Origin of the sequence: Caballeronia mineralivorans PML1(12) (genome assembly GCF_001028175.1) — a bacterium.
GTDB lineage: Bacteria > Pseudomonadota > Gammaproteobacteria > Burkholderiales > Burkholderiaceae > Caballeronia > Caballeronia mineralivorans.
In genome coordinates this window covers 1-57,671 of record NZ_AEJF01000221.1, presented here as the reverse complement: position 1 = coordinate 57,671, position 57,671 = coordinate 1, and the positions used below count along the sequence as shown (strand labels likewise).

The following is a 57,671-nucleotide window of genomic DNA, read 5'->3' as shown; positions in this document are numbered from 1 at the left end:
GTGATGGTCGTGCAAGCCGTGCCAGAACTGTTCGGCGCCAATGCGAGCCGTGCGCCATCGAAACTGAACGATGGCATCCGCGCCACGCGAAACACTTTGCCACGCGTGCGCGCGAATCATCCCCGGATAGGGCATCCGTGACATGGGATGCCAACAACCCGGCGTGCCGCTCAATTGCTCCATCACCCAGAAGTTTTTTTGTTTGAGGCCGCGTGTGAGGTCATGCGTCAAAGCGCCGTGATAGACGCGTGATTTGCTGTCGTTGGCGAGATCGGTGCTCGGGTAATAATCGACCGACGCGAAATCCATGCTGTCGAACAAGTCGTAGTAATCGTTGACGACCGGGTAACCCCACAGGTTATGCGTGATGAACTGCCCGCTGCAATGCTCGCGAATGATGTGCGCCTGGAACCGGTTGAAATCCGCCACGGAGTCCGAACAAAATCGCTTGTAGTCGAGCAGGTAAGACGGGTTCATATACGGTGAGCCGCCCAGCGGCGTGCTCACCTGGGACCAGTCGCTGTACTCGCCGCTCCAGACAACCGTGCCCCACTCCCGGTTCATTGTTTCGAGGTCGCCGTATTTTTTTGCAACCAAAGACGAAAGTCGCTGATGGCGGCGTCGCTGTGACTGTCGTTGCCAATCATCTCGTTGTCGGTTTGCCATCCAACGACGTGCGGATTCTTGCCGTAGTGTCTCGCCATTTTTTCAACGATGACCCGGGTGTACCGGCGCAACGACGGACTGTTGTAACAGCGGTGCAGCCGTACGCCGGGATAGACCGGCTGGCGCTTGTTATCCAGTGGCAGGACGTCAGGACACTTCACTACCAGCCAGTTGGGCGGTGTCGCGGTCGGCGTACCGATGACCACCTGAATGTCATGCTGACCGAGAATGTCGATCGCATCGTCGAGCCATGCGAAGTCGAACTGACCTTCGGTCGGTTCCAGACGCGACCAGGCGAATTCTGCCAGCCGCACAAGGGTGATCCCCGCAGCCTGCATGCGCGCCGCGTCTTCTTCCCAGATCGCCCGATCCCAATGCTCGGGGTAATAATCGACACCGACCTTCATAAACGTTTCCTGATTTGATTGATAGGCGCCGGATGCAAAAGCATCCGGCCCGGAGCGGAAGCATTCAGCCCTTGGTAGCGCCAAACGTGAGTCCCGCCACAAAATGCTTTTGCATGGCGAAGAAGATCGCGACGGACGGCAGTGCCGCCAGCAACGAACCTGCCGAGACGAGGTTCCACGAGGTGGTCCACTGTCCCTTCAATGCGGCGACCCCGACCGTCAGCGGTGCGGCGTCATCACCCTGCGTGAGACACAACGCCCAGAAATAGTCATTCCACACGAACGTGAAAACGAGGACTGCAAGCGCGGCAAGTGCGGGCCGGATTAACGGCAGCACGATCTTGTAGAACAGCTGCCATTCCGTGGCGCCCTCAACCCGGGCCGCTTCGACGAGTTCGTACGGCAACTCCTTGATGAAGTTGCGCAGAAACAAGGTGCAAAAACCCGTCTGAAAGGAGAGATGAAACAGGATGAGCCCAGCGACCGTGTTGAACAGTCCGAGCCTCAGGGTCAGGTCGCGTACCGGGATCATCAGAATCTGGATCGGCACGAAGTTGCCGGCTACGAAGGTCGCCAGAACGGCCGCGTTGCCCTTGAACGGATACGTTGCCAAAGCAAAACCTGCCATGGCGGAAAGTACGATCGCACCGAACACCGACGGAAACGTGATGAGGCAACTGTTCCATGCGTAGTGGAGCATCGGCGAGTCGACCAGCACGGTCCGGTAGTTCTGGAACGCGGCGAAGTCATGCGGCCACCCCCAGTAGTTGCCATGCATCAACTCGTCGGAGGAGCGGATGGAGGTGAGCAGCACGGCTAACAAGGGCAACAACCAGATGATCAACGCAACGGGTAAAGAGATCTTGTACAGCACCCGATTCGATGGTTTCCAGCTGGCAACCGGCAAGGGATACATGGGATGCTCCTGAATCAATTGTCCGAGCGCAGCAAGCGCCGCAGCTGATAGACGATGAAGACCAGCATGACGAGGAACAACACGACTGCGATCGCGGCTGAATAGCCGTAGCGGAAGTATTTGATCGCCTGGTCGTACATGAAGTAAGCAAGGACAGTCGAACTGTCGAAGGGACCGCCGCCCGTCATGACCGAAATCAGGTCGAAGCTCCGTAACGCGCCTATCACGGTCAGCGTGATCGCCATGAAGGTCGCCGGGCGCAACTGGGGCAGCACCACGTGCCAAAGCAGGGACCAGCCACGGGCACCTTCCAGCCGTCCAGCCTCTATGACTTCGGGATTGATCCCGGTCAGGCTGGTCAGGAACAGAATCATGCAGAATGGAATCTGCACCCAGAGCGCGGCAACAATGATCCCGGGCGTGGCCATATGCTCGTCGCCGAGCACCGGCACACCGTGCCCGATCAGTACCTTCAGCAAACCGAACGAGGGGTCGTAGAACCAGCTAAAGACGAGGCCGATGACAACACCCGACACGACGAACGGCGAAAAGAACAATGACTTGACGATCCGGATGCCGCGTACCTTCTGATTCAAATAGAGCGCAAGCAGCAATCCGATGGGCGGCGCCAGCAATAGCAGGGCGAGCCAGAGCACGTTGTTCTGCAGCGCCGTAAAAAACGTATCGGAATGAAGCAGTTCGCGGTAGTTCGCAAGCCCTACGAAGGTTCGTGCCCCGACTCCGTCCCAATCGTAAAAGCTCAGCACGATGCTGCTGAAGATCGGGTAGATCACATAGATTAAGAACATCGCACAAGCGGGCGCGAGGAACAGCAGCGCCGAGCGCCGGCGGCGGCGCGCGAGTGGAGACGCACTGATGGATGCGGACATGATGAAGCTCGGTAACGCGCGCCGAGGCGCGCTGCGTTGGCTAAACGTTGATTAATCGATCGCTTCCCGGGCGTGCAGTGGCGCCGGGTAGTCGTACATCATTTTTTGTAGATGCGCATGCGGGTCTCTTCGAGGTGAGCCAGCACCTGATCGAGCTTCGACGGGTCGCTGAAGAACCGCTGCATGCCCTTCATGCCTTCGTCCGCCATTTCCTTTGTCATGTCGCGATCGTAGAACTGGGCAATGCCGCCCTTGGTATTAGACAGGATCGCGAAACCCTTCTTGGTAAATGGATCGTCCGCGACCGATGCTTGATTGTTGGCCGGCAGCGACCCGAATGCCTTGGCAAGACGTCCTTCGATTTCAGGCGTGCCGACAAACGCGATGAAGCGTCGTGCATCAGCTTTATTCTTCGCTTTGGCAGGAATGTTGAGGCAGTCCGCAGAGCCGTCTTCAGCCACAGGAATCTTGGGATCGACAACTGGGAACTGGAAATATCCCGTCTGCGTCTTGACCGTATCGGGCAGCCCAGCGGAGATGAACGAGCCCATCAGCATCATCGCCGCCTGACCCTGGATCAGCAGAGGCTGAGCGGAATCGAGCGTGTAGGACAGTCCGTTGTCGACAAAATATTTGTTGTCGATCAGCACCTTCCACGCCTCGTACACCTTCTTCACGCGCGCATCGGTATAGGGGATTTTTCCGTCCATCAGTTGCATGTGAAATGCATAGCCGTTGATGCGCAGATCGAGGTAGTCGAACCATGCGGCGAGCGGCCATGAATCGCGGCCGCCAACGGCGATCGGCGCAATGCCGGCCGCTTTGAGCTTCTTGCAGTCATCGAGGAATTCAGCCCACGTCTGCGGCTCACCCTGAATCCCCACCTTCGCGAACAGATCCTTTCTGTAGAAAACACCCCAGGAAAAGTAGTCTGTCGGCAAGGCGTACTGTTTGCCTTGGTACGACGACGGATCTTTCAGGGAGGCAAAGCTCGCATTCCAGCCGTTCTTCCGCCAGTCCGGCGAGAGGTCTTCCAGCAAACCGCGCTCGACGTAGTAACGCATCCGCTCGCCTTCATGCCACCTGACGACATCGGGCGCCTCGGAAATCAACCAGCCGGGAAGCTGGACCTTGTAGGTCTCTTCCTCGATGTAGGCTATCTTGACCTTGACGTCAGGGTTGGCCTTTTCGAATTCGGCGATTGTGTTCTCCCAGAATGCGCGCTGGTTCGCCCCTTTGAATGCCATGTTGACCATCAATGTTCCCGCATGGACGGTGGCGGCGAAGCTCATCACGGCGCAAAGCAACGACAAGCGGATTCGGTTTTTCATGGTTTGTCTCCTGATGTTTATATGAGCCCGCTCAGACGGCGTGGCCTTCTTCGGTAAAGAGGTGGCACGAAGCAGGATCAGGTGCAAGGCGAACCACTTCGCCGGAACGCAACAGCGTATTGCCCTGCAGCTTGACCAGAAGCGTGGTGCCGCCCGCTTCGTTGCAATGGAGATAACTCTGCTCGCCAAGCCGCTCGACGAGCGACACCGTGCGCGTCAGCGTCGAGCCGGCGCATCGCGGCCCATCCCCTTCCAGCTCGCCCGAAGCGAGCAGCGTGATGTGCTCCGGCCGCACGCCAAGCGTCACCGCCTGTCCCGGCGTCAGCCGCGCGCCTGTCCGCTTGACCCGGACGTCTTCGCGGGACGCCCCGAGCGTTACGGTCGTGCTCCCCTCTTCTAACTTGCTGACTATTGCCGGCAGAAAATTCATCTGTGGCGAGCCGATGAAACCCGCTACAAAGCGGCTGTTCGGCCGCAGATACAGATCCATGGGCGTGCCGACCTGGGCGATGCTTCCAGACGCCGATGCGTGCCGGCTAACATTGAGCAGTACGATCTTGTCGGCCAGGGTCATGGCTTCAACCTGGTCGTGCGTCACGTAGACGGTGCTCGCCTCACTGAAGCGGCGATGGATTCGCGCAATTTCGACACGTGTTTGCCCGCGCAAGGTCGCGTCGAGATTCGAAAGGGGTTCGTCGAACAGGAAGACACCGGGCTCGCGCACGATGGCCCGGCCGATCGCCACGCGCTGCCGCTGGCCGCCGGACAACGCCGCGGGCTTGCGATTCAACAAGGGTCCGAGTTCCAGGATTTTCGCGGCTTCCTGCACCTTGCGCTCTACCTCCGGCGCCGGCAGCTTGGCCAGCTTCAACCCAAAGCTCATGTTCTCGGCGACCGTCATATGTGGGAACAAGGCATAGCTTTGAAACACCATCGCTACGCCGCGTTTTGCCGGCGCCAAGGTGTTCACGACGCGGCCACCGATCGAAATCTCGCCAGCGCTTGGGTCCTCCAGCCCGGCAATGATTCGGAGCAGGGTCGACTTTCCGCAGCCGGACGGTCCGAGGAAGACACAGAACTCGTCGTGTGCAATCTCGAGATTTACATCCCGAAGCACCGGCACATCCTCTCCGAACGCTTTCGAAATGCCCTGCAAAGATATCGCTGCCACCGCGTCTCCAATCTTTGGTTTAACGTTAAATCAAACTTCGCTAAAAATACGGCCCGGGGCCGTCAGAAAAGTCGATCAACGTGGTTGTGTGGAGGGAAGTTAGCAGCGTGCGGTACGATTGGCAAGAATTTTTTTTGACGAAATCGACTCCGCCGGTCAGACGAAAGCGTTGGTAACATCAACGTCCGATATGACGTTAAAGGTAGTCGTAAGCGATGTTCACTGCAGATTTCGGGAAATGGAATGACTAAGCGGGAAAGGCTGATGGCAACTATCAAGGAGGTCGCGGCGTTGGCCGGCGTGACTCCGACGACGGTAACCAATGTGCTTCGAGACCGGGGCCGGGTAGGCGACGCCACGCGTGAGCGGGTTTTGAAGGTAGTGGCCGCGCAGGGTTACCGTCCTAATCTGAACGCGCGGGCGCTGGTGGAACGCCGCGCACCTACGATTGCGCTCATGCTGGGTTGCATCACGAACCCGTTCTATCCGGAGTTCACGCTGCAAGCGAACAATGCCGCTCGCCGGCACGGCCGTTTTTTATTGGTTTGCAATACTGATTATGAGCCGGATGGCGGAACACGGTTTCTTGCGGATGTCGCGGGCTCGCTGTCAGACGGTATTTTGGTCGCGAACAACGGCGATCTGCGGATTGATGAATTGAAAGCCATTCAGGCGACGGGTACTCCCGTGGTCATTTCTATCTGGGAATTTCCAGACGATCCACCGGGGGTGCCGTGCGTTGCCTTTGACTCCCACAAGGCGGGCTTTATCGCGGCGGATCACTTGCTGGAACTTGGGCATCACCGCATCGGTGCGCTTATCGGCAGCCCGAAAAACGGCATTCACGGTGGCCGCTACCAGGGCTTTCGCGACGCCCTGCGCGCGCGAAAGGTCAAGCATGTCCTGGCGGATGCGCGGTTCTGCAGCGACTCGTTCCAAAGCGGCTTCGACGCTGCGCTCGACCTGCTGTCCGCGCACCCGGACCTGACCGCTTTATTCGTCTCGAACGACCTACCGGCACTAGGTGCGCTAAACGCTGCTGCTTCGCTAGGGTTGAATGTTCCGGATGACATTTCCATTGTCAGCGTAACTGACATTGAACTGGCAAGTCAGTCCAGGCCCTCGCTCACCACCGTTGCCATTCCTACGGCCGAGATGGCCGAGCAAAGCGTCGAGTTGCTGCTAAAGCTCATCGCCAATGCGCCCGATGTGCCTCCGGTTGTTCGGACCGCAGACCCGGTGCTGGTCAAACGTGCCTCCACCGCTCCTGTACGGAAAAGTTAGCGCGCTCCTCTCCTGAGTTCATCACGTCTGCGGGTCCGTCACATAAGATCGAGTGCTGATGAATCAAGATCGCTCTGTCCCGGACATACGAATCCGATCCGAACGTGGCCTGCGTGGCTGCGTCGATAACGAAAGGCAGGACACGGCCGTTGTCGCGATCAGCGTTTCACTGCCGTTCGTGCGGATGAATGTACGGGCCCTGCTCTTTCTTCAGGCCCAGCACAGGAATCAGGCGCAGCATGGGCAAATCTGATCCTGACATGAACTGATTCAGTTACCGTCCACCGCAAAATCGGTCAATGGATAATCTACCTTGATCCTCGCCGACCGCGGTGTGCCAAGTCCGTCAAGACTCGAAATTTCGCAACACGCGACCCTGAGCAGTCCCTCGATTCGTTCGGTCAAATCACCTAAGCAACGGTCGCCGGTTGTTCAAGGAAACCAACGACTTCGTCTGCCGAGATTGGCTTGGAATACAGATATCCCTGAACCGTCAGGTCTCCAAGTGTTTGGAGAATAGCTAATTCGTCTCTTGTCTCTACACCTTCAACAATACAATCAAGGCCCATATCTCGACTGAGCGCGAGAAGGGATTTGACGATCTTATAGCTTGCGGGATTTTTGTTTAGATCCGTGACAAAACTGCGATCGACTTTGATTTTGGTGAGCGGCAGTGCATGGAGGTGCGTCAGGCTCGAAAAACCTGTGCCAAAGTCGTCCAGGGAAATGCCGCATCCGAGCGATCGCAAAGTCTCTGTGGCACTACGAACTTGCGAAAAATCACGAATAAAAGCGGTCTCGGTTATTTCGAGATCGAGGCGAGCGGGATTGAAGCCACTCCTCCTGATCTCCGTAATTATGTCGAGGACGTTCTCGGGGGAGCTAAGATCGTGGGCGGACAGGTTAAACGAAAGACGGATGTGATCAGGCCAAAGTAAGGCATGCGCAAGCGCCTTTTTCAATAGCGTCAGGGTGATCGCCAAGATCATCCCTGTTCGTTCAGCAACGGGAATGAACTGCGTTGGCGAGATTGAACTCAATGTCGGGCTGAACCAGCGAGCAAGTGCCTCGAATCCGATTGTCGTTCGACTCGAAACATCGACGATCGGTTGGAACACTACCGTCAGTTCATCTTCGAGGTTCGCGTGTTGTAGCGCCTGTTCAATTTTCGCGTCGGATCGAATTTTGGCATCGTGATCAATGGAAAAAAGTGTCACCTTGCCACGACCCGCGCGCTTTCCGTGATAGAGCGCATAGTCGGCGTTTGCAAATAATTGCACCGTGTCGCTCGCCATATCGGGGTAGACGGAGAATCCTATCGATCCACCTATTTGCAGCGTTATATCTCCCAGCGACGCAGCAGTTCGTATCGCAGAACAGATAAGCTCTCCAGTCGCCACAAGTTCGCCCGTATCGCCGAAGTTTGAGGCCACAATCGAAAACTCATCCCCACCGAGCCTTGCGACGTAGTAGTTTGCTGGACATACATTTCCCAGGCGCGTCCCAATAGTCTGAAGCAGTTTATCGCCGGTCGCATGACCATAGATGTCGTTGATGGGTTTGAAGCCATCCAGATCAATAATGCCGACGGCGAGACGGGTTCCATCGGATTTCGCCTTCGCATACGCCTTGTCAAGGTAGGAAAAAAATGCGCGACGGTTCGCCAAACCCGTCAGGCTATCAATATTTGCGAGCCGGAAATTTTCCACGCGAGCATTCACCATGCCAGTAAAGTCACGATAGTGGACCAACAGTATGGCGAGCATCGCCGCGGAGACAAGCGCGGTGTTGATGGCGATTGCGACAAAGACCAAGTTCTCGGACAGGGAGAAGAAAATGACAAACGAGCCGTTGACGATGAAAGCAACGGTGAAAGCGGCCGGCCGCAAATGCATCATGCAGAAAATCACACCGATAACCGTAATAGCCATATAAAAGGCGACATGGGCCTTTTCGTAGGCGTCACCGTAGGGAAATAGTGCGAGTGCCCACAGCGTGAAAGCGAGGGCAAGAATGCCCGAGAGCCGTTGGGTACGGGACAGTGCTTTTAACGCGACATCGCGGGTTGCTTCCTGCTTCGAACAACGCAGCCAACCGATAGCCCGCACGGCCGAGATCACGGTCATGACAACCGGTATGTCGATTGTCATCCAGCGCGGCGCCACGTGCATGTGGGTCGCCGCCACGCCCCATGTGTTGATCATCAAGATCACATACATGAGGGGCATCTGAAACGTGAAAGCTTTGTACTGAGCGATCAGCAGATCCGGATTGTGTTTGGGGATAGCCGCCATTTCTTTAACGGCTTTCAAGCATTTCATGAACTCCATCATCACGCATCCTTGCGATCTATCGCCAACGAGTCCAATCCGAGACATCGGACTATAAAATTCGAATCTCGGTTTCTCTTACGACACCGCTAATGGCCTATGCAGTTGTTGCCCGTACCTGCCTTAAGTTGCTATGCGCAGAACCCGACAACGGCTTCTTCAGTCGCTACTTCGAACTGCGGTAACCAGCAAGGTATTGCCGGCGCATGCGTCGACTATGTTCGAAACGAGTCCGGGAAGACCGAGTGCCCCAAACAGTCCGATTCGAGCCATGTGTATTACGCCCACCCCAAGCGAGGGAATGATCTTGAATTTTATTGTTTGTGCAAACTTGTCCTTGTTGCATCCATCAAAGAGTGGGTGTCCTGGTCTGGACTCTGCGAAGCCAAAGGTGGGAAGCCGATAGCCATGGTGGTTATATCGGTATACGGCGATGCGCTTCGATCTCTGTAGTGAGACCGGGGTAGGGATTTCCTGAAATCGTTGTAGGAATATGACCACATCGTTCCACTTCCCCGGCAAGCGCTGGCTGTTCTGAACGAACTCAAAGCAATGACGGGCGATAGCGTCTATGTTTTTCCGTCTCCAGCCAAACAGAAAACATCGATCTCCATCGACATTGCTCCGCGCAGCAAGTTGCGCCGATATGTTATATGATGGCCATCATGAAAAACGCGCCAATCAATCGGAAAACCGCCAGCCGCAAGGAAATCACGCACGAGCGCATTGTCGAGGTTGCCGCGCGCGCGATTCGGCGCAGTGGCTACGACGGCACGGGAGTGGCCGACATCATGAAGGAGGCCGGCCTGACGCATGGCGGCTTCTATGCGCACTTTCCGTCGCGCGAGGTGCTGCTTGCCGAAGCTGCAGACCGCGCCGGTGCTGAAGCCGTGGCCCTGTCAGAGCAAATCGCCGCCTCCGTGCCGCCAGAGCAGGCGTTGCCGTCGATGGTGCGCGCCTATCTGTCGAAGGAGCATTGTGAAGGCATAGAGACTGGCTGCCCGGTCTCCGCCCTCGGCTCGGAGATGCCGCGCCAGGCGCCGGTCGTGCGGCGCGCGGCCACCCGCCGCATCAAGGAGATGATCGATGTCGTTGCGCGCCAATTGCCCGATTGGGGCCAGCCGGGCGCGCACGAACAGGCGCTAATGACGGTGGCCACCATGGTAGGCACCATTGTGCTGGCGCGCGCCGTCGACGACCCTAAGCTGTCGGAAAGTTTTCTTGAAGCTGCATTGAAGAAACTCGCACCCACTGATGCGTAAATCCGCCGGCCCGGTGCCGGTTTTCGTTGGATCAAAAATATGATGACAATCATATTTCAACAAGATGAATGCCCAACCAACTACGTAAAGACATCCGTCAATATCGGAAGGACATCATGGAAACCAAAATAGCGCTCGTTACGGGCGCCTCGTCGGGAATCGGCGAAGCCACGGCAAAGCGGCTTACGAAGGCCGGGTATAAGGTCTACGGCACCAGCCGGCGCGGTGCACAAGCCGGCCAGCGGACGTTCGAGATGCTGCCACTTGACGTGACCAGCGAAGAATCAGTCGAAGCTGCCGTCAAGGAAGTACTGCGCCTGCACGGCCGCATCGACCTGTTGGTGAACAACGCTGGCTTCGGCGTCGCCCCTGCCGCTGCAGAAGAGAGTTCGATTGACCAGGCCCGCGTGATCTTCGATACAAACTTCTTCGGGATTATCCGCATGACGCGTGCCGTGGTGCCCCATATGCGGCAACAAGGTAGCGGCCGCATCATCAACATCGGCTCTGTACTGGGTTTCTTACCCATGCCCTATATGGCGCTGTATTCCGCCACCAAGCACGCGGTCGCAGGCTATTCGGAGTCGCTCGACCATGAGTTGCGCACGATGGGCATCCGGGTGTCGGTCATTGAGCCTGCCTATATCAAGACGCCTTTCGACGCGAACTTCATGGCGCCCGACGCCCCCCTCGACGAGTACCGCGAGGTGCGCTCGGCCATGAATAAGCGAGTGAAAGAGGTGGTCGAGGGCGCTGACGGTCCCGAGGTTGTGGCCGAGACCGTACTACAGGCCGCCATCGCAGCTCGCCCGAAACTCCGCTATACAGCCGGTGGACTCGCCGGCCGTTTGCGATTGCTACGCAGATTTGCGCCCGCTGGCTTGGTGGACGCCGGCATTCGCAAAGATCTGCGGCTCTCAACGTAGACGGGGTTACTGCCCCTCCCCGTTAAAAAAGTGCGCTACCACGGCCGGCGGCGGCAAATCCGTGACCGTGCTGCGACCGATCTGCAGCTCTACATTCGTGCTGCTGCCCGCGAAACAACTTGACGCAACAAGAAACTGACAAGGAACCGTGATGAAGGCATTCGTCGTCGATCGATATGGACGCAAGAGTGGCATACGAGCCGGCAATATGCCGGTCCCGGAGCCGCGCGAGGACGACGTGTTAATCCAGATTCACGCCGCTGGCGTGAATCCCCTCGATTCAAAGATCAGGGATGGAGAGTTCAAGCTCATCCTGCCTTACCGGCTGCCACTGATTTTGGGCAACGATCTGGCCGGGGTCGTTGTTCGCGTCGGATCGCGCGTGCGGCAATTCAAGCCGGGCGATGAGGTCTATGCGCGACCGCACAAAGATCGGATCGGTACTTTCGCGGAATTCATTGCGGTGAAGGAAGATGGCGTGGCCCTCAAGCCCAAAGCACTCACCATGGAAGAAGCGGCTTCAATCCCGTTGGTGGGCTTGACCGCCTGGCAGGCGCTGATCGAAAAAGGGCAACTGAAGAAAGGGCAAAAAGTACTCATACACGCCGGTTCGGGCGGCGTTGGCACCTTTGCTATTCAGTTGGCAAAGCATGTGGGCGCGACCGTCACGACGACAGCGAGCGCGGGGAATGCCGAATTGGTGAAGCGACTCGGTGCGGATATCGTCATCGATTACAAGAAGGATGACTTTGCGGTCATCCTGAAGGACTACGACGTGGTGCTGGATACGCAGGGCGGAAATACCCTCGAGAAGTCGCTGCGAGTGCTCAAGCCGGGTGGCAAACTCATCGGGATCGCCGGTCCGCCTGATCCCGATTTCGCGAAAGAGATGGGTGCCTCCTGGTTCCTGAAAACGGCGATGCGCTTTCTAAGCTATCGCATCAGAAAAGCGGCGAAACGTCATGGCGTCAGCTATTCATTTGTTTTCATGCGCGCTGATGGGCGCCAACTAAGCCAGATCGCTACGCTCATCGACGCAGCTGCAATAAGGCCTGTGATCGATCGGGTTTTCCCGTTCGAGTCAACCAAAGAGGCTTCGGCTTATGTCGAAACAGGACGTGCAAAGGGTAAGGTTGTCATCAAGATCCGATAGAAGGAGCTATGCCTGTTTGTTTGCTCGCAGAGGTCGAGGCGCCTGCCCACACGGCAATCCACCTCGCAGGAAAAGAAACGATGACTATCTCCCCGACGTCAATTCTTGCAACGTGGAAGGTCCACTCACAGATCGACCTTATATTACTAAGATATTCTAATTAAATGGGTCGTCCGGCATGGAAATTCTCATCAAATCCGAGTGATACTCGACAGCCTATCCGCCACCCACGTGAGCCATTTGGCCTTTCAGGCGTGTGCTCGGGTGCTGATGATGGAGACGGTCATCCCGAACTGCTAGCCCCCGAAATATCCCCCGGCCACACTGCCTTCAAGCAGAGCGAACCCACGCCGATAGAGTGGTCATTGACGATCGTTTGAAAGTCGAGCGCGGCTAGCTTCTCGGATAATCGGAAAAAACGCTCCGTGCTCAACAGCGTTGACTGTTCCTGGATGTTTCCGCTCCAGTCGATGAACTGGAGCCGACCAGCCGGCGCATAATCCACTCCGCTGTCGATGGCCATGAGCGGTGCGAATAGTGGCTCTGCCTTGAACAAACGGCGGACCATAATCGATGGCGGCAAGTGGGGAACAAGATCGTCCTGAAATTCATATCGGATCACATCAGGTACGAGTCGCATATATCCATCGGCAAATGACTGGTCGCCTGGGTGAGCGCCCTCGAACGTGCGTACCGTGATGTCGGAGCCATGAACGAGCGTGCTGAGTGCGAATCTTGCCGCAGCCAAATGTGCCACAGCGCCACCCTTGCTGTGTCCGGTGATAGTCAAATGTTTCACCGGCGAGCTAGCCATTTGTTCCGCAACTGCTTCCGATACAGATGGCCACAGCGCGTCCAGGGATCCGAGAAAGCCCTGGTGTACACGGCCAGGAAGTTTGTCGCCAACCACAAGCACTGCTTCGAGATCGTTCAACCAGTCTTGAAGGGTCTGCTTATGGTCGGGCGATCCCGGAGGCAAAGTTCCACGAAACGCCAGAACCACACCGTCACGCCCCGTGCCAATAAAAGCGGCATCGATGCGACTTGACCCTGTCGCAAAGCAGGGTACGGGTGCGGTCAAATCGCATGCAGCGTCGAACGGTACGAACACGGGCATGTCTCCGGCATCGAGAATGGCGTAAGCCCAATTACTTGCACAAATCATGCGCCCATCGAGGTCAACCATGAATTCCTCCATCTGTCTCCCTAAGGAAGGCGAGTCGATCAGTCGGCCTTCGCCACTCCCTGGGATGATTAAAAAATCTGAGAAAAAGTAGTGTTTTAAACTCCTTTTAACCGTCCAGCTAATTAGCCACTTAGATGCGATCGAGCACGCCCAGAACCAGCCAGCGAAATGTTTGCTTCAGCAAACGGAACCGATCAACGATCGCTCGACGCCCTGCTTCGGAAAGAAGGATAGAACCGACACCCTAGCAGGCAACTAGCCGATCAGGTTCATTGTCATTTAGCGCCCTGACGACAAAATGATGGTTTGATCGGCTTACTTAATAACAAGCTCTTCCTCAATTAAATGCACCGGCGACACCGGCCGTCTCGCTTGCGATGCCGCTACGCGTGCATGCCGGACGATGCGGCGTCACCTGGTGGCGAGATGTTCTTCGGCACGGGGCTCGGCATTACAGTCTCGGCCCGCGCAGGAACGCGGGCGGGAAAGGTTGCGCTTACGATCCGGTCGATGAAGGCGAAGAACTTGTCGGATGCATAGCCGGCGACGAACGCGATCGCGAGCGGAGAGAACTCTTTGCCACCCTGAAGGATCTCGGTGAATAGCCCAATAGAAATGCCAACGATCACAGCCGACGTGATGTGGGCCCGGTAAGCGACCTTCGAATGTTCCGGGTGGAACAGGCTTGCCGATGACTCAGCGCTCAATTGCCGGAGTATCGACGCGCACGCGCCGAGCCATGCGTAGAGCACCGGCAACAGGAAGCTCGTGATCGCCCCCACGAAAGCGAGATTGACATCGCGGTCATTTGTCGCCATTGCGCGAATGTCCTGATACACCGCGATCTTCTGAAAGCCCTGTTCGACTGCGGCTTCGGGACGCCATGACTTGCTCGTGCTCGCTTGATCCATCGGCCCGGTCGCGAGCAGCGGCAGGTCGATCTCGAGCGCGCGCCGCCGGCTGTCGGGATCGCAGTTCCAGTTGGTCGTTTGCATCGTGGCGTCAGGGCTTGCTCGCGGACCTGAAACCTTTTCCAGGTTGACGTTCCACGCGTCCGCTTGCTTGCCGGTTTGCGAGTACGCGGGGCAGACCGGCTTGTAGGGACTCTCCTCGTCTCCGACCAGTAGAAATTTTCTGATTGCCTCGGTGCGCTTCACATCTGCATAGAGTTGCCGGTTGTTGGTCGCAAATTGCTGCAGCAACTCCTTGATCTGCAACGCGGGCTGGGAGTTTTGCAACTGCCCGACGGCATCTGGACCTTTCTCCTTCGCTTCGATGACGTTCAAGCGATAAGCCTGCAACATGTTGTGCATCGTTAGCGCCGCCGAATCGTTAGCGTCGACGACTTTCGAGACATCCGCGGAGATTTGGTTGGCCACGAACAACAGGCAAGAAAGCGATATCACGAAGAAAGCGAGGATGAAGGCCGACCATGTATAGATTTTGATCGCGAGCTGCGCGCCCTTGCGCGCTTGCGCGCCGGTCGTCCCGGCCACTACCGGTGCAACACACCGGGCAATGCGGCTCATGCCGGCATAAAAAAGTGCTTCCGTCATTGCATTCCAGACCAACTGCTGCTGCGCGGCACGCGCGACCGACAACGACGCGACATCGCTCTCGGGGATGACCTTGCCCATCTGCGCCGCGTAGGAGACCATATCGCCGCAACGGTCCATGTCGTCGGCAATATGCGCGCCCGGATACCGCACGGCTCGGGCGATCCGGCCCATCGCTGCATGGACGTCCGCCTCGTTCGTTGCGCTCAAGGTGTTCTGTTCCACAGCAAGCCGCGCCGCGCGCACGATGTCGATGTCGGCGTCCTCCGGCGGCGCACCCGTTCTTGCCCCATGTGCAATCAGCGCTTCGCATCGTTCGACATCCTGCAAAACCCTCGCGAGCGCTGCGCTATCGCCACTTGCCTCATCGGCCCGCCCGGTCTGCGAGCCTTTCGATTCCGGATGATCGCTCATGTCAGTCTCCTCTTTTGTGCTGCGCTATCAGGTACGCGGGCTTCGTATTGTTTGAAGCGTACGCGATGTCGGCTCGCCCGCGTGGTCTGCACGTATCGCGCCCAATCCGAAGTTGACCCGATCGGACGCAACGTCATGACGGACATATCGGGATCCGATGAGAAAGCAGGCTTTATTGATCACGACAGGCCTCCATGCAAGAGACGTGTGCAGGATATCGGTACGCAGCCGCGCACGATGAAACCAAGCGTAGCGCGCTCGGATGGGAGGGCGTTAGGACGATCGTGATAACCGATAAGACAATCTTGCGCTCGCCTGATAGGCACTTGGGCAAACGCCCATCTGGCGCCTGAAGGCCCGGGTGAAGTACGAGAGGTCGTTGAATCCGACCGCGTAGGCCACTTCCTTCACGAGCGCGTCCGGGTCCCCGAGGCGATCGCACGCCTGGTCCATCCGCAAGCGCAGCAGATACTGACCGAAGCTCACGCCGTGCTCCAGCCTAAAGGCGCGGCAAAACTGTGACGGGCCCAATTGACACAAAGCCGCAACATGACCCAACGCGATCGCGCGATCGAAATGTTCCGCCGCGTATTCGATCGCCGGCTGCGTCCTGCCCTGCTTGTCGTGCTGGGGGGCGCGGGATAGGGGTACGACGTCTGCTCGCCTGGCCTCGGAATGGCGGATCTCTGGCCGGTTCGCACGCGTCGGCGATGCAAGCGAGAGGATGCCCGGGCGCAGTTCTGCCGGCGGAATGGTCTTTATCAGCAGATCCCAGACCGGAAGCCGCAGCGACCACATCGCTGCGGCCGCAGAGCTTCGGCCCATAATCACGAGAATAGGCAGGCTGGGATGCTCGTTACCGATGCGGGTCAAGGCATCGATGCCTTGTGCGTCCGGCTCGTCGAACTCGAAGCACAGGAGCTGAGGCGTGTGAGTTTCGATGGCGTGGTCGACATGGGTTGGCTCGCTAACTCGATGTATGTCGAAAGTGCCGTCGAGCGAATCCACTAGCGATGCGCGCGCGCCCTGCGTCAGGTCCACCCATAGAAAGCTGGGGCCGCGCGCGGCGTTCGATAAATCAAATGAAGTGCGCATGTTCAATGTCCCTTTCAATCGTTATTGATTGATGCATCGCCATCTGTCAGGAGATCCATGCCGTTCCATCCATCGAGGCAATGCTTTGGAGATTCTTAGCGCTCGGGCGGGCCCAAGCTTGTTTGCGCGCACCTATTCCTGACAGCGAATGCACGCGCCGTGGCTTTCCACGCGTAGGGGAAAAAACGGACTTATGTCCGGGGCTATTAATCGTTTTAGTATTAAGCCCGTATAGAACCGCTTTAACCGAGTACCCGAAAGGGATCCGAGCGTGAAACTGCGGTCCGGGAAACCATACTGCGGCGGTTTTTTGTGTGTCTGTACTATCGAGCAAAACGCGAGCTCGAGATACCCTCATTGGGTAGGAAAATCACCCCCCTTCCGGAGGTAGTCGTGTGGGCGAGCCAGTACATGAATTTGCGTCAGCAGGCGATTGCCTCTCACGGTCAATGGCTTGGCGACACGCTGCTCAATTCGGAGCTTCGGCATGACATCATGGCAAAACTACTGCGAGCCTCTCGTTTTTATGCGACAACGCCCAACGCGCCCGTCTCGGCAGCGACCACGAAATCGAGGAATTCCTTTGCGGGCATCGGCCGGGCATACAGGTAGCCCTGCGCGTAGTCGCATCCGGCAGATGTGAGCAATGAAGCCTGGGCCTCCGTTTCCACGCCTTCGGCAATCAGGCAAAGACCAAGGTGCCGGGCCATCACGATCACCGACTCGACGATGGTCCGGTCGCTAGGATCGTCGGTGATGTCGACAATGAACGAGCGGTCAATTTTCAGATCGTCGATTGCGAATTTTTTTAGATAGGCGAGCGACGAGAAACCCGTGCCGAAGTCGTCAATGGCGATCGTCATTCCAGCCGAACGTAGCTTGGCAAGCTGGCAGAGCACCTTGGGGCGATCGTCGAGCAGCAGGTTTTCGGTGATTTCCACCGAAAGCATGTGACCAATGCAGCCGCCCCGCTCATCCAGCTGCGCAATCCAGTTGTCCACGCCGTCGGGATCGAGGAATTCCCGTGGCGACCGGTTCACGCTGATTCGACGCTTGCCGCCGTCAGGACAAAGCTTGTTCCACGCTTCAGCGACGTCGAGAGCCAGGGAGAACACCCGATCGCCGATCGCGTGGATGATGCCCGAATCCTCAGCAAGCGGAATGAATTCCGACGGCAGCACGAGGCCCCGTTCCGGGTCGCGCCAGCGCGCCAAGGCTTCCGCCTTGACGACGCGGCCGGTAGCAAGGTCGACGATAGGCTGATAGTGGACTTCGATCTGGTTCTGCTCCAAGGCGAGACGCAGGCGGTAAACCCGGCTGCTGTCCAGATGAAGTCCGTTGCGCGAATCGTCGCTGCAGAACACATACTGGCTTCGGCCGTTGCGCTTGGCCGCGTACATCGCCTCATCGGCTCGGCGCAGCAGACTGTCTGCGTCGTCACCGTGCTCGGGGTACAACGCAATGCCAATGGAGGCCGACAGGGCGAAGCGGTAGCCTTCCACGTCGATCGGTTCAGCAATGGCCTTGAGCAGCCGGCTTGCAGACATCTCGCACCCGGCAACGTCGGAAAGATCCGGCAGCAGGATGACGAATTCGTCGCCGCCAATCCGCGCGACGGTATCGGTATCGCGAAGGCTGGCGATCATACGCTGCGCCATCTGTACCAGAGCCTGGTCACCGACCTGGTGACCCAGACGATCGTTGACAGACTTGAATCCGTCGATATCGATGAACAGAACGCCGAGAAGCCGACCGGCCCGATGCGCCTTCTCCGCGGCCTCGTCCAGGCGGGCAGTGAGCAGCATGCGATTAGCCAATCCGGTCAGGACATCGTGGTGCGCAATGTATTCGAGCTGGGCCTCATGGCGTTTGGCCTGGCTGATGTCGGAGAAGATGCAGACGTATTGGATCACGTCTGCGTTTTCATCATTGACCGCAGCGATGGATAGTCGCTGGATGAATGACTCACCACTCTTGCGGCTGCAACTGATTTCGCCCAACCAGCTACCGTCTTGTTCGAGTGCCGCCTGGATGCCGGCATAAGCTGCGTTGTCCAGTTCGAAAAGATTGTGGCCATCGATGTCGGCGAAATCGTAATCGGTGATCTGGGTAAATGCGGGATTGGCTTTAAGAACGACACCCGTCGGATCGGTGATGACAATCGCTTCGCCTGCCGCCTGGAAGACACTTGCCGCCATGCGCAAATCGACCTCGGCGCGCCGGCGCTGAGTGATGTCGTGACCGATCACCAGCACAGATACCACGGCGCCCGTATCGTCGCGTTCAGCGACGCAGTCAATGTGATGAGCGAGTTGTGTTCCATCCTCCACTACGATCGACAATTCAATCTGGCTGTCGTTTCCGGTACGGGCCGTTTCGAGGATCCTGGATTCGTATTCCGCGTACCTCCCATCCGGGAAGATTTGCGTTGGCGTCCTGCCTGCTACCTCGTCGGTCCGATAACCCAGGAGAGTTTCCAACTTGGGGTTGAGGTAGACCGTCCTGCCATCAATCGTGTAGCGGGCAAGATGATTCGGCAGGTTTTCGGCAAGCGTCCGGAACTTGCGTTCACTAGCCGCCAGTGCTTCCTGCATCCGCACCTGCACGGTTACATCGCGGCCGATCCCGAGAACGCTCGTAATCTGCCCCTGTGCGTCTCTTTCCGGAATCATGCTGACTTCGTGTACCCGCACTTCCCCGTTGTCGTCGCGAACTTCCTGACGCACCAATGACAACTCTTCCCCGGTCGCAACGACGTGGACGATAGCTGCTGCCACGCGTCCGTGCACCTCCGAAATCTGCGTACCGATCAGTTCCGAAGCAGGTTTTAACAAGGTTCGCTCATGAGTGGGATTGACGTAGAGGTAGTTGCCAGAGCAATCCCAGCGTGCAATGTTGTCCGGAAGGTTTTCGGCCAGCGACCGGAACTGGCGCTCACTGACCGCTAGTGCTTCGCGCATCTGTTTCTGCTTGCCATAATTTGCGACGATGTCCGCAGCAATCGCGGCACCGAGGCCTCGCAAGCGGCAGGAGAGTGCCTGGAGGCTCGTTCCGATACTGTCTTGCGCCGATGCCACGCATTCCGCGGCAGCAGCTTCGATTTCCTTCGCGATGCTCAGAAGCTGCTCGATCCGCTGCCCGATATCGACTGTCAACGACAACTCCTGCTCAATATGCATATCCACTCTCATCGCGCCAAAACCCATCATGTTTTTCTTCATTCCCACCCCGTTCCAGGATTTATCGTGACTGTACCTCCAGGCAGCCACATTTTCGGTTTCCATATCGAGAACGCACGGGCAGACATAAGGCTGTCGTCGAGCCGGACGTGGGCATTCCGGACGGCTTGCTCGATTCGCCCAGTTATCGACCGGATGAGCTCGCTTTCGGAATCTGGCCGAGGAGCGAGACACGACCAGTCAAGCTTTCGAGCAAACATTGGCACGGCCATGAGGCGCATTACCGCATGCCGATCCGTGGCCGACGGGTTCAAGCTTGCATATGCAAGCGAGGACAACACCCTCGGCAAGGTTCACGCTTGTCGGATACGTTGGAATCTTGATCGCCGTTGTGAGGCTGTCGCGTACCGGTTGCAACCACAAAGGTCGCCCCACTATCAACATGCTAACGACAACGTCTTGGCGAAACTGAAGAGCGAAGATCAGTAGGAATTTCCTGAATCTATCGTAAGTGTTGTCTGATCCCCTCTGGAACCCATTAGCGCCTGCAGGATGACGAGGAGAGGTCGGCCTGCACCGGCTTTGTCAAAGCCAGCACCTAAGTGAGCAACCGCGCCGAAAATAGTCATCGACCCAGCACGAAATGAGCAAGCTGGTAGACATTGACTGGCCGTTCAGGGGCCGCCACTTTGACCGCGAAGTCATCGTCTTGTGTGTGCGTTGGTACCTGCGTTACAAGCTCTGCCTTCGCGACCTCGCCGAGAGGATGCATCGCATTCGAATATGGCGGAACCACCGGCGAAGTTGGGCGATCTGGCTGGTCTCAGCGTCGCGCGGTCACCGCCGCGCATCAACGATCCGCCAGCTGTCCCGAGATGGTCCGCACCAGCAGCGCGCCAAGCACAAGACATGCGGCAACAAAATAAAGGCCCATGCGATTGTCGTGAGTCGTCACGTTGAGCCATCCCACCGCATAGGGCGAGACAAAACCCGCAAGATTACCCACGCAGTTGATTCCCGCAATTCCAACAGCCACGGAGGTGCCGGCAAGGAACGACGACGGAATGCTCCAGAACAGCGACAACGCCGACAAGATGCCCGCGGCCGCCACGCTCAGCCACATCACGGCGAGCGCAGGGTGGTGACCCACATAACCACTCGCAGCAAACCCGATCGCACCGATCACAGCCAGCACGGAAAAATGCATCCGGCGCGAGCGGAAGCGGTCCGAACTCATGCCGGTCAGCACGATCACGGGGATGGCGACGAGATAGGGGATTGCCGATAACCAGCCGATCGTCGAGACATCGCTCAGCCCGGAGTCCTTGATGATCGACGGCAGCCAGAAGCTGATGCCGTACAGGCCGATGATCTGGCAGAAGTAGACGGCGCAGAGCTTCCAGATGTGGCGATCAGAAAGAATAGCGCCAAGGTTGTGATGAGTGGTCTTTTCGGCATCCTCTCGCTCGATCTCGCTCGTCACCAGCGCTTTCTCATTCTCCGTCAACCACTTCGCCTGCGTAGGACGATCGACCATCAAGGCGAACACCGCTATGCCGCAAACCAGCGCCGGAAGCGCTTCGATCAGGAACAGCCACTGCCATCCCGCCATCACGGTGGAATGGCTGAAGCTGCTGAGTACCCACCCCGACAATGGACCACCGACCACACCTGAGAGCGGAATCGCGATGTAGTACACGCCGAGCGCGAAGCCGCGTTTTCTCGCAGGAAACCAATAGGTCAGATACAACATGATGCCCGGCGAGAATCCGGCCTCGGCAACGCCCAGAAAGAAACGTGCGGTGTAGAACTGCAGCGGCGTTTTCACCAGCAGCGTGAGCGCGGAAATAATGGCCCACGTAATCATGATCCGCGCGATCCAGAGACGGGCTCCGACCCGATGCAGGATCAAGTTGCTGGGCACTTCAAAAATAAAATAGCCAATAAAGAAGATGCCGGCGCCCAGGCCGTAGACGGCATCGCTCATGTGCAGGTCATTGAGCATCTGCAACTTTGCAAAGCCGACGTTCACCCGGTCGAGATAGCCGCACAAATAACACAGCACGATGAACGGCATGATGCGCCAGCCGATCTTGTGGTACACATCGGCAGGCGCCGCCGGCACTACCAAAAGGGTTTCGCTGATATGGCTCATGTCTCCTCCGTCGTCCTTTGCCGGACGTTATAGAGTGCGGCCAGGCGGACGCCCGGCCGGCTTCGATCAGTCATGATTACGATGCAAGTTTTTCAGCCGCCAGCTCCACGCCGAGTTCCTTGCGGAACATGGCCTCCATCTCGAGACGCACGCGCACTGCTTCCTTGCTTGAATCAAACGCCACGTCGCTCCATCGAACCGGGTGCCCTGCCGCCACTGGGCGCTGCAGCACCATGTTGTGCGCGAGGCCTATCGGCAGAGCACCCTGCAGCAGCGAGTCCGCAGCCGGCATCAGCTTGCCGTAGACGGTGTGACCGCCCTCGCCGTCCAGCCGCTCGCCGGCGCGCAGGTCACGCTTCGCGTTGGCCGCGACGTCACCGTGGAATCCCGTCGTCGCGCCTGTGGCCTCCCCACGCACCGCGATGCTCGCAATCGATACCCCGAGCTCGAGTCCGATCAGGTGATACGGTTTATACATCGCGGCGAAACGCCCGCTGGCGTCGGTCTTGAGGCCGTATTGCGCAAAGCAGTCGCGGACGTAGTCAGAGGGTGCTTCGAAGACGGCATAGACGCCCCAGCGCAAGTCGCGGAACACGGGACGGCCGTCGCGTTCGAGCGACGACACCACTTCCACGCTGCCGCGATGCGGCAGGATTCCGCCCTCGGCGGCGGGGCGCAGCAAGTTCGGCAGGTCATCGACGCCACAGGCGGGAAACGCAAGGCCGTCAGCGGGCGGGCGCAGATCGCATGCGTTCGATACCGCCGCCATTTCCAGTGCCGACTTTGTGCCGTCGAGGAAAGAGTTGAACATCTGCGCGTTGAAGTCGCCGGAGGCGACCTGCTCTTCCGTGAAGCCGTAATAGCTCCAGACGGTGTCGGGGGTCGACTGGTGATAGACGGGCAAGTACTTGGTGCCCTTGCCCGCGCAGATGACGTTGAAGCCAATCGTGCGGGCCCAGTCCACCAGCTCCGCGATCAGTGCCGGTTGATCGCCCGAGGCCATTGAATAGATGATGCCCGCCTCTGCCGCGCGCCGCGCGAGCAGCGGGCCGGCGAGCACATCGGCTTCTACATTGACCATCACGATATGTTTCTTGTGCTTGCAGCACAACAGCGCGTGATGAATGCCCGCGGCCGGGCTGCCCGTTGCATCGATCACAATATCTATGTAGTCGCTTGCGATCATCAAATCGGCGTCGTCGGTAATAAAGGTCGAGCCGCTGCGCAAGGCCTCAGCCAACGAACCCGCCGAGTAGCGCGCTTCTTCCCAGCCCACGCGCTGCATGGCGCTGCGCGCCCGCGCCGGCGACAGATCCGCAATGCAGACCAGATGAATGCCCGGCGTGCGCGGCGCCTGCGAGAGATACATCGAACCAAACTTACCGGCGCCGATCAGTCCTACTCTGACGGGACGCCCGGCCTGCGCACGGGTTTCGAGCTTCGCGATAAGCGACATGCTGTCTCCTTTTTTCATACGGTTGAATCGCGCTTCGTCGTGCCGGGATCGAAACGCGCGCCTTCGTCGGGGAAGGACATGCAGCAACGATAGCAGCCAATTTTTTGCAATAGAATGGGCAATTCCACAACCGCGCTGTGCAAAAATCCCCATGCGAAAATTTGACTGGGATTCCCTCCAAGCCTTTCTGGCTATCGCGCGCGCGGGGCGTCTCACTGTCGCGGCGCAGCAAATGGGCATCGACCATTCCACGCTAAGCCGGCGTGTCGCATCGCTCGAGGCAAGCATCGGGGTGCAATTGTTCGAGCGGCGTTCGGTCGGCTTTCTGCTCACCCCCGAAGGCGAGCGCCTGATGACCGATGCCGAAGCAATGGAAAGTCTGGCCCTGCGCATCAACGCGCGCCTGGGCGATCCGTCGGTCGGCTTGACGGGGACGGTAAGAGTTGGCACACCTGAAGGATTTGGAACTTACTTTCTTGCACCGAGGATTGCCAAACTTACTGCCGTGCACCCCGATCTGGAGATAGAGCTGGTCGCCAATCCACGCACGTTCAGCCTGTCCAAACGCGAGGCCGATATTGCGGTAACCATGACGCGCCCGAGTCAGGGACGCGTTTATGCACACATGCTCAACGATTACTCCCTTGGTGTGTATGCGTCGCGCGAGTATCTCGATTCGCATGCGCCGATCGCGGCGTTTCAGGACATCTTCAATCATCCCTGGATCGGCTATGTCGAAGATTTGATGTGGAGTGCGGAGCTCGATTATTTGTCGCAGATTTCCACGTCACTCACGCCCACGGTGCGTATTTCCAACGTTATCAGCCAGGCGGCAGCGGTTAGCGGTGGCGTGGGGATCGGCGTGTTGCCGTGCTTTATCGCGCGCACGGAACCGTCGCTCATTCGCATTCTCCCGGATGAAATTGCGCTCACCCGCTCTTACTGGCTGGTTTCGCATGCGGACTCGCGCGATGTCGCGCGAGTCAAGCTGCTAGCGGATTTCATTCGCGCCGAGTGCAGCACGTCTGGATCGTTCTGGGCGGGGTGACTCCAACCGGAATAAGCGAACTGTGGCGTGTGATGGGCAATGCAATCCAGCGTTCGTTGACCTTGCTCTGCGCGTAGAATTCCCTTATACATTCCACGAGTCGCGATTACCTATGATGCGTGGTCGCGTCTCAATCTGCTTTCACGCCTGAAGACGAACGTCGCCGACGCGCCGGCCTGCCGACGACGAACCGAACTGAAATCGATCCATGGTGGAGTCAGACATGACAGTACTGATACTGGGATTGTTGATCTTTCTGGGCGTGCATTCGGTACGCATCGTCGCTGAGGACTGGCGCGGCGCGCAGATCGCACGTATCGGCGAGAAGCGCTGGAAGGGAATCTACTCTGTCCTTTCGGTAGTCGGGCTGGTGCTGATCATCTGGGGCTACGGATTGGCTCGGGCACACCCGGTTCTCGTGTGGACACCGCCGACATGGGGACGGCACGTTGCGATACCCTTGGTCGCCATCGCGTTCATCCTGGTGCCTGCCGCGCACGTTCCGAACAACCACTTCAAGACGCTGCTCGGTCATCCGATGGTTCTGGGTGTGCTGCTGTGGGCCTTTGCGCATTTGCTGGCGAACGGCACGCTGAGGGCAGTCGTGCTGTTCGGTGCGGTCCTGCTGTGGGCAATCGTCGATTTTGTTGCAGCGCGACGGCGCGACGTGCTCGCCAAGACGACGTATCCGCCGGCAAACGTAGCGCGGGATGGCATCGTCATTGTCGCCGGGCTTGCAGCGTGGGCGTTGTTTGCATTCGTACTTCACGGATGGTTGTTCGGCGTGCGGCCGTTGGGGTAGGCAACGCCCTGTCGAAACTTCCGCTTTGATGCGCCGTTGTGACCCATGAGCGCTCCTCACGAACACCTGACCGCCGAACCCGGAAGCGCGGTATCGCCATGCTCCTTCAGCGCGATTCGGCAGGTGCCCGGCCATTGCCGCGGGGTTGCTCCTCTGCGACGGGCGATAGCGCGAAAACACTGGCTATCCGGATTAACCGGCCACAGATCGGCATCGTGTTGAGCGGGGTCTCGACATCCGGCTGCCCGCCGAGAGCATCTCCGAACTGACCCGCAGCAAACGCAGAGCCAGCGGCGGCGCCAACCGCAATGAAAGCGATCGCCATCCAGCGCAGCCGTCGGCTGCAGGCCAGAAACTTCCTGGATAGGGATCGCCCGCCGACCAGCAAGCTCACCATAAGTGCGGCGATAGCGCAGCACATAGCTCAGCCTATGTATCAGCGCCGCAGCCGCATGTTGGAGCGTGAAAGCGGCCGTTGGCTTCGACGGCTCCACCCTTGCCATACATGTTGTGCGGCCGGGCCCAATCGCCCAGGGAGTGATAGGGGCCGGTCTCGTTGCGGCCTTTCGGCATGACGTCCAGGAACCCGTAGATCCCGAGAAATTGCTCGCCGCCGCGGCCGAATGCTGAATAGGTCAGGAAGATATCGCCAGACGTGTTCTTGAAGAAGACGCTGTGGCCCGAGAGATCCTGCAGTCCCACTACCCAGTCTTGCGCCGGCTGAAAGTTATAGAGTGCTTTGCCTGAAGCGACTTGTTCCGCTGTAAAGGAAACGTTGAAATCGTAGTTGAAGTCACTGCGATAGGAAGAAACCCACAGGAAGGACCATCCCATCCGCTGACGCACCGTCTCTATTTCGGCGATCGGCGCCCGCGCCACGGCGGCATAACTCACGTCATTATTCTCGAGGTGCGGCAGCAGCGGACCGATGTGGTCTACGTCAAGTGAACACCCGACGCACTGGTGTGTAACGCCCGGGGCCATCATGAAGTGCTTGACGAAGAGCTGGCTGCGTCCGTCGAAGAGGTCCGAGAGCGTAACTTGTCCATTGGGCCCATCGAATACGTATTCCTTTTCAATCTTCACCCAGGGAAGTTCACGCCTCTCGGCCGCTAATGCGTCCTTGCGATGCGTCAGTTCCTTTTCCTTGACGAGGAATGCGACTCGCGCCTTCGTCCATTCATCAGGCGACACAACGTTGTGCGTTTCCATGTTCCAATCCTCCAAAGTAAGCGCGGGGTCAGGACCAACCGGGCGGAAACTCAGGCGTTCAACGCCGGTCTCGCTGGAAACGGTTCCCGCCATGCGTCGATTGCGCTGAGTTGGTCATGCCAGCGCTGAACCTCCGGAAATTCTTCCAGGGGCATCGCCGCTCGTTTCGCGTAAGGAAGGGTCACAGCGACGGAAAAGTCAGCGATCGTGAGGTCATCGCCCACCAGCCACTGGCGGCCCCGGAGATGCTGATTGAGCACGGTGGCAAACTTGCGAAACAAGCCCTGCCCTTCCGCTACCGCCGACGGGTCGGGGTCGCCAAGTCCGATCTGCGGCTTGATGAGGTGTTCGAAGTAAAGCGACCCGCCATGTCGATAAAAATGGTGGCTATTCCAGCTGAGCCAACGCACGACATCAGTTTGACGTGCGTCCTTTGGCCAAAGATGGGAGTCCGCGCGCTGCGCCAGATGGCAGATGATGGCGTCGGCCTCCCAGATGCTTTTGTCACCGTCAACCAGGCATGGAACCTTGCCGTTGGGGTTTATCGCCAGATAGGCCGGTGCGGTTTGTTCGCCTTTCTTTAGATCGACAAAGACATATTCCACCGGCAGGCCAAGATATTTGGCGACAGCGCATGCTTTCCGGGGAGCCAGGGTTTCAGCGTAATAGAGCTTCATATTCGACCTCAGTATCAGTTGCATCTGACTTGAAGATCACGTCTTGCGGCTTGGAGAAGCGTCGCATCGGGCAGCCTTTTTTTGCCAGGACACGATCTTATGCGGTTGCGTCACCCGTTCTTTCCGGTTCGACAAGAAGCGTTTCGAGCTTGTCGAACGCACCACTCCAGCCGACGTAGTGGCTGTCGCGCGCAGCCTCGTCGAAGAATTGGGCATGCGTGAAATTGAGCTCGGTTCCTTCCGCGACAGGGCGCAGCCTGATCGTCACGAGGGAGCGGCGCTCGGGCATGGTGACCCACTCCCAGGTGAAGACGAGCTTCCGGCCCGCTTCGACTTCCCGGTATTCCCCGCGGCAATCATGCGTCTCACCGTCCAGTGTCTGAAACACGACCCGGAAAGCGCCGCTGACGCGCGGATCGGCTTCGGCGCTGAGCACCGGTCCAGCGTCAGGCCCCCACCATCGCGCCATCAGTTCGGGCTTGGTCCACGCTGCGTAGATCTTCTCCGGCGACGCCTTTATGCGCCGGACGATGGTCAGGCTCGGCTGCTCCTTGATCATTATTCGTCATCCTCAACAAAATCGGTGAGTCGATCGAGGCTGGCGGACCAGAACCGCTCATAGCGCTTAAGCCAATCCATCGCTTCCTCCATGGGGCCGGCGATCAGTTCCACCGAAACGGTTCGCCCACGCTTGTTGCGCGACACCAACCCCGCGTCGCTCAGCACGTCGAGGTGCTTCATGACCGCAGGGAGCTTGAGCGGCAACGGTCGAGCGATCTCCGTTATCGACAAGCCGGGCTCTCGCTCGAGGCGCGCGAGAATCGCCCGGCGTGTGGGGTCCACAAGGGCGGAAAACGTTCGATCAAGCTGACTTACAGGAGACTTCACCATATGGCGAACTATAGACGATGATCGCCCACTGTCAAGATTTTCGTGAGTGAAATGAAGTGTCGTGAACCTCTGCTATCGGATAGCGAAGCTTCTAGCGGCGGGAGATAGCTCACGCCAACCCGTTATCAACCCGCAAGGCCGAAAGGTTCATCGGGCTTTCGCTCCCAAGCTGCTTCATCCCCCCGAGGAACAGCTTGAGAATCGGCGATGCGTTGGCCTTGCTGTAACCCACAGCTAGATCGATCGTTGGCACTTCCCCCTCCAGCGGACGGCTGACCACGGACCGCGGCAGCAGATTCTTCGCATAGGCGGGCATGAGCGCCAACCCGCGAGTGGACGCAACCAGGGAAATGGCCATCGCCATGTTGTCCACCCCATGATCCAGTTTGATGTCAAGCCCGGCGCGGCGCAGGTAGTCCTCCGTCACGGCGCGCAGCACCCTGGCTTTGTTCGAACCGCCGATGAAGATCTCACCGATGAATTCCCGCGGATGAATCGCTTCGCGGCTGGTGAGGCGATGGTCGCCCGGCATCAGGACAATTAACGGTTCGTGGTCCACCACCTCGTAGCTCAGGTCGAAGGCCGGCTCGAGGCGCAGGAAGGCCACGTCGAGCCGGCCGCAGACGAGCGCCGCGGCGAGGTTCGGCGAATAGTCGCTCGATACCGTGACCTGGATGCTCTTCAGCTCGTCGCGCAGCACATACATGGCCCGCGGCAGCCAGTTCATCTCGTGACCGGTCTGGAAGCCGATGGCGAACGTCTTTCTTGCCGGCTGTGCAGCTCGGCGCGCCGCCTCCACTGCGGCATCGACTTGCATCAGCGCCAGCCGGGCATGGTCGAGAAAGGCCTTGCCTGCCGCGGTCAGCTCCACGCCATGAACGCTGCGAAACAGCAACTCGACCCCAACCTCTGACTCCAGGTCGCGAATCTGCCGGCTCAGCGAAGGCTGTGAGGTGTGGAGCCGGAGCTCGGCGGCCGTCGTCAGACTGCCCTCCTCGGCCACGGCTACGAAATAACGCAGGTGCCTCAACTCCATGATCATTCCATGCCTGATGGGTATGCCCCTCAGCTTACAAAGTATTGTTCGCGGGCGCTACGCAAGCCTAGAGTGGGCGGCATGGAAGCATGGGTAGTCGATAGGGAAAACAAGTCCCCGTTATTCAAGAGCTTACATCCATCAATCTGTCATCAGGAGTAGTGCAATGAACACGCAAGTCGTTTTGATCACGGGAGGCCTCACAGGCATAGGCCGCGCCGCCGCCGTCGCTTTTGCCAAAAAGGGCGCGAAGGTCGTCGTTGCCGGTCGGCGCGACGAGGCCGGCAAGGCGCTCGTCGAGGAGCTGCGCTCGTTTGGTTCGGAGGCCGAGTTCATCAACACCGATGTCCGCAAGGAGAGTGACGTTCGCGCTATGGTCGACAAAACGGTCGCACGGTTCGGCCGCCTCGATGTCGCGGTGAACAATGCCGGTACCGAAGGCCAGGTTGGCCCGATCACGGACCAGACCGCGGAAAGCTATGCCGCGACGTTCGACACGAACGTTCTCGGCGTGATCCTCAGCATGAAGCACGAAGTACGCGTCATGCAAGGACAGGGCAGCGGCAGCATTATCAACATCTCCTCGACCTACGGGCACGAGGGTGCGGCGGGGGCCTCGGTCTATGTCGGCAGCAAGCACGCTGTAGAAGGCATCACCAAGTCGGTGGCGCTCGAGATCGCCAAGTCGGGAATCCGTGTGAATGGCGTAGCCCCTGGTCCCACGGACACTGGCATGTTGACCCGTTTTACAGGCACGCAGGACAATAAGGCGGCGCTGGTGACGGGTGTTCCGATGGCTCGCCTCGGCCTCTCGGAGGAGCTTGCCGACGCGATCGTCTTCATCGCGTCGGACCAAGCTTCATTTATCACCGGCCATATCCTCAACGTCGACGGCGGTCATAGCGCCAACTGATCCTGTCCGGGCGCGGAGATTTGCTTCGCGCCCGGCTGAGGGCGGTCTTCGCGAGGCACCCTCCTCGCAACTCTCGTAACTCTCGCGACTTGCCAGGCTAGGCGTCAAGCGTGCCGCTGCAGGCGGACTCAGTCTTTTCCCCACCGCCAACGAGGCGGCTCGCCCTTGAGCCAGCACACAGCCACAAGGGCGACGCTCAATAGCGCGACAAACAAGGCAAAAGTGAAAGGCCCTCGGGCCGGAGGGAAAAATCGTATACCTAAACCAAGCAGCGCAAAGTACGTGACCAACACGGCCCATCCCTGCCAGCGCGACGGAAGGCCCCAACCCCAGCCGTAGCGTTTCGCCGGAAACCAGTATTCACGCTCAGTTGACATGCGGCAACCTCGTAATTCGGACCTTGAATGCGATTTTGCCATGCGGCTAGCAGCAACTGGTCCTGTTTCGCTTTCAACGAGCAGTTTCCCCCGATGCTGTGCATGGCGACTCGTCGTTTCTCCTTCGATGAACGGTTGTTGTTTAAGGGGACGTTCGTGGACTGAGCACGAAGGACCGCTCATGGCCGGCCTCCGTCCGTCGCTGCAACCGGTCGCTCACCGCACATACGGTTCACAGCGCCGCAACAATCACCGCGTACGCACGCATCGCCGTCATTGAGCACAAACCCCTCAAGGAAGTTTGCGCTTGCCCTGACTTATCGCCCGATTTCCAGAGTGCCTATCGCCAACTTCAATCGTTGCGCTTGGTCAAGATGAAGAATGAAGGACGGGCGAAATCGGACCAGGAGCATTTTCAGTTCCACGCTCGTCACGGACCGAATGAGGGTATCCACGGTTTCGACCAACTGCTGAAGATAGACGACCTCGCGATCGAGGTACGCTTCGTCGAATCCACGCGCCTCGACTTCGTTGAGCCTCGCAAGGCCTGTCATCCCTGTGATTACATACATTGCAGTTTCTCCTTGGCTTAGACAGATGTGTCCCGATCAGTGGTCGGCGCTCAGGCGTGCTTCAGGCCGTGATATAGCCCCTGCTCGAACTGTCCGTACAGGTCCACCACACGAGGGTCGTAGAACGGCAGGATCTGCGTGAACAGCGTGCCGGCCACCTTCCTGACCGGATCGACCCAGAAATAGCTGTTCAAGAGTCCCGCCCAGCTGATGCTGCCCGCGCTGCGGCCATGCGGACCCGGTTGTGTGTTGATGTCGAAGGAGAACCCCCACTTGTGAGGCGTCCCGGGAAACTGGTCGAAGCTGTTCGACCACGCCGGCTGCGCCGTCTTCATTTCGGTTACCTGAAGATCTCCGATCTGATTGTGGAACATCGTCGCAACGGTGTCGGCACGCAGGACCCGCTCGCCGCGGTACGTCCCCCCGTTCACAAGCATCTGCAGGAACACCATGTAATCGCGCGACGTGCTGAATGCACCGCCGCCCCCCATAAAGAACTCGGGCCGCTGGTTGATTTCGAACGGAGCGGGCTTGAGTGATCCGTCGGATTGACGGTTGTGCATGGTCGCCACTCGCTGCTTCTGCGCGCCGCTGATCAGAAAGCCCGAATTGCTCATGCCGAGCGGCGTAAAAATGTGCTCCCGGAAGTAGACCTCCAGTGACTGATCGGTGACTGCCTCAACAAGCTTGCCCACCCAGTCCATTCCGATGCCGTACTGCCAGCGCTCGCCAGGTTCGAACTCCAGCGGCGCCTTGAACGCGCCGTTCATCGAGTAGCCAATATCCGGCATGCCGGTCACCTTTTCGTACCGGCCGATGCTCTCGCTCCAGATGCTGTAGGTGAAGCCCGACGTATGAGTCAGCAGATGACGCACCGTGATCGTGTTTCGTGCGGGACGCAGCTTCGGCTGTCCGGATGCATCGAAGCCCTCCAGCACTTGCGGCGACTTCAGTTCCGGGAGAATGTCGCCTGCGGGTTGATCGAGTGAGAGCCTGCCTTGCTCGATGAGTTGCATACAGGCCGTTGCGGTGATCGCCTTGGTCATCGATAGCAGCCAGAACACCGTGTCGGGCGTCATCGCCGTACCGGTCTGGGGATTGGCATGGCCAAATGCGCCCTCGTAGATGAGCCCGCGCTGCGTAGCGCCCATCGCCACCACACCGGCTACGGTGCCGTTGTCGACGGCCTGCCGCAGGGAAAGGTCAATCGTGGCAAAGGCAGGGTTGCGGACCAGAACGCGATTACGCTCCTGATGACCCTCCGCGGCATCTGTCTCGATGCTAGTCAATCCTCCGACTGCGGCGACGGCCAAGAGGCCGGACGCTCGCTTCAACAGGTCGCGGCGGGTGAGTTGAACGGTCATCTCCTACTCCTTGGAAATTGAAATGAACTGAGGTTGAAACGTCCTGTTGGGATGCATTGTGGGTAAACGCGACGAGAAACTAAATGACACGAATGACACTTGTGAAATGACTGGCAGTTACTAATGAGTCATAGTGCGGTTTTTGACGCACTGTGCAGAACCAGCCAATAGCGGCCCTGGCACGGTACTGAATCGAGTGTTCGGGACCGGCGGAGTGGCATTCGATCGCGGTTGCGAGTCGGAGTCGTCCTGCGTGCTATGTTGGCGTTCGACTGAACGTCTTCCGACCATCAAATGACCAGGATGCAGCGCCTATGCGATCGTCCAGCGAGAGTCTCTCTAGCGGTATCAGCGTATTCGCTGCCGTCGTCGATGCGGGGACGTTCGCAGCCGCCTCCGAATTGATGGATATGTCGCCACCCGGGGTTAGCCGGGCAATCGCTCGACTCGAAAGGCGGCTGAAAATACGGCTCTTCAATCGGACGACCCGCGCCGTTTCCCTTACGGAAGAGGGCCGACGGTTCTACGAGCAGGTCATGCCGCACTTAAGGGGAATGGAGGAAGCGGCCGCAGCCGCGGCAGGAGGCGCCGCGACAGTGCGCGGGAAGCTGCGAATCAATCTTGATCCGGTTTTTTCGCGAATCATTCTGGGCTCGAAGCTCGACGAATTCATGGATGCGCATCCTGAACTTGAACTCGAGTTCATTGCGAGAGATCAGCTCGGCGACCTCATCATGGACGGCTTCGATCTGGCCTTGCGATTTGGCGAACCTCGCTCATCCAGTCTGATTGCGCGAAAGCTCCTTGACACCGCGGTTGTCACTGTCGCATCGCCCTTGTACCTCGCTCGCCGGGGGCGGCCAGCGGAGCCTCAAGAGCTGAGTCGCGGGGTGCACAGGTGTCTCGAATTCCGGAACCCGGAAACCGGAAAGCCGTATCCGTGGGAGTTTCATCGCAAGCGCAAAAAGCTTGTTGTCGAAACGAATGGACGGCTTACGGTGAATGATCCAAGCGCACTTCTCAACGCGTGTCTGGCCGGCTCCGGCGTCGCGCAGATGCTTCTGCTCGGAGCCGAGCACCTGATCCGGGAGGGACGGCTCGTCAACCTTTTCCCAGACTGGCCGGATGAGCGCTTCCCGCTCTATGCGTACCATCCATCGCGGCACCACACGCCGGCCAAGACAAGGGTATTTCTTGACTTTATCTTCGCTTTGACGAGTACGAGTTAGCAAGTCGAAATAGGTCCGTTGTCGAGATTCCGTGCGAATCTAGAACGATGCTGACGTCGGCTGTCGCGAGTCGAACCTAAATCTGCGGTCCAGCACGCTGCAGTTCGAGAGTCAGCGCCGCTCAGGATTCGTCCGCGCATTCGACTGACAGATGGAACGTCTGTTACCTGGCTGCAAGCCGACTTTCGTAGTTATTCTTCGATCGGCCGATGGCCGGCTGGAGTCTGTCATTGCAGGTAGCTTCGGCACTCACACCATGCAAGTTGTGGGTGGTTCACCGTCGACGGCCTCATGAACAGCGATGAACGATCCGGGCGCTTTCTCTTTAGATGTTGTATTTGGCTTTATGCCAACGCCACATTCAGGCGCGAATTTGATGAGGCTTATTTAGCGATAGCAGGTAACGATACCGATCTTCGGTTCAGGTCCAATGTCCGTTGCAGTTGTACCAGCAACTGATTCGATCAACCACAACAGCTTCGCCTTTCTTTACTTCCCTACACGCTTCGAAGTAAGCCTCGGATCAACACGATTGACTACGATTAGATCCAGCGAAGGCACCACGATCGCGTACTGCCCAAGATGGCCATCATCCCGGTAGCTGTCGAGCATGATCGTGGCGCCCGGCAGTGAATGATGATGACTGTGTTCGCAAGCTAACGGTTGTGGCGATACGCGGCGAGGAGAATGCATGGTGAAAAACATGCAGACACGGGTTTCCCCGCCAGCACTTAGGAACATTGAAGCCGAACGCGTTTGCCGGCCGTTTCGGGCGATGTATCCGACGAGAAGAGACACGACCGCGCCCAACCACGATCATTCTTCGAGATGCCATGCGCGACACAGACCTGCAATATGAAATCATCAGTGACGAAAACCAGTTCCGTGCGCTGAAGGATGATTGGGACGCGCTTTGGTCTAGAGCAAATGGCCGCTACTATCAGGCCTTCAGTGTTTGCCTGCTCGCGTGGCTTCACGTAGCCAAGCCACAAGGCAGACGCCTACGGTGCCTCGTGTGTCGCGAAAATGGGCGCCTGGTGATGGTATGGCCCCTCGTTACCTACAGGCGGGCTTTATGGACCTATCTGCTTCCTTTGAGCCCGGACGCCGGCGACTACACAAGCGTTCTTGTAGCCAGTGACCAATTCGCTGCAGCGCTGATCGCAGGTGCGTGGCGTTTGGCATGTCGTCGTTGTGGCGCCGATTTCATGCACTTGCCGTACACGCACGAAGGATCCGAACTGTACGATCTTGCACGGCGGCACCGCCGTGTCGTGAGCGCCAAACGGGATGATTCCTGGATTGCGAAGCTGAGAGACGAAAACGACTGGGACGTGTTTTGCGGCAAGCTGGGGACTTTGTACCGCAAAAAACCCGGAGCGCTTCAACGCCGCTTGTCCAAGGAAGGAGCGTTAGTCATACGCATGGCAGATCCGGCGGACACGGAAGAGATTGCAACCATGGTCGACCGGATGCTGCAATGGAAGCGTGGCTGGAGCGATCGAGTCCACAAACATGGTGACTGGCTGCATTCATCTTATTTTCAGACCTTTCTCGTTGCGCTGCTCAGCGCATCCGACGGTCACGCGATGGCGCGCCTCATCATTGTCTCTCTGGATAACGTGCCTATTGCTGCTTTGATCGCGACTATTGGGAACCCTTGCGCCAACGCGATCATGGGCGGTTTCAACGAGAAGTATGGGAAGTTCGGTCCAGGCTCGATAGCGGTCGAACACTGTGTGAAATGGGCGTTCGAACAGCGCTTCGATCTGGATTTCGGGGTGGGCTCAGAGCATTTCAAGTCATACTGGAGTAACCAAAATGCCTCTTCGGCGTGGACCTTTCATACGGTGAACACGAACTGGGGGCTAGTTCGAGCGCGCGCGGGCCGGCTCGCTCGAACGTTAGGTTTTGCGCCGGTCCGCAGCGCCGAACCGGCGGGAAAGATGGCCGCGAACTCGCCTTGAGCGAAAGCACACTGCAACAAGCTTGTCACGCGACGCCATAGAGCGCCAAGACGGGCGGCGATTCGATAATGTCGGCAAGGCGTACGGGCCGTCCAACGTTCACCGAATGCACGCACGCAAGCGCGATCGCCAACGCGGCGCGCGCATCCTCTCCGCCTGGTCCGCTGACCACACCGGATCTCACCGCGTCCATGAAGGACGCAAGCTGGGCCGTGTAGCCGTCCTGAAAGAGGTCCGTATTAAGCCGAGTAGTGGCATTGCACACGCCATCCGCCGCGAACCGGGCCATGTTCGAGCGTCGGACGTCGCCCATCGTGACCATCCCGCCGGAACCGAAAGCTTCGCCGCGAACATCGTAGCCGTAGACAGCATGGAAATTCGCTTCCGCGGTGGCCATCGCTCCATTGTCGAACCTCATGCTGACGAGCGCGGTGTCCCGCAGGCCGCGCTCCTTGAAATCCGGCCGAACGAGCGCATCCGCGATGGCATAAACCTCCGTGACTTCCGAGCCTGGATTCAGAAATCGCAATGTGTCGAAGTCGTGAATCAGCGTTTCGAAGAAAATCGCCCATACCGGAACGCGCGCCGGATCGGCAAGACCCGGATCGCGGGTCAGCGAACGCAGCAGTTGCGGGGTCCCCAGTTCACCCGAGACAATCGCGTCATGAGCTTCGGCCCACGCCTTGTCGTAGCGACGGTTGAAGCCGACCTGCAGCGGGACGCCCGCCGCACGCGCAGCCTCGATCGCCATGTTGGCTTCGTCGAGTGTCAACGCCATCGGCTTTTCACAGAACACGGCTTTCCCCGCTCGTGCAGCCGACACAACGAGGCTGGCGTGAAAGCGGGCTGGCGCGGCAATGACCACCGCATCGATATCCGGATTCGCGATGATCTCTTCGGCTTGTGTCACCGCGACGGGGCAATCGAGTCGCTCCGCAAGCCGCTGCGCTGCACCGGGGGAAGGATCGGCAATAGCTGCAAGCTGCGCATTGTGCAGTCGGCGGGCAATGCTCTCGCCGTGAAATGAACCGATGGCGCCGGCGCCGATAAGACCCACGCGAACGGGTTTTTGCGTATTCATACGTATTCCTATGTTTAGGATGGTTGCGTTAGCCGATGGTCTAACTATCAATTCAGGCAGTAACGTTCTCGTGTACCGAGAAGGCGTCCCGAAACCGCTGCAGGGCCAGTTCGTCGTTTCCGCTCGCCCAGGCCTCCAGCGCGACCGTGCCTCGGTAGCCGGCGTCCGCCAGCACCTGGGCAATCGCCGGGTAATTGATCTCGCCGGTGCCGGGCTCGCAGCGTCCGGGAACATCGGCAACCTGGATTTCGCCAACAAAGGGAAGCGCGCGGCGAACCAGTTCGATCAGGTTGCCTTCGCCGATTTGCGCGTGGTAAAGATCCAGATTGAGGCGAAGATGCGGACTATTCACCCCTTCGACCAGCGCGAGCGTATCGGCTGCGCGCGCAAACGGCACGCCGGGATGGTCCACCTCGGTGTTCAGGTTCTCGAGGCAGAAAGTGACGCCTGCACGCTGCCCGAGCTCGGCTACCTTCGCCAGCGTGCGACGCGCGGCGAGCCACATCGCGCCCGATACAACCGGTATGGGCTTCACAGGCATGCCGTTCCCGTCCAGTCCGGTACCGTGCAGATTCAGGCGCGGGCAGCGCAGTCGCTGCGCTACCTCGATGGATTGCGCGGCGGTTCGCGAGAGCGCCTGTGCGCCATCTGCCGTGATCAGATCGCCTTCCACATAACCCGTCATCGACGAAAACGTGGCGCCCGTATCGACCAGCGCGCCAATGTCCTGCCTGGTCCAGTCCCAGATCTCGACCTGGAAGCCCATCCCGGCAATTTTTTTGACCCGCTCGACAAATGGCAGGTCACGAAAAACCATTTCTGCACATACGGCCAGTTGAAACATGCGTGATCCTCCTGATCATCCACGATTGGATTTCATGCCGCCGCGCGACCCGGCCTGAGCGCCCTCGCGGCGGAGTACTCGTTCAGCGATACTGTCCCGCGTACTTTTCGACCGTCCGGACGTTGTCGCGCGTGACGAAACCTGGCCCGGTATCCACGCCGGCCGGCCCGAAGTGCGGCGTCAGGCCGTAGGTCTCCAGATGTCCCTTGAACTTCGGATCGGCGGCCAGCGTTGCGCATGCCTTGCCGACGTCCCGGTTGTTGTCCCGCTTCATGATCGCCAGCAACGCGATCGGAATATAGCCTTGCAGGTACGGCTGCTGATCGATTGCGAACGCGACCGTCCCGGCCTGGATCGCCTGGTCGACTTCGGGGGTCAGGTCGAACGTCGCGAAATATATCTTCCCTGTCAGCCCGAGCTTCTGGACCGCGCGCAGTGCGGGCACAGCAGACGTTGGACCGAGGGCCAGCACGGCCTGCGTCCCCGGCCGTTCGTGCAGCGTTGCGAACACCTTGTTTTCGACTTCGATCGGGTCGTTTCCGGAATCGAGCGTCGCCTTCTTGAAGTCCGCGCCAATGGCTTCAGCAAATCCCCTGCAACGCTCGAAAGACTCCGGGTTGGTCACGTTGTTGTTGACGCACAGAAAGCTCTTGACGCCTGCAGCCTTCGCTCGTTGGCCGGCTTCCTTGCCGGCCTCGTACTCGGGCTGGCCGATGTGCATTAACGCACCGAGCGATTCGCTTTGCTTGGCTGTACCAGAGTTAAAGGTGATGACCGGCACGCCTCTGACCACGATCGCCTTCACCGGACGCGCGACGACGTCAAGATCGGCGATCGTCGTCGCAACGCCGTCATAGTTGCGCGCACCCGCCTGTTCAAGCAGGCGGGTCATGTCGGCGAGATCGCCGTTGGGAGGATTGCGATAGTCGGCCGACACGCCGAAATCCTTCTCGGCGTCCCGAATCCCGCTCTTGACCACATTCCAGAACGGATCCGCATCGGGCGCGTGCGTCACTACAACGAATCGCGCATCCGCTGCTGCGTGCAGGCTGAATGCCAGTACGGCCACTGCCGCTATCAGGCGTGCCACTCGTCTCATACGTCGTCTCCTGTTCGTTTTTAGCCGCGTTCGCCTCATGGGGCGCTGCGTGCTTGCATCCTATGACCGAGTCGTCGCAAAACGGGTGCTCGAAAATATCCATTCTGGTTATTTTCAATAAAATCAATACCTAGGAGATGCTATGCTGCTCCACGATAAAACCATCCCACTGTTATCGGGTTAGTTACGGGAGCTCGTTTCGATGCATGCACGTGATTGCCGCGCCGCAATAGCCGTCATTGACAAGCTATCGGAGGTACTGCGCCACGAACTCGGCGACGACGCTCAGACCACGTGGCCGGTGCTTGGCGCGCTGCTGCAGAACCACCTGAGCGACAAGTACACAACAATCACTGCGCTGGCCGACCTGTCCGGCCTGCCTCGCACGAGTGCGCGACGTGCGGTGTTCGCACTGAAGGCCCGGGGCTGGCTTCAATTTCGTCCGCTTTCCGGCACAGGGAACCGCGCCACGGTGATCCCGACCGCGGCGTTGCTCGAACGACTCGACAGCATCACCGAGCAGACGATCCGCCTCATCGTGGGCGCCAGCCACACCCATTCGCTCGATCGCTTCGACGCAGCCAGCCTCGCGCCCGCACCGGACATTGCATGGCCACGCGCGGCGGTCCAGGGTTTCAACGATGCGATCGAATTGACGCTCGTCGCCTATGAGGACCCGGTCTTCGACATCGTCAAGCACAACCGCACCGACATTGAACGCTTCCTCGGCGTCCGCCTGCGGGTGCTGACGTATCCGCAGGATGCGTACCGTCAGGCGCTCGAGCAGACACTCGCAGGCGAGTCCTGCGTCGAAGAAACGGCTCCGCTGCTCGTCGCCATTCCCTTCCCGTGGCTGGCCGAACTATCACGTCATGGACACCTGCTCGAACTGCAGGCGTTACAAGCTGGCGGGCGTTTTTCCGGCGCGGATTTCTACGATGCGGTCTGGCGAGCCGGATGGAACAACGGACAGCTCTACGCGATCCCGCTGCAGCCGACGCTCGATTTCCTGTGGTACCGCCAGGATCTGTTCGAGGCCGAAGGTCTCAGCCCTCCGGTTACCTTCGAGGACGTCGTTCACTGCGCGCGCCGCCTGCAGCGGCCGAGCCAGGAGCGCGCGGGTATCACCTGGAGCGCAGCACCTGGCTTGCCTCTTGCGGAATCATTCCTGCAGATTCTCGGCGCGCAAGGGGCGCTTTCTGTCGACGAAGATGTCCTGCATATCGATAGCGAAGCCGGCAGGCGCGTCATTGAATACCTTCGAGAGCTGATCCCCTATTCACCCGTTCAACTACGCAGCCTGCATTGGGCGCGCAACGCGCAGATCTTCGGCTCAGGACGAGCGGCCATGTGTTATCACTGGTCCAATCGGTACGGCATGCTCGACAGCCATGCGCTGTTGCAGAAAGGCGGTCGCATCGGGCTGCAATTGCATCCGACGTTCGCGCCTGGCATGAAGCCGATTTCGCCGCTGGGAGGTGCGCTGCTGGCGATACCGTCGAGAAACACTGAACCCGCCGCGAAGTCGGCATGGAACGCGGTCGAAACGCTGACGTCGCCTGAATTGATGAAGTATTTCGTTTTGCATGGCGCCGCGGGTAATGCGCGTCATTCGGTTGCGGAAGACCGCTACGTTTTACAGCGCAATCGCGTCATTGCGGTGATGGACCGGCTAGCCAAGACCGGCGGCATCCAGGCGTTTCCCTGCCCGGCCGCGCCGCGATACCACGATCTGACGCAAATCTTGAGCGATCATCTGCAAGCCTTGTTGTTCGATGGCGCTGGCGACATACGCCAAGGGCTCGGCAAGCTGCAAGATGCGCTGGCCAATATCTGTTATGAACGTTGAAATCAAAAAATGAGCACGCTCGCCGGGCGAAGGTCCATTGCCTGGGCGCAACCGGTTACGGTCGTCCCGACGCAAGCTGCTGGTTGCGCTCAGTGAGAAACTGAATCAGTCCTTCCACGCCAGCCTGCTGGATCTTGTCATTGAACTGTTGCCGGTATGTCTGGATCAACCAGGCGCCCAGCACGTTCAGGTCATATAAGCGCCAACCGCCTGGCGCTTTGTACAACCGGTAGTCGATCTCCATTGGCTGGCCGTTGCTCATCGCGATTGTGCGCACTACGACATCCGTATCGGCCGGTGAGATGCGCGACGGAGGGTACTCAATCCGTTGATCCGGGCGAAGTAGCGCAATGGCGCCCGAATACGTGTGAATCAGTAGCAGCTTGAACTGTTCGGTGACCTGCTCCTGCTGCGCAGGCGTCGCCGTCTTCCAGTGCCGGCCCATCGCGAGCTGCGTCGTGCGACGAAGATCGGTGTAGGGAAGGATGCTTTTATTCACGATGCCCATGATACGAGGGATATCGCCCGGCTCGACCGCCCGAATGCGCACCTCGTCCAGCACCTGCTGCGTTGCTGTCTCGATCAGCGCCTGCGGATCCGATTGGTTCACCTGCGCATACGCCACGCCGCCGCGTGTGAACAGCGTTGAGCAGAAGAGGATCAGGAATAGCGTTTTCATATGCCGATGCCTGGCTGAATGCGTTAACGCAATACTAGACTAAGACGGCCCGATGGGGCGCTGTGGCATCACCGCAAGCGCTGTGTGCTCCGTCACAGACAATCCTCCGACGCTGCTGGTCTGCATCAATCGGTCGAGTGCCACGCACCGGATCTTCGAAAACAATCGCGAACTTTGTATCAACGTCCTTCCCCGGGGAGCGCGAACAGCTTGCGCGTGATTTTGCAGGTATGACACAAATGCCGATGAGTAACCGGTTCGAGACGGCCAAGTGGAACCTCGGCAACAAAGGCGTGCCGGTTTTGCACGACGCTCTCGCCAGTATTGAAGGAAAGATTGTTGACCTTAAAGACGTTGGTTCGCACTCCGTTATGTTTATCGAGGCATCGCAAGTTCAGGTACGAAGCAATGGCGACGGTTTGATTTACTTTGTTCGGAATTTCCATCGGATAAAGCGCCCCGATTTGGCGACGACGAGATAGGAAGTGGTGGTGGCACTCATTATTGGAAACCTTCCAGCACGGTTTTTCCAATCGTCCTGCCCGTTTCGATCCGCTCGTGGGCGAGGCGAAGATTCGCCGCCGTCAAGGAGCCGCCCACGTGCGTGAGTGTCGTCCGCAGCATACCGGCGTCGACCAGATCCGACACTAGCTTCAGCAGGCGGTGCTGTACGTCCATGTCCGCTGTCTGAAACAGCGACCGGGTGAACATCATCTCCCACGAAACAGTGATGCTCTTCGGCTTGAACGGTGCGATGCTGTCGTCGAAGTTGTCGATCAGCGTGATATGACCCTGGGGGTTCATCGCGCGAGCGAGGCTGGGTGCACTGCCAGGCGTCGTAGTGATCGCCCCGATATAGTCCACGCCACTGAAGCCGATCGCGTGGAGTGCTTCGTCAATGGGCTTGCTATGGTCGGCAACGTACCTTGCGCCGAGCTTGCGTACCCACTCGACACTTTCGAGCCGGGATGCCGTTGCGATGACGGTGAGACCCGTGAGACGGTTCGCCAACTGGATCAGCATGGAGCCAACGCCACCCGCTCCGTTCAGGACAAGCAACGTACCGCAGGGTTTGAGCAAGCCGTACGGTACTTTCATGCGGTCGAAAAGCATTTCCCACGCAGTTATCGAAGTGAGCGGCAAAGCCGCCGCCTCGGTGAACGACAATGAGGCGGGCTTGGGCCCGACGATTCGCTCGTCGACGAGATGAAACTCCGAGTTCGTCCCGGGCCGGTCCATCGCGCCCGCATAGAAGACTTCGTCACCCGGCTTGAAGAAGGTGACCTCGCTTCCAACCGCTTCGACAACGCCCGCAGCGTCGTAGCCCAACACGCTCGGATGCGAACTCTCCGGAGGATCTTCCCAGCGACGGCGCTTCACATCGACGGGATTCACCGACACTGCCCTCACCGCGACCCGCAGATCGCGCGGACCTGGTTCCGGCATCGGGAGTTCAAGCTCGGTCAAGACCTCGACGCCCCCCTTTGCTGCATAACCAATCGCCTTCATCAAATGCTCCGATTCCGTCTACGCCAAAGCTTCGAGGCTCGGCCATTCGCGGGTGCAAATCCAGAGCACATGTAGTCAAGCGCTCATGCTGTCCCACAGCGGGGCGAGTCCGGGCGGATCGACAATTCGGCTGTCTGTCGTCGCCAACGCGTGTATTGCCGCCATGTCCGCGCCATCCAACTCAAAGTCGAATACCGCTAGATTCTGTGCCAGTCGATCGATCCGGGTGGTCCTCGAAAGCGCAACAATCCCACGCTGTTGAACAAGCCACCGCAAGACGATCTGGGCGATGGTCTTGTCATGGCGGGCCGCGATCTCCTTGAGCGTTGGGTCCGAGAAGACACGGCCAATCGCCATGCCGCAGTATCCTGTCACGGCAAGCCCCGCCTGCAGCGTGCTTTCGATGAGCAAGGACTGGTTCAGATACGGATGGTATTCGAACTGATTCGTCACGAGAGGAACCGCAGAGAGTCGGATAGATTCCGTCATCAATGCGCGGTTGAAATTGCTGACGCCGATGTGCCGAACCTTGCCGGCGCGTGCGACTGCATTGAGTCCCGCGATCTGCTCGGCCAGCGACACGTCCGATTGCGGCCAGTGCAGCAAAAGCAGATCGATATAGTCCGTCTTGAGCTTTCGGAGGCTCTCGTTGACGGATGCTTCGAAAAATCTCTCTGAGTAGTTGCTAACCCACACCTTGGTTGTCAGAAAGATTTCGCTTCTTGGAATGCCGGACGCGGCCACGCAGTCGCCGATTTCGCCCTCGTTACCGTAAATTTGCGCGGTATCGACATGACGGAAACCGGCACGAAGGGCTGCAGGAATGAGTCGATACACGTCGGCGCCACTCATTCCGTAAGTGCCAAAACCGATGGCCGGAATGGCCGCGCTACCAACATTGACGTTTTGCATGAGGTATTCCCGATAGAGTCTTCGCATCCTGCCGAAACCGCTTTTGGGGGATTACCCAATGCGGCCGCGGCGACGCAGTTGTGCCCCAATCTCCTTGATCCTCGTTTCCCCCGCACGCAACGCCTCTGACGACGTATGAACAGAGTAATAGCCAAGCACGAGATTGTGCGGATGGGCGACCGCGGAGCCGAGGACAAACTCCGAATCTTCGTCGGCTGTGAATGCCAAGACGTCTTCGGAGTCGCCAAACACGACAAGCTCGCTGGAGATGACTTCGTCGGCGATACGTAGCGCGCCGTGTTGGATGCTTAGCCAGGCGACGGTGTGACCAGCCGGCGGCGTGTACTGCCACTGCTCTCCAGCCGAAAGCCGCACGAGCAGGTAGTTGATGCCTGGGGGTGCGGGTACCGGGCTTTCGACATTTCCATAACGACCCAGGATGACGCGGGCCGGACCGGTGCGAGGGACTTCGTTCGCAGATAGATACTGGCTAAGGGGCGCGTCGAGTTCGAGCTCAGGTGGCAACGCGACCCACAGTTGATAGCCGCGCACCGGCCCATCGCCTCTGGCACGACCATCGTGCCACACGCCCCCACCCGCATTCATCCACTCGACGCCACCGGCTGGCATGATCCCTGATGCGCCCGTCGTATCTTCATATTCAACTTCACCCTCCAGCAACACGGTCGTCGTGGCGAGGCCGGAATGGGGATGCATGGAAAACCGCATTTCGGCTTTCGTCGAGCTATCGAAATAGTCGAGAAAGACAAAAGGTTTCAGCATCTCTCCAAGTTCGGCCGGGCTAACCAGCCGCTTTACGGGACCGTGTTGCCGACCTGCCGTCCGCGTGACTATCGCTCTTGCGCAGCGAAGCGGAGGTTTGAGCCGTAGTTTTCAAATCGAGCAATGCGCCATCTTCTGCAGAACTTTGCGATGGGATCGTTTCGAAAGACATGGTGTTGACTCCCAGTGGTACTCCGACAACAGAGAAACATCACGACGAGCCGATCGCACACCGGATCAGGCAAGCGATCGCCTCGACGAGTCCGTCTTCTTAGCTCGCCTTCAGAGGCGAAACACGCAAAACTATCCGCCCGGAGCGCGCGTCCAGGCTGAACGCGCCGGCACCGAACCAGGTGATCTGCAGGAGGCCACCGGCCATCATCACGTTCTTGAGGAAGTGAATCATCTGGTTTTGATCCGCGAAGTTGTGGTGAAAGAAAATCGCAGTGACCACACAGAACGCCGCCATCGCCAACGACACGACGCGAGCCCTGTAGCCCGACAGCAGCAGCAGGCCACCGCCCAGTTCGGTCAACACGGCAACGACGAACGCGAGTGGCGGCACGGGCAGACCCATGGCGGCAATATAGCCAACCGTCGCACCGTACGTCGCTAGTTTGCCCAGCCCGCTCATGACAAACGGTGCCCCGATCAGAATGCGGCCCAACAGCGGAAGAAATTTGAAACGTTCCATGACCATCTCCTAAGTGAGTTTGCGTAGGTGGAGTACAAAAAAGGGAATTAGCCGGCGTCCACCATCACCAGCTCGGAATCTTCAAGAGCGGAAATCTGCGCTGCAGCGACCTTCGCGATCGCCACGCCATCCAGCGGCCCAACGGGCTCGCCATTCACTTCAATGCGTCCCGAGGCCACGACGAGATAGGCACGGCGCGCTGCACCCAACTCGTGTCGAACGCTTTCTCCTGCCTTTAGCATCGCGCCAAGCACACGCGCATCGGCGCGAACAGGGAGCGCACCTTCATCGCCGGCAAATCCGCTGGCAAGGACTACGAATCGTCCAGACCGGTCGCCTTTGGGAAACGGCTTGGTGCCCCACGCGGGTTCACCACCAGCTTCACGAGGTAGCAGCCAGATCTGATAGAGCTTGAGCGGCACTTCGCCCCGGTTGAACTCGGCGTGACGTATGCCCCTGCCGGCGCTCATGACCTGCACATCGCCCGCGGGGATCGTTCCCTCGGATCCCAAGGTGTCACGATGCCCGAGCAGGCCCTGGCGCACATAGGTAATGATCTCCATGTCACGGTGCCCGTGCATGGGGAAACCGCTGCCAACGGCGATTTCGTCGTCGTTCCAGACAATCAGGGGACCCAAGGCGGCGTGCGTGGGATTGCCGTCGGCGCTCACCACGAAATGGTGTTTCGCACGCAGCCAGCCGAGTTCCGCCCCGTCCAATGATTCCCAACGCCTGTGTGTGAGCATGTCCGCCTCCGTTTCCCGCCATCGCAATGCGACGCTTGTCACCTGTGTCACCCGCCAAATTCGGCGCTGGTGTAAGTGTTGAGACGAATGCTATATTTGCAACGAACTCGTGCATAGATGCTGGATTGGAACGCATTGTTGCTACAGATAGAACGATCAGAAGGAGTTGAAGTCTGCCCATGAACGCAATCACCGACCTCAATGATCTTCGGCTCTTCTCAGAGGTGGTCGAGCATGGAAGCTACACGGCGGCCGCTCGCAGCCTCGGATTGCAGACGTCGAAACTCAGCCGGCGTATTCGCGCCCTGGAAGAAGAACTTGGCGTTCGCCTGCTCAATCGCACCAGCCGGAGCCTGTCCTTGACGGAAACCGGGCGTCAGTTCCATCAGCATTGCCTTGCGCTGGTGGCGGAAGCAAAGGCCGCCAAAGATATCGTGGACCGCACGCGCTCCAAGCCGCAGGGCACCGTGCGCATCGCCTGCCCCGTGGCCTTACTGGAATCCGGTATCTCCACACTCATCGCCCGATACGTACAAGACAACCCCGATGTCCAGGTCCTGCTTGATGCAACCAACCGCCGCGTGGATGTCGTCGAGGAAGGGCTGGACTTTGCCATCCGGGTCAGGCTTCCGCCGTTGGAGAATACCGATCTCGCCGTCCGCCAGTTGGGCTTGTCGATCCACGTTCTGGTTGCCAGTCCCGAACTGGCGGCGCGCCATCCGGCGCCCAGCTCGATCGAATCCGTGAAGGAATGGCCCACTCTCTCCATGGCCAGCAGCAGCGAGCGATTTGTCTGGAACCTGGTCGACGTCGAGGGACGCGTGACGTCATGGGTACATCAGCCCCGCTTGGCGACCGACGACCTGGCCAGCCTTCGGGTTGCGGCAATATCTGGCGTAGGCGTGGCAATGCTGCCCAGGGAGCTGGTTGAGGCCGATATTCAGGCCGGCCGCTTGCAACACCTGCTGCCAGGTCTGGCTAGCACACCGGGGCTTGTACATGCGATTTTCCCGTCGCGCCGAGGCATGGTTCCAGCCGTCCGTCACTTGCTCGATGCACTCGTTGCAGGATGCGAAGGTCTGAACCTGCAGCGCTAGAGCGGCCGGGCGCGGCCTCGGCATACAGACGTCGATGCTCAACTATCGAATTCGCACACGGTTCGCAATTAGGAAGAAGTCCAAACACGCCTTTTAGACTCGTTATGTTGCGAGAAAACCGCCGTCCACGGCCAGCTCGGCGCCCGTAACGAAGGAAGACCGATCCGACAGGAGCCATACCGCAGCGGCAGCAATTTCCTCCGGTAAGCCGATACGTCCGACGGGGTGAGAGGTCCGAAGCTTCTCGAGCAAGCCGGCAAATTGGGGGTCGGACGTAAGCGCTTGAACCATGGGCGTATCCACAGCGCCGGGAAGAATGGCGTTGACGCGAATATGCTGGTGGCCATAGTCGACTGCGGCACCTTTTGTCAAACCCAATACCCCACCCTTCGACCCACAATAATCGGCCGAGCGTGGCACCGCCACCCGACCAAGAGCGGAAGATGTGTTGACAATGGCGCCGCCGGTTTGCAACATCGCGCGTATCTCATGTTTCATGCAGAAGAATACGCCGTCGTAGTTGACGCTTTGAATACGGCGCCATTGCGTAGCGGTCAAGTCGTGCAGCAAGACGTTCGTTTGGGCGAGGCCGGCGTTGTTGAACGCGCCGTCGAGCCGTCCGAACTTGTCCACCGCTGCCGCCACGAGCGCTTCGACCTGCGCTTCATCGGCGACGTCTGTTGCCACGAAAATAGCTTCGCCGTCCTGTTGCCGAATCACCGATACGGTGTCCTCCCCCGGATGCTCGCCTACTTCGAAGCACACACGTATCTCGGCTCGGATTCGCGCGACACGATCGCGCTCGCCAACAAAGTCTCCGGCCAGCAGCCGACGAAGTTTGCCGCATGGGCCAAAGCGAACTTCGCAATCCCGGCAGCCACCTGAAAACACACCTTCTTCGAACGAGAAGGCTCCTTGAAGCACACGAAGAACGGGCGAGTCCCCGCTGTCATAGCCGAGTCCAAACAAGGCCATCAACCCGTCACCCATGTCGTTGTCGATGTAGCCCCCGTCCTTTTCGATCGACTGATCGCCGGTGAGGTTCGCTAGCAAGAGCGATCAAAACAATCGCAAGCATAGGAGAGACGCAAGAAGCGCCGGATGATTCCATAGCGCCAGGCACAACAGAATACCAGGCAACAAAGAGAGACTGACATTAGCCATATCCTGTTGATCACGTCCAGGCCGCGTCTGTCCGCCATCGCGGCTTGACCTGTTCGAAGTGTACTCATCGAACCACGAACGAGCTAATACCCATGAGCCGGATTCCTACCCACACAGTCGAGGGCACGCCCGATGCGTCGATAGGTACTCTCGAGTTGCCCGAGACTACATCCTGCTCGCCATGAAAGATCTGATGTTCATTTACATCGGAAGGTCATCCGTTCATTGAACAACGGGAACGCTCCGCGAAAGCCACATCCATCTGGTTCAATACGCTTATATCCAAGCCGCGAAGCGCCGAGTTAATCAGATCGAGATAGACTCCGATATACCTTCGTCGCTTTTTGTGGCGACGAGCAATGGGGCTTGCCTCGTCGCATCGACCGAAATACCGTCCACCAGCCCTATTGCAAGGCGATCAAGATAGTCGGCCCAGTCTTGCGCCATCTTGGTACATTGCTCGATAAATTGCGTTCTATCGTAGGCGTCCCCCAACTCCTCATCGCTGCTATGGGCCAGATGGCGCTCCACCACTTCCTTGTCGTAACCAAGTCGCTCACGAATTAACGTACGGGCGGTCGCACGGAAACCGTGACCCGTCATTTCTTGCCCCGAATAACCCAGCGTACGGAGAGCAGCGTTGATAGCACCGTCTGAAATAGGAACACCGGCCTTCCGGCTTGGAAAGACATAGCCCGTCGGTCCCGTCAAAATATAGAGATCCCTCAGTATCGATACGGCCTGGCGCGACAGTGGCACCAGATGAGGGGGACCACTTCGTTTGCGTTCAAGTTTTCCCTTCACCATCGCTGCGGGGCACACCCACAGGCCACCCTTCAGATCGAATTGCTCCCACGCCGCGCGCCTTATTTGGCCCGGCCGCTGAAACACTAGTGGAGTGAACTGCAAAGCAGCACGGACTATGAGCGTGCCCTTGTAGGAGTGGATAGCGCGAAACGAGCTGCCCAGTGCCTCCGGCTCCGTAATCGCGGCGTAGTGCTTTACAGGGGGCACCCGAACGCCGCCGACTAGTCTCAGCCGCGAGGTTTACCCCGAGGCAAAACCCGTCCCGTATGTCGAACTCGCTTACCTCGATCGCGTTGTTTTGATTAGCTCCTTGTTCGCCTACCCTTCCGCTTTAACCTGAGAATGTCAAGCAGAGTGCTTGTAACTTATTCCCGCGACAGGGCTTCAGGCATTCGGTGGTGTGCATTTTGCTTAACTGTTGCAGTTCAAGGATTCCGGCATCGGATCGGATTCCAACAAGGAGGAGACAATGCGCAATGACATCGGCCACGACGTTGCCGCGGTAGGAGGCGCCGTCTGGCTCACTCCGTTGATCTGCGATTCGCACGAGCGCTCGGAGGCCTTCGGGCTAACTACATCCAGCCGGCCCGACTATGACGTCTTGCCCGCGTCCGAGCTGAATCTGAAGCTGGAGCAAAGCCGGGTGCTGTACGCGCACGCCATGCCGGTGATGGCGACGCTGCGCGAACAGATTCTCAATACCCAAAGCATGATCGTCCTCACCAACGCAGACGGGCTGGTGCTTCATTCGACCGGTGATGATGACTTCCTGAAGCGTGCGGAAAAGGTCGCCCTGCGGCCAGGAGCGAACTGGGCGGAGGATCGCCAGGGTACCAATGCAATCGGTACCGCGATAGCCGAGCGCTGTCCCACTGTGGTCCATGGCGACCAGCATTACTTGGCGGCGAATCGCTTTCTGACCTGCTCCAGCGTCCCAATCCTCGATCCCTATGGTGAATTGATCGGTGTGCTCGACGTGACCGGTGATCATCGCAGCTACCATCAGCACACGATGGCTTTGGCGAAGATGTCGGTTCAAATGATTGAAAACCATCTGTTCGCCAGCATCTTCAGCGAAACGTTGCGAATCCGTTTTCACGGCCGCCCAGAATTCCTCGGCACATTGATGGAAGGAATGGTCGCGTTCACGAGCGATGGCCGCTTTCTCTCTGCCAATCGCAGCGCCCAGTTTCAGTTAGGGCTTCCCCTGACGGCGCTGCGCGCACACACCCTCGCCTCGCTCTTCGGATTGCCCTGTTCGCAATTGATCGACCGCATGAGCAACAATCAGGGCCAGCCCATACCGCTTTGCCTCCACGACGGCGTCGTCGTTAGCGCCAACGTGGAATACCGCCGTCAAGCAGCGGCAACCGATTTTGCCGACCGAGGGCCACGCGCCGCACCAGGCGCGACAATGCGCGCCGCTTCGGGCTCGTTTGCGAGGTGCAGCGGACTGTCAGGCCTGAATAGCCTTGACACCGGCGACCCCCAGGTCGCCGTGGTGATTGCGAAGATCCGTAGGGTTATCAAACGCGACATCCCCATTCTGATCAATGGCGAAACCGGAACGGGAAAGGAGCTGCTCGCGCAGGCCATCCATCAGGATTCACCGCGGGCGTCCGGCCCGTTCGTGGCGGTCAACTGCGCATCAATACCAGAAACGCTGATCGAATCCGAACTCTTCGGCTACGAGGAAGGAGCATTCACTGGCGCACGGCGCAAGGGGGCCTCTGGCAAGCTTCTCCAGGCCGATGGCGGCACCTTGTTCCTGGATGAAATCGGTGACATGCCTTATGCGCTGCAAGCTCGTCTGCTGCGCGTGTTGCAGGAGCGCCTGGTCAATCCGCTCGGGTCGACCAAGTCGATTCCGGTAGATGTCGCGATCGTCTGCGCGACGCACCGCGATCTGCGGGAGATGATCGCGGAACACCGGTTTCGCGAGGATCTCTATTACCGCCTGAACGGCCTCGTCGTGAAGTTGCCGCCGCTGCGCGAGCGCTCCGATTTGACCGCCGTTGCGCAGCAAATGCTTAGGCAGGAGGCGCGTTGCAACGCTCACGGCGTGAACCTTTCGATCGCACCGGACGTGATGCGCCTGTTCGCGCAGTGCCGATGGCCGGGCAACTTCCGCCAGCTCGGAAATTTGCTACGCACGGCCGCTGCCATGGTGGAACCTGACGGGCAAATCACGACCGAGCATCTGCCTGACGATTTCTTCGACGACCTGCGATGCTGCAGCAACACGCAGAGGACACCGGTCAAGGCAGCGCCGGCCACCGAACCTATCCTTCAAGAGGTCACGGCGATCGCGATTACAAGGGCGCTCGAGCGTCATCGCGGTAACGTTTCGGCTGCGGCTCGCGCGCTCGGCATCTCGCGCAACACGATCTACCGCAAGGTAGTGGTCCCGCGAGCCGTTATCGACACTGTCGGCGAATCCGGATATTGATGCGCGAAGCCGGCGCACCGATTGTTCTGCGTTGCTCCGTTGCGCAACATCGCTGTACCAATTTGCAACACCATCGGCACGGATCACGCGAGACATGAAGCGTCTGCGAAACGCGCTGACGCGAACGGGCCAACGTTCTACCGGCACGAAGCTTGCGTAATTCGAGCTGACCGTTTCCAACGAACGGTTCGTTGATGCTCATTACACACCCACAGGAGACACACATGAACTGGACCACCCCCGCCTACACCGACCTGCGCTTCGGCTTCGAAATTACGATGTATATCGCTACCCGGTAGTCTCTGACCGCGTGCCGGGCACGATAAGCGCAATACAGTGCCCGGTGCGATCAATGCGACCTGCCTGCGTTGAGCGGAGTGGCCGAAGAGCGTGCGGCATCCGCGGTGAGCTTATTTGGACTCGCGCCGTACCCATTGGAATAGAGCAGAAACGCCATGATGTCGGCATAGTCCTGATCTCGCATCTTGCCTGGCCGATCCGCAGGCATGTTGGTCGCCATGTACCCAAACACCCCTCCGATCGTCAGGTGAGAATTTGCCGCAGGCGCGAACGCCGGTCCACGCAATGCCGGTGCAGTGACTCCCTCGAGGACAGGTCCGTGGCACTTGGCACACGCGCTCGAATACAAGGTCTTGCCGTGAGCAACCTGCGCCTTGTTGAACGCCGGAGCGTCGACGGGCAGGCTCATATCGACCTTGATAAATCTGCCCTCCTGACTGGAGTCGGCCAGGCGCTCAGGGCCGTCGAGGAACGCAGGCGGGACGGTCTTCGCTTGCGTCGCTTTCACGCCACCCGGCAGACTCCATGCTTGCGTCAAGGCGGCAAGGCGGCCATCGGCGGTCATCTTGGCAAGCGCTGCATCGACGCGCTTCTTTAGCACCGTGTTTTTCGAATCGAACGCGAACACGAGAGCCCAGTCGGCATAGGGCGATGTCGCCGAGACGATATCGAAGCGCTGTGCCGGGTGCTTGCCCTGGTACGCCACGACGGCGGGATACCAGACAATGGCCCGCCGGGCGCGCCCTCTCGCTACTGCATCCACCGTCAATTCCGGCGAGTTCTCAAGGTCGAGTTCGACATCTCGCTGCTGTACTGCGATGAGCTGTGCGGGGCTCGCATAGGTTGCCGCCACCACATCCGGGGCACCGGCCTGCCCGCCTCCATCGCGCAAGCTCAAGCTGATGTAGCCCGATTTCAGATAGCCGCTGGAAAATAACAATTTGCTGCCCGATCCATCGGCCACCGGGGAGCGCGGAAAGCCGGCTATCACGTCGCATTGCTTCTTGAACACCTTGTCGAGTTCTTTAAGCGAAATGCCGTCGTCGTCGCCATCGCCGATACCCCGGTTGCCGAACGATACGGTCAGGCCGGCCACATTGAAAACCTCACGCGCAACGGTCTGGTCGAGTACCGTCGAGGGACTGCCGGGAAACGTACATATGCGCACGTGGGCGTTGGAGACTGCCGGCGTCAAGGCTGCCGCAGCCAGAACGGCTGCGTTTGCAAGAGCTTGCAAATGGATTTTCATAAAAGGTCTTCCGATGAGAGCTATAGCGTGCCGTGATCCTCGGCCTCAAGAGCCGGTCGGGATCTCGGCAGGGTTACACGATCAGCCGCGCTTTAGCGCAAACACGTAGAGCGTTCCGCCGCGTGCGACCTTCTCCGCGGCTTTCGCCATCGGTCCGCCCCAGATCGGATTTGCACCGCCGTAACCGGTCAGTACAGCGACATATTCCTGTCCGTCGATTTCATAGACCGAAGGTTGAGCGATGATGCCGCTCGCGAGCTTCGGGCTTTGCCACAGGACCTTTCCTGTGGTTTCGTCGAAGGCGTACAGATGACCGTCGAGTGAACCGCTGAACGCCAGACCGCCGGCAGTCGTAGTAACGCCTCCGTTCCACGGAAGTTTTGTCCAATGGCTCCAGACTTTCTTGCCCGTGTTCACGTCGATGGCCTGTAGCTCGCCATAGCCCTTGCTGCCCGGTTCCGGCTTGATCTCAAAACCTTCACCCAGGTAGGGCAGCCCTTCCATGAAGTTCACGGCTTTGCCAGAGAGCGACATGCAGGCGTGCAGCGATGGCACAAAGGCAAGGTGCTTGTCGGGATCGTAGGACATCGACCACCAGTTCTTGCCGCCGAGGAAGCTCGGGCACGTGTCGATAGTCGAGCCGACCTTCGGATACTTGGCATCGTCCTGAATCGGTGCACCTTCCGGCGTATATCCCTTGACCGACGTCGCCGTCACAAAGGGTTTCGCGTAAATAAGCTTGCCGGTGGTTCGATCGATCGCGTGGAAATAGCCGTTGCGATCTGCGTGGACGATCGCGTCGTAGTCTTTATTCTCGTACGTGATCTTGGCCAGAACGGGCGTGTTGACGCCGTCATAGTCCCAGGAATCGTGACGCGTGTACTGATAATGCCACCTGAGATCGCCGGTTTTCGGGTCCATCGCCAGCAGCGAGTCCGAATACAGATTGTCGCCCGGGCGCAGGTCCGCAAGCCATGGTCCCGGATTGCCAACGCCCCAGTAGAGTGTCTTCGACACGGCGTCGTAAGTACCCGTCAGCCACGCAGGCGCTCCGCCATGCTCCTGCATGCCCTTTGGCCAGGTATCGCCGTATTTTTCGGTTGCAGTTGGCACCGTAAAGCGCTTCCACAACACAGCACCGTCGTCGGGATTGAGCGCTGCGATAAAGCCACGTGCTCCATATTCGCCCCCGGCACTGCCGACGACGATCGCGTCGTCGAGCGCGAGCGGAGCGAGCGAAAACGCGTAACCGATACCCGGTTCGAACATCTGCTTTTTCCATGCGACCGCGCCGGTTTCTGCGTCCAGTGCTGCAATATCGCCGCTAAGCATCGCGATATAAACCCTCTTGCCATAAAGCGCGACGCCCCTGTTGATTACGTCACAGCAAGCTGTCTTGAACGATTCCGCATCTAGCTTCGGCTCGTACTTCCAGCGTTGCTTGCCGGTTGCCGCGTCGAACGCATACACATTGTCCTTTGGCGTGGTAACGAACAGATATCGACCGTTCACGATGGGCGTGGCCTCGAAACCCTGTTGAAGCTCGGCCGGAAACTTGTAACTCCAGACCTGCTTGAGATCCGCAGCGTTCGATGTGTCGATTTGCTTGAGTGGCGAGTGCGACTGTCCGTCGTACGAGCGATAGTAAGTCAGCCAGCCCGGATCGTTCTGCGCCTTTGTGAGCCGTTCATATGTCACGGGCGGATAAGGATCGGCTGCGACGGCAGTCCCTGCCGTGAGACCCACGATGACACCAATGCTCGTTGCAAGCGGTCCGCATGTCAGCGCCAAAATAGAATACCTTTTCATACCTGTCTCCTGGTGAGTATCAGCGCGAGTAAGGCGGCGACACCTTCGTCTTGTAGGTGAAAATCGGGCTACGAAATGTTCAAGGCAAGTCGCATGCCATTGACCGATAAACGAGGTATTCCTAAGGGTTGGCGGTGTGCCACGGGATCGGGCGCGAGTCGATGGTCCGTGTCGTCGCGGGCATGAAGTGTTGCAACGGGGTACAGGGACCGGTGCGACCTGTTGCTAAACAGGGCAATCGTTGCGAAGAGCTGGCGAATGGACGAGACCTACATCCGGGTCAAGGGTGAATGGAGGTATCTCTATCGGGCAGTCGACAAGGGCGGCAACACCATCGATTTTCTGTTGCGTGCGCATCGGGACAAGGTTGCAGCCCAGCGCTACTTTGAGAAATCGATCGCTCGGAATGGCGTCCCCGAGACGGTGACGATAGACAAAAGCGGCGCCAATCTCGCTGCGCTAGAAGCCATCAATGCCGATCGTGAAACGCCCATCAAGATCCGCCAGTCAAAATATCTCAACTACCTCGTCGAGCGGGACCATCGGGCGATCAAGCAACGCGCGCGCCCCACGTCGGGGTTCACGAATTTCCGCTGCGCGCGAATCCTGTTAAGCGGCATCGAGCGGATGCATATGATTGTTAAGGGACAGCCGGTGAGTAGTCGCCATTCTGTACCGCAATTGCCGTTATTTATTGCGGATAAACGCTCACCAGAAAATCTCCGAACGTATCGAAGACAGGGCTGTTTTCTTGCGTTGCGTCAACAGCAGGCAGTTCAGCATTTTCCTCTTCGACGACAATAAAGCAAAACTCGGGCGCCGACACTGAAAGTGCTGCCCGGGCGTCCGCAAGATCCTTCTCCGCGTCGCGAAGTAAGCTCGTCTGCTCCGCCACGAAGGGCCGTCCAGGCAACGGCGGATCTTTCCGGATCATGCGCACGGTCACCTTTGATTCGTTAAGCATCGCAGGGGGCACCAGGGAGAACTCGCAGAACGAGAGCGTCCCCGGTTTCTCTCCAACCTCCAGAAAAAATTGCATACCCTCATAGGTCGCTGCATATCGTCTTGCCTCGCCCACCACCGTGAATCCGCCTTTCGTAAAGTGGTCTTTAAATTCGGCGATCGCGGTGCTTTTAGCCTGAGCGACGGCTGCATTCAACCGCTCGGCAAATTGCCTTTGCAGCGGCCCGACCTGTGCCTTCAATCTTGCAATTTCTTTAACGGTTCGAAGATCCATCACTTTTCTCTATGGGTTGCCCAACATGGTGCGTCGTTCTGGCGAAAAAGCCATCCGCGCGAGGCGCGGTTGAACCCGTTGCGTCAGGCCGGAAATTCAACGTATTAGATACGCAAAACAAACTCATCGCGGAATTTACCAGGACCTCCTTTACACGAATTATCAGGCAAGAGCATCAAGCGACAGTCAGCGACACGACACTTACAACCCGCGGCATCTCGATCTCGACGCTGTGTTCGCGCCCATCGTCGATTAGTTGCACCTCGCCGTTGGGTTGCGACACGCCATCGAGAACGACACGCTGCAAGCCGTCGCCCGTGGACTGGCTGACTGTCACGAGAAAGAGCGTATTGCCGAAGCAGTAGCGCAACTCAAACGAGTCCCAATTGGCCGGCAGGAGCGGTGCGACGCTCAAGCGATCGCCTCTGACCCGCAACCCAAGCAACGACTCAAGGAGCAGCCGGTACATCCAGGCCGCCGAACCCGTGTACCAGCTCCACCCGCCCCTCCCCGCATGTGAGCCTACGCCGTAGACGTCGGCGGTCATGACATAAGGTTCAACCTTGTATTGTTCGATCGCGGGCCCATTGTTGCCATGAAGGACAGGGTTGATCATCCGCAGTAGTTCCCAGGCGCGCTCGCGCTCGCCCAGCACGGCGAACGCCATCGTCGCCCATATCGCCGCGTGCGTGTATTGACCTCCGTTTTCGCGCACGCCCGGCACGTAACCCTTGATATAGCCAGGATCGAGCGCTGAACGGTCGAAAGGGGGATCGAGGAGCTGGATCAGCCCGGCGTCACGCTTGACGAGATAGCGATCGAGCGAAGCCATCGCCTCGCGCTGCCGTTCATCGGGACCCGCTCCAGACAGCACCGACCAGCTTTGCGCGATCGAATCAATCCTGCATTCTTCATTGCTGGCGGATCCGAGTGGCGTGCCATCGTCGAAATACGCACGCCGATACCATTCGCCATCCCAGCCATGCGCCTCGAGATTGTTTCGCAGCACGACCGCGTGGCTCTGGCAACGGCTCGCGAAGGCGGTATCGTCGTGGGCCTTTGCCGTTTCGGCGAATCTGAGCAGGACGTCGTAGAGGAAGAAGCCAAGCCATACGCTTTCACCGCGACCCTGTGCCCCCACGCGGTTCATGCCGTCATTCCAGTCGCCGCAACCGATCAGCGGCAGCCCATGCGCACCCTGCGTCAGGCCATGTTCGATGGCCCGCACGCAATGTTCGTAGAGTGTTTCGACCAGCGCCGAAGGTCCCGGCAGGCCGTAGTAAGAGTCCTCGCCCGGATTGACCGGCCGCCCTTCGACATACCCGACGCGCTCATCGAGCACGCTGGTGTCGCCGGTGATGCTCACGTAGCGGCTGGTTGCCACGGCAAGCCACAGGTAGTCGTCGGAGCAATCGGTACGCACGCCGCGGCCGAGCGGCGGGTGCCACCAGTGCTGCACGTCGCCCTCTGGAAACTGATGGGCCGCGCACAGCAAGAGATGCTCCCGGGCAAGTTGCGGCGTGGCATGGATCATCGCCATGGAGTCCTGCAATTGGTCGCGAAAGCCGAATGCACCACCGGACTGGTAGTAGCCACTGCGCGCCCAGAACCGGCAAGCTATCACCTGATACATCAGCCAGCCGTTCACCAGCACGTCAACAGCCGGTTCGGGCGTTCGGACCTGCACGCGGCCCAGCGTTGCCTGCCAGTGCTTGCGTACTGCATCGAGCGCGTTGGCCGCACCCGCGCCACGAAACTCTTTCGCGATGCCACCGGCGGACTGGGCGTCGTGCGCCGCACCCATTCGGAAAACGATTTCGCGACTGTCGCCATCGGCCAGATCGAAGTCTGCCTTGAGCGCCGCGCACGGGTCGAGCCCGGCGCCCGCGCGTCCGGAC

Annotated in this window: 47 protein-coding genes and 3 pseudogenes (1 of these 50 running past the window's edge); 15 read left to right on the top strand and 35 right to left on the bottom strand. The window is 58.8% G+C overall.

Annotation, left to right across the window (positions count from 1 at the left end; translation table 11 throughout):
• The 5 genes and pseudogenes from EOS_RS36325 to EOS_RS36305 form a co-directional block, all read right to left on the bottom strand.
• A pseudogene (locus tag EOS_RS36325) lies at positions 1–1,137 on the bottom strand (beta-galactosidase) (its annotated part extends 642 nt beyond the left edge of the window); the annotation flags it as partial.
• Positions 1,138–1,989, bottom strand: a complete 852-nt coding sequence (locus tag EOS_RS36320) for a carbohydrate ABC transporter permease (protein ID WP_047897050.1) — start codon at positions 1,987–1,989, stop codon at positions 1,138–1,140.
• 14 nt (positions 1,990–2,003) lie between these two features.
• Positions 2,004–2,879 (bottom strand): carbohydrate ABC transporter permease, encoded by an 876-nt coding sequence (locus EOS_RS36315; RefSeq protein WP_047897049.1) that lies wholly within the window; start codon positions 2,877–2,879, stop codon positions 2,004–2,006.
• Positions 2,880–2,977: 98 nt separating this feature from the next.
• Positions 2,978–4,210 carry an ABC transporter substrate-binding protein gene (locus EOS_RS36310; protein ID WP_047897048.1) on the bottom strand — a complete coding sequence of 411 codons (1,233 nt, stop codon included), beginning with the start codon at positions 4,208–4,210 and terminating at the stop codon, positions 2,978–2,980.
• A 31-nt stretch (positions 4,211–4,241) separates the two neighbouring features.
• Positions 4,242–5,381 (bottom strand): ABC transporter ATP-binding protein, encoded by a 1,140-nt coding sequence (locus EOS_RS36305; protein ID WP_047897047.1) that lies wholly within the window; start codon positions 5,379–5,381, stop codon positions 4,242–4,244.
• A gap of 264 nt (positions 5,382–5,645) precedes the next feature.
• On the opposite strand from EOS_RS36305, the gene EOS_RS36300 reads away from it, so the two are divergent.
• Positions 5,646–6,665, top strand: a complete 1,020-nt coding sequence (locus EOS_RS36300; RefSeq protein WP_047897046.1) for a LacI family DNA-binding transcriptional regulator — start codon at positions 5,646–5,648, stop codon at positions 6,663–6,665.
• 410 nt (positions 6,666–7,075) lie between these two features.
• Here the strand turns inward: EOS_RS36300 and EOS_RS36290 are convergent, their stop codons facing one another.
• Positions 7,076–8,998, bottom strand: a complete 1,923-nt coding sequence (locus tag EOS_RS36290; protein ID WP_235443071.1) for a putative bifunctional diguanylate cyclase/phosphodiesterase — start codon at positions 8,996–8,998, stop codon at positions 7,076–7,078.
• A gap of 650 nt (positions 8,999–9,648) precedes the next feature.
• On the opposite strand from EOS_RS36290, the gene EOS_RS36285 reads away from it, so the two are divergent.
• The 3 genes from EOS_RS36285 (at position 9,649) to EOS_RS36275 (ending at position 12,336) form a co-directional block, all read left to right on the top strand.
• The gene (locus tag EOS_RS36285; RefSeq protein ID WP_047897044.1) at positions 9,649–10,257 is read left to right on the top strand and encodes a TetR/AcrR family transcriptional regulator; all 609 of its coding nucleotides are present in this window, start codon (positions 9,649–9,651) and stop codon (positions 10,255–10,257) included.
• A gap of 116 nt (positions 10,258–10,373) precedes the next feature.
• Entirely contained in the window at positions 10,374–11,183 is an 810-nt protein-coding gene (locus EOS_RS36280) for an oxidoreductase (protein WP_047897043.1), read from the top strand.
• A gap of 151 nt (positions 11,184–11,334) precedes the next feature.
• Positions 11,335–12,336 carry an NADP-dependent oxidoreductase gene (locus EOS_RS36275; protein ID WP_047897042.1) on the top strand — a complete coding sequence of 334 codons (1,002 nt, stop codon included), beginning with the start codon at positions 11,335–11,337 and terminating at the stop codon, positions 12,334–12,336.
• Between the two features lie 283 nt (positions 12,337–12,619).
• On the opposite strand, the gene EOS_RS43835 is transcribed toward EOS_RS36275, so the two are convergent.
• From EOS_RS43835 to EOS_RS36245, 6 genes are all read right to left on the bottom strand, one after another.
• Positions 12,620–13,522 (bottom strand): lipase family protein, encoded by a 903-nt coding sequence (locus EOS_RS43835; RefSeq protein WP_160312568.1) that lies wholly within the window; start codon positions 13,520–13,522, stop codon positions 12,620–12,622.
• Positions 13,523–13,905: 383 nt separating this feature from the next.
• On the bottom strand, positions 13,906–15,492 hold the full coding sequence (locus EOS_RS36265; protein WP_047897041.1) for a hypothetical protein: 1,587 nt from the start codon (positions 15,490–15,492) through the stop codon (positions 13,906–13,908).
• A 273-nt stretch (positions 15,493–15,765) separates the two neighbouring features.
• On the bottom strand, positions 15,766–16,587 hold the full coding sequence (locus EOS_RS36260; RefSeq protein WP_047897040.1) for a helix-turn-helix domain-containing protein: 822 nt from the start codon (positions 16,585–16,587) through the stop codon (positions 15,766–15,768).
• A 524-nt stretch (positions 16,588–17,111) separates the two neighbouring features.
• A complete protein-coding gene (locus tag EOS_RS36255; protein WP_053064167.1) occupies positions 17,112–19,808 on the bottom strand; it encodes a bifunctional diguanylate cyclase/phosphodiesterase in 2,697 nt (898 codons plus the stop codon).
• An 808-nt stretch (positions 19,809–20,616) separates the two neighbouring features.
• A complete protein-coding gene (locus EOS_RS36250) occupies positions 20,617–21,921 on the bottom strand; it encodes an MFS transporter (RefSeq protein ID WP_047897039.1) in 1,305 nt (434 codons plus the stop codon).
• A gap of 76 nt (positions 21,922–21,997) precedes the next feature.
• Positions 21,998–23,377: an NAD(P)H-dependent oxidoreductase gene (locus EOS_RS36245; RefSeq protein WP_047897038.1), complete on the bottom strand. Its 1,380-nt coding sequence runs from the start codon at positions 23,375–23,377 to the stop codon at positions 21,998–22,000.
• A 151-nt stretch (positions 23,378–23,528) separates the two neighbouring features.
• Between EOS_RS36245 and EOS_RS36240 the strand changes: the two genes are divergently transcribed.
• Positions 23,529–24,425, top strand: coding sequence for a LysR family transcriptional regulator (locus tag EOS_RS36240; protein WP_047897037.1), 897 nt, complete (start codon positions 23,529–23,531; stop codon positions 24,423–24,425).
• Positions 24,426–24,648: 223 nt separating this feature from the next.
• Entirely contained in the window at positions 24,649–25,227 is a 579-nt protein-coding gene (locus tag EOS_RS36235; RefSeq protein ID WP_047897036.1) for an NnrU family protein, read from the top strand.
• 429 nt (positions 25,228–25,656) lie between these two features.
• On the opposite strand, the gene EOS_RS36225 is transcribed toward EOS_RS36235, so the two are convergent.
• The 5 genes from EOS_RS36225 to EOS_RS36205 all read right to left on the bottom strand — a co-directional run bounded on the left by EOS_RS36225 (position 25,657) and on the right by EOS_RS36205 (position 29,043).
• Positions 25,657–26,439: a DUF899 domain-containing protein gene (locus EOS_RS36225; protein ID WP_047897034.1), complete on the bottom strand. Its 783-nt coding sequence runs from the start codon at positions 26,437–26,439 to the stop codon at positions 25,657–25,659.
• Positions 26,440–26,489: 50 nt separating this feature from the next.
• A complete protein-coding gene (locus EOS_RS36220) occupies positions 26,490–27,116 on the bottom strand; it encodes a glutathione S-transferase family protein (RefSeq protein ID WP_047897033.1) in 627 nt (208 codons plus the stop codon).
• Between the two features lie 97 nt (positions 27,117–27,213).
• Entirely contained in the window at positions 27,214–27,675 is a 462-nt protein-coding gene (locus tag EOS_RS36215) for an SRPBCC family protein (protein WP_047897032.1), read from the bottom strand.
• Complete coding sequence (locus EOS_RS36210) at positions 27,675–28,007, bottom strand: ArsR/SmtB family transcription factor (protein ID WP_047897031.1); 333 nt, start codon at positions 28,005–28,007, stop codon at positions 27,675–27,677. The genes EOS_RS36215 and EOS_RS36210 overlap by 1 nt, the downstream gene beginning before the upstream one ends.
• Before the next feature lie 109 nt (positions 28,008–28,116).
• Positions 28,117–29,043, bottom strand: a complete 927-nt coding sequence (locus EOS_RS36205) for a LysR substrate-binding domain-containing protein (RefSeq protein WP_047897030.1) — start codon at positions 29,041–29,043, stop codon at positions 28,117–28,119.
• A 166-nt stretch (positions 29,044–29,209) separates the two neighbouring features.
• On the opposite strand from EOS_RS36205, the gene EOS_RS36200 reads away from it, so the two are divergent.
• Positions 29,210–29,956: an SDR family NAD(P)-dependent oxidoreductase gene (locus EOS_RS36200; protein ID WP_047897029.1), complete on the top strand. Its 747-nt coding sequence runs from the start codon at positions 29,210–29,212 to the stop codon at positions 29,954–29,956.
• 128 nt (positions 29,957–30,084) lie between these two features.
• Here the strand turns inward: EOS_RS36200 and EOS_RS48430 are convergent, their stop codons facing one another.
• The 3 genes from EOS_RS48430 to EOS_RS36190 form a co-directional block, all read right to left on the bottom strand.
• Complete coding sequence (locus EOS_RS48430) at positions 30,085–30,333, bottom strand: hypothetical protein (RefSeq protein ID WP_075645456.1); 249 nt, start codon at positions 30,331–30,333, stop codon at positions 30,085–30,087.
• Positions 30,334–30,650: 317 nt separating this feature from the next.
• The gene (locus EOS_RS36195) at positions 30,651–30,905 is read right to left on the bottom strand and encodes a DUF4142 domain-containing protein (protein ID WP_053064166.1); all 255 of its coding nucleotides are present in this window, start codon (positions 30,903–30,905) and stop codon (positions 30,651–30,653) included.
• 50 nt (positions 30,906–30,955) lie between these two features.
• Positions 30,956–32,269 carry a serine hydrolase domain-containing protein gene (locus tag EOS_RS36190; RefSeq protein WP_047897028.1) on the bottom strand — a complete coding sequence of 438 codons (1,314 nt, stop codon included), beginning with the start codon at positions 32,267–32,269 and terminating at the stop codon, positions 30,956–30,958.
• A 314-nt stretch (positions 32,270–32,583) separates the two neighbouring features.
• Between EOS_RS36190 and EOS_RS36185 the strand changes: the two genes are divergently transcribed.
• Complete coding sequence (locus EOS_RS36185) at positions 32,584–33,498, top strand: LysR family transcriptional regulator (RefSeq protein WP_047897027.1); 915 nt, start codon at positions 32,584–32,586, stop codon at positions 33,496–33,498.
• Between the two features lie 740 nt (positions 33,499–34,238).
• Positions 34,239–35,465 carry a GNAT family N-acetyltransferase gene (locus tag EOS_RS36180; RefSeq protein WP_152693246.1) on the top strand — a complete coding sequence of 409 codons (1,227 nt, stop codon included), beginning with the start codon at positions 34,239–34,241 and terminating at the stop codon, positions 35,463–35,465.
• 25 nt (positions 35,466–35,490) lie between these two features.
• Here the strand turns inward: EOS_RS36180 and EOS_RS36175 are convergent, their stop codons facing one another.
• The 3 genes from EOS_RS36175 to EOS_RS36165 all read right to left on the bottom strand — a co-directional run bounded on the left by EOS_RS36175 (position 35,491) and on the right by EOS_RS36165 (position 38,489).
• The gene (locus EOS_RS36175) at positions 35,491–36,546 is read right to left on the bottom strand and encodes a Gfo/Idh/MocA family oxidoreductase (protein ID WP_047897025.1); all 1,056 of its coding nucleotides are present in this window, start codon (positions 36,544–36,546) and stop codon (positions 35,491–35,493) included.
• Between the two features lie 52 nt (positions 36,547–36,598).
• On the bottom strand, positions 36,599–37,390 hold the full coding sequence (locus tag EOS_RS36170) for a TIM barrel protein (protein ID WP_047897024.1): 792 nt from the start codon (positions 37,388–37,390) through the stop codon (positions 36,599–36,601).
• Positions 37,391–37,472: 82 nt separating this feature from the next.
• Positions 37,473–38,489 carry a sugar ABC transporter substrate-binding protein gene (locus EOS_RS36165; RefSeq protein ID WP_047897023.1) on the bottom strand — a complete coding sequence of 339 codons (1,017 nt, stop codon included), beginning with the start codon at positions 38,487–38,489 and terminating at the stop codon, positions 37,473–37,475.
• Positions 38,490–38,691: 202 nt separating this feature from the next.
• Between EOS_RS36165 and EOS_RS36160 the strand changes: the two genes are divergently transcribed.
• A complete protein-coding gene (locus tag EOS_RS36160; RefSeq protein WP_047897022.1) occupies positions 38,692–40,338 on the top strand; it encodes an extracellular solute-binding protein in 1,647 nt (548 codons plus the stop codon).
• 55 nt (positions 40,339–40,393) lie between these two features.
• On the opposite strand, the gene EOS_RS36155 is transcribed toward EOS_RS36160, so the two are convergent.
• Positions 40,394–41,017, bottom strand: coding sequence for an MlaC/ttg2D family ABC transporter substrate-binding protein (locus EOS_RS36155; protein ID WP_047897021.1), 624 nt, complete (start codon positions 41,015–41,017; stop codon positions 40,394–40,396).
• 46 nt (positions 41,018–41,063) lie between these two features.
• Here EOS_RS36155 and EOS_RS36150 point away from each other — a divergent pair.
• A pseudogene (locus tag EOS_RS36150) lies at positions 41,064–41,499 on the top strand (flavin reductase); the annotation flags it as partial.
• Positions 41,500–41,518: 19 nt separating this feature from the next.
• Here the strand turns inward: EOS_RS36150 and EOS_RS36145 are convergent.
• From EOS_RS36145 to EOS_RS36125, 5 genes are all read right to left on the bottom strand, one after another.
• Complete coding sequence (locus EOS_RS36145; RefSeq protein ID WP_047897020.1) at positions 41,519–42,526, bottom strand: zinc-binding alcohol dehydrogenase family protein; 1,008 nt, start codon at positions 42,524–42,526, stop codon at positions 41,519–41,521.
• A 75-nt stretch (positions 42,527–42,601) separates the two neighbouring features.
• Entirely contained in the window at positions 42,602–43,438 is an 837-nt protein-coding gene (locus EOS_RS36140) for an aldo/keto reductase (protein ID WP_047897019.1), read from the bottom strand.
• 51 nt (positions 43,439–43,489) lie between these two features.
• Complete coding sequence (locus EOS_RS36135; RefSeq protein ID WP_047897018.1) at positions 43,490–44,293, bottom strand: pirin family protein; 804 nt, start codon at positions 44,291–44,293, stop codon at positions 43,490–43,492.
• A 199-nt stretch (positions 44,294–44,492) separates the two neighbouring features.
• Positions 44,493–44,915 (bottom strand): DoxX family protein, encoded by a 423-nt coding sequence (locus EOS_RS36130; RefSeq protein ID WP_047897017.1) that lies wholly within the window; start codon positions 44,913–44,915, stop codon positions 44,493–44,495.
• Between the two features lie 47 nt (positions 44,916–44,962).
• Entirely contained in the window at positions 44,963–45,661 is a 699-nt protein-coding gene (locus tag EOS_RS36125) for a pirin family protein (protein ID WP_047897016.1), read from the bottom strand.
• A gap of 179 nt (positions 45,662–45,840) precedes the next feature.
• On the opposite strand from EOS_RS36125, the gene EOS_RS36120 reads away from it, so the two are divergent.
• Complete coding sequence (locus tag EOS_RS36120) at positions 45,841–46,758, top strand: LysR substrate-binding domain-containing protein (protein ID WP_047897015.1); 918 nt, start codon at positions 45,841–45,843, stop codon at positions 46,756–46,758.
• 102 nt (positions 46,759–46,860) lie between these two features.
• Here EOS_RS36120 and EOS_RS36115 read toward each other — a convergent pair whose 3' ends face one another.
• Together EOS_RS36115 and EOS_RS36110 are read right to left on the bottom strand one after the other, a co-directional pair.
• Positions 46,861–47,811 carry an SDR family oxidoreductase gene (locus EOS_RS36115; RefSeq protein WP_235443070.1) on the bottom strand — a complete coding sequence of 317 codons (951 nt, stop codon included), beginning with the start codon at positions 47,809–47,811 and terminating at the stop codon, positions 46,861–46,863.
• A gap of 417 nt (positions 47,812–48,228) precedes the next feature.
• A complete protein-coding gene (locus EOS_RS36110) occupies positions 48,229–48,936 on the bottom strand; it encodes a tyrosine-type recombinase/integrase (protein WP_053064165.1) in 708 nt (235 codons plus the stop codon).
• Between the two features lie 262 nt (positions 48,937–49,198).
• Here EOS_RS36110 and EOS_RS36105 point away from each other — a divergent pair, with 262 nt between their 5' ends.
• The gene (locus tag EOS_RS36105) at positions 49,199–51,178 is read left to right on the top strand and encodes a sigma-54-dependent Fis family transcriptional regulator (RefSeq protein WP_047897051.1); all 1,980 of its coding nucleotides are present in this window, start codon (positions 49,199–49,201) and stop codon (positions 51,176–51,178) included.
• A gap of 224 nt (positions 51,179–51,402) precedes the next feature.
• Positions 51,403–51,477: a pyrroloquinoline quinone precursor peptide PqqA gene (pqqA, locus tag EOS_RS36100; RefSeq protein ID WP_063779127.1), complete on the top strand. Its 75-nt coding sequence runs from the start codon at positions 51,403–51,405 to the stop codon at positions 51,475–51,477.
• Positions 51,478–51,527: 50 nt separating this feature from the next.
• Here pqqA and EOS_RS36095 read toward each other — a convergent pair whose 3' ends face one another.
• A complete protein-coding gene (locus EOS_RS36095; protein ID WP_047897013.1) occupies positions 51,528–52,727 on the bottom strand; it encodes a c-type cytochrome in 1,200 nt (399 codons plus the stop codon).
• An 81-nt stretch (positions 52,728–52,808) separates the two neighbouring features.
• Positions 52,809–54,536: a methanol/ethanol family PQQ-dependent dehydrogenase gene (locus EOS_RS36090; protein WP_047897012.1), complete on the bottom strand. Its 1,728-nt coding sequence runs from the start codon at positions 54,534–54,536 to the stop codon at positions 52,809–52,811.
• 240 nt (positions 54,537–54,776) lie between these two features.
• Between EOS_RS36090 and EOS_RS45145 the strand changes: the two are divergent.
• Positions 54,777–55,187: pseudogene (locus tag EOS_RS45145) on the top strand (IS6 family transposase); the annotation flags it as partial.
• Between the two features lie 40 nt (positions 55,188–55,227).
• On the opposite strand, the gene EOS_RS46685 reads toward EOS_RS45145, so the two are convergent.
• On the bottom strand, positions 55,228–55,773 hold the full coding sequence (locus tag EOS_RS46685) for a hypothetical protein (protein WP_047897011.1): 546 nt from the start codon (positions 55,771–55,773) through the stop codon (positions 55,228–55,230).
• 175 nt (positions 55,774–55,948) lie between these two features.
• A partial coding sequence (locus EOS_RS36080) for a GH36-type glycosyl hydrolase domain-containing protein (protein ID WP_047897010.1) occupies positions 55,949–57,671 on the bottom strand: 1,723 nt, incomplete at its 5' end.

Excerpts from the sequence above, each read along its gene's own strand:
- EOS_RS36320 (WP_047897050.1), bottom strand. The coding sequence starts at position 1,989 with ATGTATCCCTTGCCGGTTGCCAGCTGGAAACCATCGAATCGGGTGCTG.
- EOS_RS36315 (WP_047897049.1), bottom strand. The coding sequence starts at position 2,879 with ATGTCCGCATCCATCAGTGCGTCTCCACTCGCGCGCCGCCGCCGGCGC.
- EOS_RS36310 (WP_047897048.1), bottom strand. The coding sequence starts at position 4,210 with ATGAAAAACCGAATCCGCTTGTCGTTGCTTTGCGCCGTGATGAGCTTC.
- EOS_RS36300 (WP_047897046.1), top strand. The coding sequence starts at position 5,646 with ATGGCAACTATCAAGGAGGTCGCGGCGTTGGCCGGCGTGACTCCGACG.
- EOS_RS36290 (WP_235443071.1), bottom strand. The coding sequence starts at position 8,998 with ATGATGGAGTTCATGAAATGCTTGAAAGCCGTTAAAGAAATGGCGGCT.
- EOS_RS36285 (WP_047897044.1), top strand. The coding sequence starts at position 9,649 with ATGATGGCCATCATGAAAAACGCGCCAATCAATCGGAAAACCGCCAGC.
- EOS_RS36280 (WP_047897043.1), top strand. The coding sequence starts at position 10,374 with ATGGAAACCAAAATAGCGCTCGTTACGGGCGCCTCGTCGGGAATCGGC.
- EOS_RS36275 (WP_047897042.1), top strand. The coding sequence starts at position 11,335 with ATGAAGGCATTCGTCGTCGATCGATATGGACGCAAGAGTGGCATACGA.
- EOS_RS43835 (WP_160312568.1), bottom strand. The coding sequence starts at position 13,522 with ATGGTTGACCTCGATGGGCGCATGATTTGTGCAAGTAATTGGGCTTAC.
- EOS_RS36265 (WP_047897041.1), bottom strand. The coding sequence starts at position 15,492 with ATGAGCGATCATCCGGAATCGAAAGGCTCGCAGACCGGGCGGGCCGAT.
- EOS_RS36260 (WP_047897040.1), bottom strand. The coding sequence starts at position 16,587 with ATGCGCACTTCATTTGATTTATCGAACGCCGCGCGCGGCCCCAGCTTT.
- EOS_RS36255 (WP_053064167.1), bottom strand. The coding sequence starts at position 19,808 with ATGAAGAAAAACATGATGGGTTTTGGCGCGATGAGAGTGGATATGCAT.
- EOS_RS36250 (WP_047897039.1), bottom strand. The coding sequence starts at position 21,921 with ATGAGCCATATCAGCGAAACCCTTTTGGTAGTGCCGGCGGCGCCTGCC.
- EOS_RS36245 (WP_047897038.1), bottom strand. The coding sequence starts at position 23,377 with ATGTCGCTTATCGCGAAGCTCGAAACCCGTGCGCAGGCCGGGCGTCCC.
- EOS_RS36240 (WP_047897037.1), top strand. The coding sequence starts at position 23,529 with ATGCGAAAATTTGACTGGGATTCCCTCCAAGCCTTTCTGGCTATCGCG.
- EOS_RS36235 (WP_047897036.1), top strand. The coding sequence starts at position 24,649 with ATGACAGTACTGATACTGGGATTGTTGATCTTTCTGGGCGTGCATTCG.
- EOS_RS36225 (WP_047897034.1), bottom strand. The coding sequence starts at position 26,439 with ATGGAAACGCACAACGTTGTGTCGCCTGATGAATGGACGAAGGCGCGA.
- EOS_RS36220 (WP_047897033.1), bottom strand. The coding sequence starts at position 27,116 with ATGAAGCTCTATTACGCTGAAACCCTGGCTCCCCGGAAAGCATGCGCT.
- EOS_RS36215 (WP_047897032.1), bottom strand. The coding sequence starts at position 27,675 with ATGATCAAGGAGCAGCCGAGCCTGACCATCGTCCGGCGCATAAAGGCG.
- EOS_RS36210 (WP_047897031.1), bottom strand. The coding sequence starts at position 28,007 with ATGGTGAAGTCTCCTGTAAGTCAGCTTGATCGAACGTTTTCCGCCCTT.
- EOS_RS36205 (WP_047897030.1), bottom strand. The coding sequence starts at position 29,043 with ATGGAGTTGAGGCACCTGCGTTATTTCGTAGCCGTGGCCGAGGAGGGC.
- EOS_RS36200 (WP_047897029.1), top strand. The coding sequence starts at position 29,210 with ATGAACACGCAAGTCGTTTTGATCACGGGAGGCCTCACAGGCATAGGC.
- EOS_RS48430 (WP_075645456.1), bottom strand. The coding sequence starts at position 30,333 with ATGTCAACTGAGCGTGAATACTGGTTTCCGGCGAAACGCTACGGCTGG.
- EOS_RS36195 (WP_053064166.1), bottom strand. The coding sequence starts at position 30,905 with ATGTATGTAATCACAGGGATGACAGGCCTTGCGAGGCTCAACGAAGTC.
- EOS_RS36190 (WP_047897028.1), bottom strand. The coding sequence starts at position 32,269 with ATGACCGTTCAACTCACCCGCCGCGACCTGTTGAAGCGAGCGTCCGGC.
- EOS_RS36185 (WP_047897027.1), top strand. The coding sequence starts at position 32,584 with ATGCGATCGTCCAGCGAGAGTCTCTCTAGCGGTATCAGCGTATTCGCT.
- EOS_RS36175 (WP_047897025.1), bottom strand. The coding sequence starts at position 36,546 with ATGAATACGCAAAAACCCGTTCGCGTGGGTCTTATCGGCGCCGGCGCC.
- EOS_RS36170 (WP_047897024.1), bottom strand. The coding sequence starts at position 37,390 with ATGTTTCAACTGGCCGTATGTGCAGAAATGGTTTTTCGTGACCTGCCA.
- EOS_RS36165 (WP_047897023.1), bottom strand. The coding sequence starts at position 38,489 with ATGAGACGAGTGGCACGCCTGATAGCGGCAGTGGCCGTACTGGCATTC.
- EOS_RS36160 (WP_047897022.1), top strand. The coding sequence starts at position 38,692 with ATGCATGCACGTGATTGCCGCGCCGCAATAGCCGTCATTGACAAGCTA.
- EOS_RS36155 (WP_047897021.1), bottom strand. The coding sequence starts at position 41,017 with ATGAAAACGCTATTCCTGATCCTCTTCTGCTCAACGCTGTTCACACGC.
- EOS_RS36145 (WP_047897020.1), bottom strand. The coding sequence starts at position 42,526 with ATGAAGGCGATTGGTTATGCAGCAAAGGGGGGCGTCGAGGTCTTGACC.
- EOS_RS36140 (WP_047897019.1), bottom strand. The coding sequence starts at position 43,438 with ATGCAAAACGTCAATGTTGGTAGCGCGGCCATTCCGGCCATCGGTTTT.
- EOS_RS36130 (WP_047897017.1), bottom strand. The coding sequence starts at position 44,915 with ATGGAACGTTTCAAATTTCTTCCGCTGTTGGGCCGCATTCTGATCGGG.
- EOS_RS36125 (WP_047897016.1), bottom strand. The coding sequence starts at position 45,661 with ATGCTCACACACAGGCGTTGGGAATCATTGGACGGGGCGGAACTCGGC.
- EOS_RS36120 (WP_047897015.1), top strand. The coding sequence starts at position 45,841 with ATGAACGCAATCACCGACCTCAATGATCTTCGGCTCTTCTCAGAGGTG.
- EOS_RS36105 (WP_047897051.1), top strand. The coding sequence starts at position 49,199 with ATGCGCAATGACATCGGCCACGACGTTGCCGCGGTAGGAGGCGCCGTC.
- EOS_RS36095 (WP_047897013.1), bottom strand. The coding sequence starts at position 52,727 with ATGAAAATCCATTTGCAAGCTCTTGCAAACGCAGCCGTTCTGGCTGCG.
- EOS_RS36090 (WP_047897012.1), bottom strand. The coding sequence starts at position 54,536 with ATGAAAAGGTATTCTATTTTGGCGCTGACATGCGGACCGCTTGCAACG.
- EOS_RS46685 (WP_047897011.1), bottom strand. The coding sequence starts at position 55,773 with ATGGATCTTCGAACCGTTAAAGAAATTGCAAGATTGAAGGCACAGGTC.